Origin of the sequence: Phocaeicola sp. HCN-40430, from assembly GCF_037890285.1 — a bacterium.
Taxonomy (GTDB): Bacteria; Bacteroidota; Bacteroidia; order Bacteroidales; family Bacteroidaceae; genus Phocaeicola; species Phocaeicola acetigenes.
On sequence record NZ_JBBKBS010000024.1, the window covers coordinates 1 to 50579 of the forward strand.

Annotated in this window: 36 protein-coding genes and 3 tRNA genes; 19 read left to right on the forward strand and 20 right to left on the reverse strand. The window is 42.3% G+C overall.

Features of this window, described 5'->3' with window-relative positions; translation table 11 throughout:
* Nucleotides 1-175: 175 nt before the first annotated feature.
* Nucleotides 176-260 (reverse strand) — tRNA-Ser (locus WKU26_RS10350).
* 153 nt (nucleotides 261-413) lie between these two features.
* Here WKU26_RS10350 and WKU26_RS10355 point away from each other — a divergent pair.
* Nucleotides 414-2924, forward strand: coding sequence for an endonuclease MutS2 (locus tag WKU26_RS10355; RefSeq protein ID WP_340321945.1), 2511 nt, complete (start codon nucleotides 414-416; stop codon nucleotides 2922-2924).
* Nucleotides 2925-3066: 142 nt separating this feature from the next.
* On the opposite strand, the gene WKU26_RS10360 is transcribed toward WKU26_RS10355, so the two are convergent.
* Nucleotides 3067-4779 carry a bifunctional metallophosphatase/5'-nucleotidase gene (locus tag WKU26_RS10360; protein ID WP_445323238.1) on the reverse strand — a complete coding sequence of 571 codons (1713 nt, stop codon included), beginning with the start codon at nucleotides 4777-4779 and terminating at the stop codon, nucleotides 3067-3069.
* Between the two features lie 202 nt (nucleotides 4780-4981).
* Here WKU26_RS10360 and WKU26_RS10365 point away from each other — a divergent pair, with 202 nt between their 5' ends.
* Both WKU26_RS10365 and WKU26_RS10370 read left to right on the forward strand, forming a co-directional pair.
* Nucleotides 4982-6610, forward strand: coding sequence for a sialidase family protein (locus tag WKU26_RS10365; RefSeq protein ID WP_269877828.1), 1629 nt, complete (start codon nucleotides 4982-4984; stop codon nucleotides 6608-6610).
* Between the two features lie 5 nt (nucleotides 6611-6615).
* Nucleotides 6616-8751 carry a Tex family protein gene (locus WKU26_RS10370; protein ID WP_340321947.1) on the forward strand — a complete coding sequence of 712 codons (2136 nt, stop codon included), beginning with the start codon at nucleotides 6616-6618 and terminating at the stop codon, nucleotides 8749-8751.
* Nucleotides 8752-8865: 114 nt separating this feature from the next.
* Here the strand turns inward: WKU26_RS10370 and WKU26_RS10375 are convergent, their stop codons facing one another.
* Both WKU26_RS10375 and WKU26_RS10380 read right to left on the reverse strand, forming a co-directional pair.
* On the reverse strand, nucleotides 8866-9675 hold the full coding sequence (locus tag WKU26_RS10375) for an MBL fold metallo-hydrolase (protein WP_340321948.1): 810 nt from the start codon (nucleotides 9673-9675) through the stop codon (nucleotides 8866-8868).
* Between the two features lie 17 nt (nucleotides 9676-9692).
* On the reverse strand, nucleotides 9693-10367 hold the full coding sequence (locus WKU26_RS10380) for an SGNH/GDSL hydrolase family protein (protein WP_340321949.1): 675 nt from the start codon (nucleotides 10365-10367) through the stop codon (nucleotides 9693-9695).
* 230 nt (nucleotides 10368-10597) lie between these two features.
* On the opposite strand from WKU26_RS10380, the gene nudC reads away from it, so the two are divergent.
* Complete coding sequence (nudC, locus tag WKU26_RS10385) at nucleotides 10598-11395, forward strand: NAD(+) diphosphatase (protein WP_340321950.1); 798 nt, start codon at nucleotides 10598-10600, stop codon at nucleotides 11393-11395.
* A gap of 117 nt (nucleotides 11396-11512) precedes the next feature.
* On the opposite strand, the gene WKU26_RS10390 is transcribed toward nudC, so the two are convergent.
* Nucleotides 11513-12532 (reverse strand): branched-chain amino acid aminotransferase, encoded by a 1020-nt coding sequence (locus tag WKU26_RS10390; protein WP_340321951.1) that lies wholly within the window; start codon nucleotides 12530-12532, stop codon nucleotides 11513-11515.
* A gap of 185 nt (nucleotides 12533-12717) precedes the next feature.
* Nucleotides 12718-13854 carry an OmpA family protein gene (locus WKU26_RS10395; protein WP_340321952.1) on the reverse strand — a complete coding sequence of 379 codons (1137 nt, stop codon included), beginning with the start codon at nucleotides 13852-13854 and terminating at the stop codon, nucleotides 12718-12720.
* 211 nt (nucleotides 13855-14065) lie between these two features.
* On the opposite strand from WKU26_RS10395, the gene mltG reads away from it, so the two are divergent.
* Nucleotides 14066-15091: an endolytic transglycosylase MltG gene (gene mltG / locus WKU26_RS10400; RefSeq protein WP_340321953.1), complete on the forward strand. Its 1026-nt coding sequence runs from the start codon at nucleotides 14066-14068 to the stop codon at nucleotides 15089-15091.
* Nucleotides 15092-15348: 257 nt separating this feature from the next.
* On the opposite strand, the gene WKU26_RS10405 is transcribed toward mltG, so the two are convergent.
* The 10 genes from WKU26_RS10405 to WKU26_RS10450 all read right to left on the reverse strand — a co-directional run bounded on the left by WKU26_RS10405 (nucleotide 15349) and on the right by WKU26_RS10450 (nucleotide 27960).
* Nucleotides 15349-17334, reverse strand: a complete 1986-nt coding sequence (locus tag WKU26_RS10405) for a 6-phosphogluconolactonase (RefSeq protein WP_178266128.1) — start codon at nucleotides 17332-17334, stop codon at nucleotides 15349-15351.
* 106 nt (nucleotides 17335-17440) lie between these two features.
* On the reverse strand, nucleotides 17441-18232 hold the full coding sequence (gene nagB, locus WKU26_RS10410) for a glucosamine-6-phosphate deaminase (RefSeq protein ID WP_178266129.1): 792 nt from the start codon (nucleotides 18230-18232) through the stop codon (nucleotides 17441-17443).
* 208 nt (nucleotides 18233-18440) lie between these two features.
* The gene (locus tag WKU26_RS10415) at nucleotides 18441-19223 is read right to left on the reverse strand and encodes a LytR/AlgR family response regulator transcription factor (RefSeq protein ID WP_269877893.1); all 783 of its coding nucleotides are present in this window, start codon (nucleotides 19221-19223) and stop codon (nucleotides 18441-18443) included.
* Nucleotide 19224: 1 nt separating this feature from the next.
* The gene (locus WKU26_RS10420) at nucleotides 19225-19980 is read right to left on the reverse strand and encodes a sensor histidine kinase (protein ID WP_340321954.1); all 756 of its coding nucleotides are present in this window, start codon (nucleotides 19978-19980) and stop codon (nucleotides 19225-19227) included.
* A 318-nt stretch (nucleotides 19981-20298) separates the two neighbouring features.
* Nucleotides 20299-21621 carry a TolC family protein gene (locus tag WKU26_RS10425; protein WP_340321955.1) on the reverse strand — a complete coding sequence of 441 codons (1323 nt, stop codon included), beginning with the start codon at nucleotides 21619-21621 and terminating at the stop codon, nucleotides 20299-20301.
* 10 nt (nucleotides 21622-21631) lie between these two features.
* The gene (locus WKU26_RS10430; protein WP_340321956.1) at nucleotides 21632-24676 is read right to left on the reverse strand and encodes an efflux RND transporter permease subunit; all 3045 of its coding nucleotides are present in this window, start codon (nucleotides 24674-24676) and stop codon (nucleotides 21632-21634) included.
* Between the two features lie 10 nt (nucleotides 24677-24686).
* Complete coding sequence (locus WKU26_RS10435) at nucleotides 24687-25700, reverse strand: efflux RND transporter periplasmic adaptor subunit (protein WP_340321957.1); 1014 nt, start codon at nucleotides 25698-25700, stop codon at nucleotides 24687-24689.
* Nucleotides 25701-26051: 351 nt separating this feature from the next.
* Entirely contained in the window at nucleotides 26052-27392 is a 1341-nt protein-coding gene (locus WKU26_RS10440; protein ID WP_340321958.1) for a PepSY-like domain-containing protein, read from the reverse strand.
* Between the two features lie 364 nt (nucleotides 27393-27756).
* Nucleotides 27757-27830, reverse strand: a tRNA-Thr gene (locus tag WKU26_RS10445).
* Nucleotides 27831-27886: 56 nt separating this feature from the next.
* A tRNA-Thr gene (locus WKU26_RS10450) sits at nucleotides 27887-27960 on the reverse strand.
* 425 nt (nucleotides 27961-28385) lie between these two features.
* Between WKU26_RS10450 and WKU26_RS10455 the strand changes: the two genes are divergently transcribed.
* The 9 genes from WKU26_RS10455 to WKU26_RS10495 all read left to right on the forward strand — a co-directional run bounded on the left by WKU26_RS10455 (nucleotide 28386) and on the right by WKU26_RS10495 (nucleotide 37945).
* Nucleotides 28386-28916 carry a DUF4199 domain-containing protein gene (locus tag WKU26_RS10455; RefSeq protein WP_269877816.1) on the forward strand — a complete coding sequence of 177 codons (531 nt, stop codon included), beginning with the start codon at nucleotides 28386-28388 and terminating at the stop codon, nucleotides 28914-28916.
* An 11-nt stretch (nucleotides 28917-28927) separates the two neighbouring features.
* The gene (locus WKU26_RS10460) at nucleotides 28928-29878 is read left to right on the forward strand and encodes a glycosyltransferase family 2 protein (RefSeq protein ID WP_340321959.1); all 951 of its coding nucleotides are present in this window, start codon (nucleotides 28928-28930) and stop codon (nucleotides 29876-29878) included.
* 5 nt (nucleotides 29879-29883) lie between these two features.
* A complete protein-coding gene (locus WKU26_RS10465) occupies nucleotides 29884-30432 on the forward strand; it encodes a DUF6452 family protein (protein ID WP_338158024.1) in 549 nt (182 codons plus the stop codon).
* Nucleotides 30383-31093 (forward strand): DUF6048 family protein, encoded by a 711-nt coding sequence (locus WKU26_RS10470; protein ID WP_340321960.1) that lies wholly within the window; start codon nucleotides 30383-30385, stop codon nucleotides 31091-31093. Before WKU26_RS10465 ends, WKU26_RS10470 begins: the two co-directional genes overlap by 50 nt.
* Nucleotides 31094-31095: 2 nt before the next feature.
* Nucleotides 31096-31662, forward strand: coding sequence for a manganese efflux pump MntP (locus tag WKU26_RS10475; RefSeq protein ID WP_340321961.1), 567 nt, complete (start codon nucleotides 31096-31098; stop codon nucleotides 31660-31662).
* A 19-nt stretch (nucleotides 31663-31681) separates the two neighbouring features.
* Nucleotides 31682-32692, forward strand: coding sequence for an FAD:protein FMN transferase (locus tag WKU26_RS10480; protein ID WP_178265667.1), 1011 nt, complete (start codon nucleotides 31682-31684; stop codon nucleotides 32690-32692).
* A gap of 92 nt (nucleotides 32693-32784) precedes the next feature.
* Nucleotides 32785-35133, forward strand: coding sequence for a family 20 glycosylhydrolase (locus tag WKU26_RS10485; RefSeq protein WP_340321962.1), 2349 nt, complete (start codon nucleotides 32785-32787; stop codon nucleotides 35131-35133).
* Between the two features lie 154 nt (nucleotides 35134-35287).
* Nucleotides 35288-37276, forward strand: coding sequence for an OPT family oligopeptide transporter (locus tag WKU26_RS10490; RefSeq protein ID WP_340321963.1), 1989 nt, complete (start codon nucleotides 35288-35290; stop codon nucleotides 37274-37276).
* 120 nt (nucleotides 37277-37396) lie between these two features.
* Entirely contained in the window at nucleotides 37397-37945 is a 549-nt protein-coding gene (locus WKU26_RS10495) for a 30S ribosomal protein S16 (RefSeq protein ID WP_269877808.1), read from the forward strand.
* 368 nt (nucleotides 37946-38313) lie between these two features.
* Here WKU26_RS10495 and WKU26_RS10500 read toward each other — a convergent pair whose 3' ends face one another.
* Nucleotides 38314-39051: a hypothetical protein gene (locus WKU26_RS10500; RefSeq protein WP_340321964.1), complete on the reverse strand. Its 738-nt coding sequence runs from the start codon at nucleotides 39049-39051 to the stop codon at nucleotides 38314-38316.
* A 334-nt stretch (nucleotides 39052-39385) separates the two neighbouring features.
* Here WKU26_RS10500 and WKU26_RS10505 point away from each other — a divergent pair, with 334 nt between their 5' ends.
* Entirely contained in the window at nucleotides 39386-41617 is a 2232-nt protein-coding gene (locus WKU26_RS10505) for a GH92 family glycosyl hydrolase (protein WP_340321965.1), read from the forward strand.
* A gap of 144 nt (nucleotides 41618-41761) precedes the next feature.
* On the opposite strand, the gene xseB is transcribed toward WKU26_RS10505, so the two are convergent.
* The 3 genes from xseB to WKU26_RS10520 are packed head-to-tail and all read right to left on the reverse strand — an operon-like array spanning nucleotide 41762 to nucleotide 44629.
* Nucleotides 41762-41968 (reverse strand): exodeoxyribonuclease VII small subunit, encoded by a 207-nt coding sequence (gene xseB / locus WKU26_RS10510; RefSeq protein WP_178265661.1) that lies wholly within the window; start codon nucleotides 41966-41968, stop codon nucleotides 41762-41764.
* Nucleotides 41943-43289 carry an exodeoxyribonuclease VII large subunit gene (gene xseA, locus WKU26_RS10515; protein ID WP_340321968.1) on the reverse strand — a complete coding sequence of 449 codons (1347 nt, stop codon included), beginning with the start codon at nucleotides 43287-43289 and terminating at the stop codon, nucleotides 41943-41945. Before xseA ends, xseB begins: the two co-directional genes overlap by 26 nt.
* The gene (locus WKU26_RS10520) at nucleotides 43286-44629 is read right to left on the reverse strand and encodes a S8 family peptidase (protein WP_445323239.1); all 1344 of its coding nucleotides are present in this window, start codon (nucleotides 44627-44629) and stop codon (nucleotides 43286-43288) included. Before WKU26_RS10520 ends, xseA begins: the two co-directional genes overlap by 4 nt.
* Nucleotides 44630-44854: 225 nt before the next feature.
* On the opposite strand from WKU26_RS10520, the gene WKU26_RS10525 reads away from it, so the two are divergent.
* The 4 genes from WKU26_RS10525 (at nucleotide 44855) to WKU26_RS10540 (ending at nucleotide 50355) form a co-directional block, all read left to right on the forward strand.
* The gene (locus WKU26_RS10525; protein ID WP_269877799.1) at nucleotides 44855-46225 is read left to right on the forward strand and encodes an MATE family efflux transporter; all 1371 of its coding nucleotides are present in this window, start codon (nucleotides 44855-44857) and stop codon (nucleotides 46223-46225) included.
* Between the two features lie 140 nt (nucleotides 46226-46365).
* Nucleotides 46366-46683, forward strand: coding sequence for a 50S ribosomal protein L21 (rplU, locus tag WKU26_RS10530; protein WP_007566748.1), 318 nt, complete (start codon nucleotides 46366-46368; stop codon nucleotides 46681-46683).
* Between the two features lie 21 nt (nucleotides 46684-46704).
* Nucleotides 46705-46968: a 50S ribosomal protein L27 gene (gene rpmA / locus WKU26_RS10535; RefSeq protein ID WP_178265658.1), complete on the forward strand. Its 264-nt coding sequence runs from the start codon at nucleotides 46705-46707 to the stop codon at nucleotides 46966-46968.
* 261 nt (nucleotides 46969-47229) lie between these two features.
* The gene (locus WKU26_RS10540) at nucleotides 47230-50355 is read left to right on the forward strand and encodes a GH92 family glycosyl hydrolase (protein WP_340321967.1); all 3126 of its coding nucleotides are present in this window, start codon (nucleotides 47230-47232) and stop codon (nucleotides 50353-50355) included.
* Nucleotides 50356-50579: the final 224 nt, after the last annotated feature.

Here is a 50579-nt window from a genome sequence, read left to right on the forward strand (position 1 = left end):
TATCTCTGATGGAAAATCGTTACTATTTTATTGGCTGGTTTTTAGTAACGATTTAGTAACGGAACTTTGTCAGAAGTGGGCATTTTAATGTCTTTCGGTTGTCCACCGGATAAATAGAAAAAGTCCCGTAAAATATTAATTTTACAGGACTTGTCTTTAACATCTTAAGTTTCAGCGGAGAGACAGGGATTCGAACCCCGGGTACCTCGCGGTACAACGGTTTTCAAGACCGCCGCAATCGACCACTCTGCCACCTCTCCAAAACTCTTTTTGAGAGTTGCTTTGTTTTTCAAAAGCGATGCAAAGGTACGCATTATTTTTAAACCTGCAAATATTTCGGAGCTTTTTTGATTATTTTTTTTCATTATCGTACCTTTGTACCCGAAAACAAGCATGATTTACCGAATAAAAGCATGATATACCCTCAGAATTTTGAGCAGAAAATAGGATTCGATCAAATCCGACAATTATTAAAAGGAAAGTGCCTGAGTACACTGGGTGAAGAACGGACAGAAGAAATGGCATTTTCCGACGACTATAATGAAATCAACCGCCGTCTGGAACAGGTAACAGAGTTTATCCGTATTATTCAGGAAGAAGATGAATTTCCAGATCAGTATTTCTTCGATGTTCGACCTTCTCTCAAACGCATACGCGTAGAAGGTATGTATATGGACGAACTGGAATTGTTCGACCTGCGCCGTTCCTTGGAAACTATCCGGGACATTGTACGTTTTCTTCAGCAAACCGATGAAGACGACGAAACATCCGGTGAAAACTCTCCTTATCCTGCACTCCACGAATTGGCCGGAGACATTATGGTCTTTCCGCAACTTATCACACGCATCAATAATATATTGGATAAGTTCGGAAAAATAAAAGACAACGCATCGGCAGAGCTGTTGCGTATCCGTCGCGAACTGTCTGCTACAACCAGCAGCATCTCACGAAGTCTGAACAGCATTCTCCGCTCTGCACAGTCGGAGGGATATGTAGATAAAGATGTAGCTCCCACCATGCGAGACGGCCGTCTGGTAATACCTGTAGCACCGGGTATGAAACGCAAAATACGAGGTATCGTACACGATGAATCGGCTACCGGAAAGACTGTCTTTATAGAACCGGCAGAAGTGGTGGAAGCCAACAACCGCATCCGCGAACTGGAGGGAGAAGAACGACGGGAAATTATACGAATTCTCACCGAGTTTTCTTCCATCGTACGCCCACAGGTTCCGGCTTTGCTTGGCTCTTATGAGTTCTTGGCAGAAATCGACTTTATCCGGGCAAAGGCTTTATTCAGTATCGACATCAAAGCCTGCAAACCTTCTTTTGAAAACCGACAGGTAGTAGACTGGATGGAAGCGATACATCCGTTGCTTCAGATGTCGCTTGCCAAACATAATAAAAAGGTAGTTCCTCTGGATATCGAACTCACACCCGAACAGCGCATTCTGCTTATTTCCGGTCCGAACGCCGGAGGTAAATCAGTCTGTCTGAAAACGGTCGGTCTCCTGCAATATATGCTTCAGTGTGGTTTGCCTGTGTCAATGCACGAACGGAGTCATGCGGGTATATTCAGTCATATCTTTATTGATATCGGCGACGAGCAAAGTATCGAAGACGATTTGAGTACGTATTCTTCGCACCTTACCAACATGAAGAATATGATGAAATACTGCAACGGACAAAGTTTGATTCTGATTGATGAATTTGGTGGAGGTACAGAGCCACAAATCGGCGGTGCTATCGCAGAGGCTGTATTAAAGCGCTTCAATGCACGACAGACATTCGGTGTCATTACCACTCACTACCAGAATCTGAAACATTTTGCAGAGGAACATGAAGGGGTAGTCAATGGAGCTATGCTGTACGACAGACACGAAATGCGTGCCTTGTTCCAACTGCAGATTGGTAATCCGGGAAGCTCGTTTGCTGTAGAAATTGCACGTAAAATCGGCTTACCGGAGGAGGTTATTGCCGATGCTTCGGAAATTGTAGGCAGTGAATATATACAGAGCGACAAGTATTTGCAGGACATTGTACGCGACAAACGTTACTGGGAAACCAAACGCCAGAATATCCGCAAGCGGGAAAAGCATATGGAAGATACCATTGCACGCTACGAACGCGAGATAGAAGAACTGGAACGGAGCCGGAAGGAAATCCTCCGGAAAGCCAAAGAGGATGCCGAACGTTTGTTGCAGGAATCGAACGCAAAGATTGAAAATACCATCCGTACCATCAAAGAGGCACAGGCAGAAAAGGAACGTACTCGTCTGGCACGTCAGGAACTGGTAGACTTCCGTCAGCAGGTGGAAGAAATAGAAAAGGCTGCAATGGAGGAAAAGATTGCCCGCAAAATGGAAAAGTTGCGTGAAAAACAGGAACGGAAGAAGGATAAAAAAGCCAAGCAGCAGAATACACCGGCTGCACAGCCTGTTGTTCCGAAGGTTCTCCCTATTGAAGTCGGTATGCATGTCCGCATCAAAGGACAAACCAGCGTGGGACAAGTGCTTGAGATAAACGGGAAAAATGCAGTGGTAATGTTTGGTCTGATGAAGACCAATGTAAAGACAGAGCGTCTGGAACGCACGGAAGCTCCCAAACAATCGGCTTTGCAAACAAAAACTACATTTGTGAGCAGTGCAACTCAGGAACAGATGTACGAAAAGAAACTAAACTTCAAACAAGACATCGATGTACGGGGAATGCGGGGAGACGAAGCAATACAGGCGGTCACTTATTTCATAGACGATGCCATCCTGGTCGGCATGAGTCGTGTACGTATCCTGCACGGAACCGGAACCGGTATCTTACGGACGCTTATCCGTCAATATCTGAGTACCGCACCGGGAGTAGCACACTTCCAGGACGAGCATGTGCAGTTTGGAGGAGCCGGCATTACAGTAGTCGACTTAAAATAAGCCATCGGATACTTTAAGAGTATAACCGACACGTGATATTACGTGACTTGTATCGAGAGGCAACGATACTTGTATCATCAGCAAACGTGACTTGTATCGTAAGCTCTCGATACAAGTCACGTTTTTTAGTGCATTCAGTCCTTTATCGGTCTTCCCCAAACAGCAAGCGATAATCTCTCTTAGCAGCCGGTTCTACCCATTTCTCCGGAATAAATTTCCATTGATTCAGCGGGCGAGGATCGAGTATTTTTACTTCTTCAATACGTTTCATCAAGTAGTAACGAAGGTCTTTTTCCGTAGCAAATACAATACGTTTTGCCAAGTCTTGCTTAGGAATACCCGCTCCTTTAGTCAACAGGTCACCTCCTCCGTTGCCACGATAGGAATTGACTGCTACCTTGTACATTTTGTCCATGCGGAAAGGTGTTCCATCGGCCATGCTACGAATGTTGATTTTTTCTCCTTGCGGTTTGGTAACATCTACCGTATAAAGAATACCTGCAGCCGAATCGAAGTTGAAACTTGGATTCTTGAAGCGTCCAAAACCTTTATCTTTCTCGTTCAGCAGCATCAGATGGTCGTCGGGCGATTTCATCTGATTCGTCCAAATGGCATACGACATTTCCAGGAAGTCTTTTATTTCCTTTCCGGTCAGCATCATGGTGTAAAGCATGTTCTCGTATTTATACAAATTGAACATATCACTCACATAAATATCACCTTCCTTAATCTCAGCCGCAAACGAAAGTGGTGCACAGAACGAGACATCTGCTCCTGTAATGTCGAGTTGCAACTGATGAATCAAATCGATAAAGGCAGAAGGGCCAAAATAGGCATCTTTGGTGGTAATCGTCTTATTGATGCGTCCTATTTTACGCGATACAAAATCGGCCGTAGCCTGATACTGCTTTTCGAATGTTTTCAAGAAAGCCTCATCGGGAGTATAACGGTCTACAGAAGCCAACTTGCCCTCAACTGATTTCCGTATTACCTTGCCGTCTTTTTTCACGACTTTTACCGTCACATCGGCTACAACCTTCGCCATATTAGCCGGATCGACCAACAATACAGAATCGCCTGCTTCATTAATAATCTTCTGACAAGTACGTACATGGTCATGTCCCATAAATACGACATCAAATCCCGGTACCCGACGGGCTACATCTCCCGAACCGTTTTCTACTACATTATCCAACTTATTTCCTTCCGGTCCGGCATGGAAAAGGCCAATCAATACATCAGGCTTTTCTTTTTCCTGTATCCACTTTACCCACTTACGGGCAGATGTTTCCATATCCTCAAACCGTAACCCACTCCACAACTGCTCGGGCAACCATGAAGGAATAGCAGGAGTGATCATTCCCAGCACCACCACCTTTACCCCTTCTCTCTCAATCACCTTGTAAGGAGGAAGATAAGTCTTTCCGGTTTTTACATCCATAATATTTGCTCCCAGTACAGGGAATTTACATTGGCTCACCCATCGGTCGTACACGGCATGTCCGGCTTCAATGTCATGGTTTCCCATTGTAGCCACATCATAATGCATATAGTTCAGCATATCTGCTACCACATGCACCGAAGTGGTATCTATATAATTATAATAATAGGCTACCGGTTGTCCTTGCAGAATATCTCCGTTATCCATCAGAATCAGACGGTCTCCATATGTCTTCCGCATCTCTCCTACCAATGCACTGACGCGTGCCAAACTTCCTTGCACCGAATGGCGGCGAATGAAATCATAAGGATAATAGCATCCATGTACATCACTGGTTTCTATAAGTTTCAATGTCACTTCTTTTTCGGATGAAGCAGAAACAGGGGTATATCCAATACCTAAAAATGCCATCATACAGACAAAACAATTCTTTATTTTCATGGTCAATATAAAAATGATGATTTGCTAAAGTAAGTATTTTAATCCAAGCTGGCAACTGAAAAGAGTTTTAATGGTGTACCATATTTACAGTATCAGCCTTGCTGGTTTGAAATTTTCTTGATAAATTGCACATTCTTTATTATCCCAACCTGAAACAAACTTAAAAAAACAACCCATGAAAAAACTGTTAGTATTATTTTTCGGAATACTGGCTATCTCCGAAATGAAAGCAGAAGACACTCTTTATGTAAAAGAGCCTCAGATTCCTATTCTGATAGAAAGACAGGACAATGTACTTTTCTATATGCGCTTAGATGCAAAGGAAACACGTACCTTGAACAATATGGAGATTACTTTCGACAAAAACGTACCTCTCTCCGAAATCAAAGCGGTGAAACTGTATTATGCAGGAACAGACGCTTCACAAGACAGAGAACAAAAGCGTTTTGCTCCAGTAGAATATATTTCCAGCCATAAACCTGGACAGACCTTGAGCGCGAATCCTTCGTATTCTATTCTGAAGTCAACTGTATCGCCTAAGAAAAATACAGTAGTACTGGAAGGAGAACAAAAGCTTTTCCCCGGATACAATTTCTTCTGGGTAAGTATAGAGATGCAGCCTTCGGCTTCACTGCATACTAAAATTATGGCAGATATCAGTCAGGTAAAGGCAGATGGAAAAATTATCCCTTGCAAAAGCGTAGAACAAAAAGATGTAATACGCCGTTTAGGAGTTGGAGTCCGCCATGCCGGCGATGATGGTTCGGCTGCTTTCCGTATCCCCGGACTGGTTACAACAAACAAAGGCACATTGCTTGGGGTATACGATGTACGTTACAACAGCAGTGTCGATTTGCAAGAACATATCGATGTGGGATTAAGTAGAAGTACCGATGGCGGAAAGACTTGGGAAAAGATGCGTCTGCCTTTGTCCTTCGGAGAATATGGAGGTCTGCCAGCTGCACAAAACGGTGTGGGCGACCCGTCTATCTTAGTCGATACAAAAACCAATACCATCTGGATTGTTGCAGCATGGACACACGGCATGGGTAATCAGCGTGCATGGTGGAGTTCACATCCGGGAATGGATCTGAATCATACTGCCCAATTGGTTATGGCTAAAAGTACAGACGATGGAAAAACATGGTCGAAACCTATCAATATCACAGAACAGGTAAAGAAACCGGAATGGTACTTTTTGCTGCAAGGTCCGGGAAGAGGTATTACAATGGACGATGGTACCTTAGTCTTCCCTATTCAGTATATCGGTGAAGACCGTATTCCTAATGCCGGTATCATGTATAGCAAAGACCGGGGAGAGACATGGCACATCCATCAGCATGCACGTACCAACACTACAGAGGCACAAGTAGCAGAAGTAAGTCCCGGTACACTTATGCTGAACATGAGAGATAACCGTGGAGGAAGCAGAGCTGTTTATACGACTACCGACTTAGGAAAAACCTGGAAAGAGCATGAATCATCACGTACTGCTCTGATAGAGCCGGTATGTATGGCAAGCCTCATCAGTGTAAAGGCTAAGGATAATGTATTGGGAAAAGATATTCTTATTTTCTCTAATCCCAACATGACCAACGCACGAAGAAATATAACCATCAAAATCAGCCTTGACGGAGGATATACCTGGAGTCCGGAACACCAACTGCTATTGGACGAAGGAGAAAACTGGGCATACTCTTGCCTGACAATGGTGGATAAAGAAACAATTGGTATTCTTTATGAAAGCAGTGTTGCACACATGACTTTCCAAAGTATTAAACTTAAAGATATTGTGAAAGAATAATATTAATGGAACAATTCAGCCAACTCATTGCAGCAGAATTGAAGCTGCCTATACACCGTATTGAAAATACATTAAAACTGCTGACTGGAGGGGCTACTATCCCCTTCATCAGCCGCTACCGCAAGGAAGCAACCGGAGGACTGGATGAAGTACAGATAAGCGATATCCATACTCGCTACGAAAAGCTCTGCGAACTGGCCAAACGGAAGGAAACTATCCTGTCGACTATTGAAGAACAGGGTAAACTGACCGATGAGTTACGCCGTCGCATTGCCGACTGTTGGGACAGTACTGAACTGGAAGACATCTATCTGCCTTATAAACCCAAAAGAAAAACCCGTGCCGAAGCTGCCCGACAAAAGGGACTGGAACCTCTGGCTATGCTGTTGATGATGCAACGGGAAAATAATCTCTCCGCACGGGTACGTACCTTTGTAAAAGGAGAAGTAAAGGACGAAGAAGATGCACTGAAAGGAGCTCGCGATATCATTGCCGAACAGGTAAACGAAGACGAACGGGCACGTAACCTGATGCGCAATCAGTTCAGCCGCCAGGCTGTCATTACAGCCAAGGTAATAAAAGGTAAAGACACAGAGGAAAGTGCAGCCAAATATCGCGATTATTTCGATTTCAGCGAACCGTTGAAACGTTGCACATCACACCGTTTGCTTGCCATCCGCCGGGGAGAATCGGAAGGTATTCTGAAGGTCAGCATCTCACCGGCGGACGAAGAAGAATGCAATACACGCCTGGAACGTCAATTCGTACGTGGCAACAATGAGTGTGCCCGTCAGGTAGCAGAAGCTGTACGCGACGCATACAAGCGCCTGCTTAAACCCTCTATCGAAACAGAGTTTGCCGCATTAAGCAAAGAAAAGGCAGACGAAGAAGCCATCCGTGTATTTGCCGGCAACCTGCGCCAACTGCTTTTGGCTCCTCCTTTAGGACAGAAACGAGTGATGGGAATCGACCCGGGATTCCGTACCGGATGTAAAATTGTATGTCTGGATGCACAGGGAGGCCTGCTTCATAACGAAGCCATCTACCCCCATCCACCTAAGTCGGAATACAGTCTGGCTGCCCGCAAACTGGTAAAACTGGTGGAACAATACAAGATAGAAGCCATTGCCATTGGTAACGGAACTGCCAGCCGGGAAACTGAACAGTTTGTCACCTCACAGCGATACGACCGGGAAGTACAAGTCTTTGTAGTAAGCGAAGACGGAGCCTCCATTTATTCGGCTTCCAAAACAGCACGGGAAGAATTCCCTGATTATGATGTAACTGTACGTGGCGCAGTCTCTATCGGCCGACGGCTGATTGACCCATTGGCTGAATTGGTCAAGATAGATGCCAAATCCATTGGTGTAGGACAATACCAGCACGATGTAGACCAGACACAACTCAAGGCAGCCTTAGACCAGACCGTAGAAAGTTGCGTAAACCTGGTAGGGGTTAATGTCAATACAGCCAGCAAGCATCTGCTCACATATGTATCGGGATTGGGAGCTACACTGGCACAAAACATTGTAGACTATCGCACAGAGAACGGTGCATTCCGTTCGCGCCGTGAGTTGATGAAAGTTCCTCGTATGGGAGCCAAAGCTTTCGAACAATGTGCCGGATTCTTACGCATTCCACAAGCAGAAAATCCGTTGGATAATTCTGCAGTTCATCCGGAAAGTTATGCGATTGTAGAACAGATGGCAAAAGACTTACACTGTACAGTAGCTGATTTGATACGCGACAAAGGACTTCGCGAACGTATCCGGATAGAAGACTATGTAAGCGATACTGTAGGTATTCCTACACTGACCGACATCATGCAGGAACTCGATAAACCCGGACGAGACCCACGACAGAAAATACAGGTTTTCGAATTCGACAAGAACGTACGTACCATTGACGACTTGCAAGAAGGAATGGAGTTGCCGGGTATAGTCACTAATATCACAAATTTTGGCTGTTTTGTAGACATCGGCATCAAGGAAAACGGACTGGTACACATCTCCCAATTATCCGACCAGTTTGTAAGCGATCCGACATCGGTAGTCAGCATTCACCAGCATGTACGTGTAAAGGTATTAAGTATAGATAGAGAACGTAAACGTATCCAGCTTACCATGAAAGGAATGAAGTAAACACTTTCCTTCAAAAGATAAACAAGGGAGTAAAACAGTACATCATACTTGCTTTACTCCCTTTCTTTCTGTCCTTCAGTTTCAGTCTGTACTTTCAATACAAAACAGAAAAGGCTATAGAACTATCTTCTCCAAATCGTCTGGTACATACACATTGCCCTTAAACTCCTGAGCAGCCTCCTGTGTATATTTTTCCTTACGCACAGACAAAGTCTTGTCTTCTGTATGATACAGCAACAAATTTTTCACTCCCAATTGCTCAGCAAGTCTTCCGGCATCCAGAGCTGTACTATGATGCTTTTCGTAAGGTTTGAATTCTTCTCTGTCTGCATACAGACAAAAAGCCTCACAAAGCAACCAGTCTGCATGCTCTACATAAGAGCGGTTCTGTTCTTTATAAGGTTCATCCCCAAGACAGACCAATGATTTTCCTCCGGGAAGTTCAAGACGGAAGCCAAACTGCTTTTCTTTGGTAGACAAGATATCAAAACACTGCATATATGCTCCTGCCACTTCCCAATTCTCACCGTCTTTTACCTCGCAAAAACGAACGTTCTTCTCTATACAAGCTACAATCTTAGCCGGAAGTGTCGCACGGCAAATCCACGACAGTACATCTATCACTTTATCGTGTCCATATACCCGAAACTTTCCCTCATACTTGCCCTTCTGCATTTGCTGAGCTATCATCCGGATAACCCATACCGCTCCCAAGATATGATCGGTATGTGCGTGAGTAATGAACATATCTTTCACATCTGCCAGCGACAAACCTGCCTTCTCCATCTGAACCAAGATTCCATTTCCTCCTCCGGCATCTACCAACAATACCCTTTCGCCCATGCGAACGGCAAAACATGTATTATAACAACGGGTGACAGCAGCATTCCCTGTCCCCAACATAATCAGTTCCATCGTATCCATACCTTTTATCGCATCAATTATCGAATTACTTTTTTCAAGGCTTCCTGAACAAGACCTTCCATCACCTTATACCCCTCTACAGTAGGATGTACCCCATCTTCCGAATATTTTAAAGGTAATCCATCGCGCTCATCTTTCATTGCCGAATGATAGTCGACAAAAGGAATACCCTGTGCATCGGCAAATTCCTTAAACTTCGCATTCAGTTTCTTTATATCTTCTGCCGGTTTCAGCTCCGGACGCCATCCAAACTGAAAAGCAGGCAAAGTAGAGCATAGCACCACTTTAATCTGATTGGCCTGTGCCAACTGTACCATAGATACTACATTATCGAAAGTTTGTTCAAGAGTCATTGCATAATCATTACGGGCAATATCGTTTGTCCCTGCCAGAATCACAACGACCTGCGGATTCAATGCAATCACATCCTGACGGAAACGCATCAACATCTGTGCAGAAACCTGCCCGCTTATCCCTCTACCTACATATCCGTTCTGAGTAAAGAAATCCGGATCTGCCACCGGCCAACCGTCAGTAATTGAATTTCCCATAAAAACAGCCTTTACCGGTCCCTGCACCATTTTATTATCCTCTTGATATCTCTCCAAACCTGCCCAGTCTTTCAAAGGCTCCTGAGCTATCAATTGCAAACTACCAGCCAAACACAATGCTGCTACCACTATAGATTTCATAATAAATACCATTTAATTATATTTAATTTTCGCTCTTCTATCGCTTCTACGATATAATCGTACAAATTAAATAATAACATTCTATTTTTCACCCAACTCCTTGCCGTAAATTCCGGATAAAAGAAGAAAACAGGTGCTTTCCCATTATAATACATGAATAAAAAAAGGAAATCACCTCTACACATCACTGTATTTTTCTATAATTTTGGCCTCAATAAAAAAGCAAGATTATGGAAAATGCAACAAATAATGAAATCTGCGGTTGGTTTGTATTCAACAGCGGACAAGTACTGATAGAAAAGCATACAGACGGATATCACATCCCTTTTGGTGCCCAACCACCGGTACCCATTCCTATAGGAAGTACCGTACACAGCATTGGAACAATCAATAATCTTCCCGCCAAAACTTATCTCATCCATACTCCAGTAACAGGAGATGAATCCAGCCCGTGCATGATGAAAGACCTTCGAGCCTCTTTCGACGTACTTCCACTGAACGAATATAAAATGGCAGGAAAAGCATCACAAATACTGAACTGGGACAAGAACAGCCGCTACTGTCCGATGTGCGGAGTTCCTACCACACAAGTCTCTCCCATAGCCAAACGCTGTCCGGAATGCCGTCAGGAATTTTATCCGCGTATATCGCCTGCAGTCATTGTACTGATAAAAAAAGGAGATAGTATCCTTCTTGTACATGCCCGCAACTTCAGAGGTACGTTCAAAGGGCTGGTCGCAGGTTTTCTTGAACCGGGAGAAACACTGGAAGAATGCGTACATCGGGAAGTGATGGAAGAAACAGGACTCCACATCTGTAATTTGAAATACTTCGGCAGCCAACCCTGGCCTTACCCAAGTGGCATTATGATAGGATATACTGCAGAATACGAAAGTGGCAATATAAAACTGCAGGAAGAAGAGTTAAGTGCAGGAGCTTTCTATACCCGAGACAATCTGCCGGAAATCCCCAAGAAACTCAGCATCGCACGCCGGCTGATTGATGCGTGGATAGAAGGCAAAATATAAAGGAATACAAACTTTATAAAAATAGAAGAGGATAGAACACAAGAAACTTATTCTTATTCTTATTCTTGTTCTCATTCTATCCTCTTCTTATTATATTAGAAAGTCTTTACATCAAAATCAATCCAATACAGTTACCCATCCGTAAGGATCAGCCTCATCACCATACTGGATAGCACGCAGCTTATTATATAATTTTTCACTGATTGGACCTGGCTTGCCGTCTTTCGCAATGACATACGATTTATTATTTTCCAAGTCGTCAATGCGGCCGATCGGACTAATGACAGCAGCTGTACCACAAGCTCCAGCTTCTTCGAATGTTTCCAGTTCTTCTTCCGGAATAGGACGACGTTCTACTTTCATTCCCATATCTTCTGCCAACTGCATCAGACTACGGTTTGTAATAGACGGAAGAATAGAGGTAGACAACGGAGTGACATAAGTATTATCCTTAATTCCGAAGAAATTGGCTGCACCACATTCATCGATATATTTCTTTTCCTTTGCATCCAGATAGAATTCGCTGGCATATCCGGCATCATGAGCCATTTTGTTGGCACGCAAGCTGGCAGCATAGTTACCTCCTACCTTATAAGTACCTGTACCCAACGGAGCAGCACGGTCGAACTGACGGATGATTACATAAGGATTTGTAGCAAAACCACCTTTAAAATAAGGACCTACCGGAGTGACAAAAATAACGAACAAATATTCTGTTGCCGGACGTACTCCAACCTGTGCACCTGTACCAATCAGCAACGGACGGATATACAGAGAAGCCCCGCTTTCATAAGGAGGGATAAAACGTTCGTTAGCTTTTACCACCTTACGTACAGCCTCACAAAACAATTCTGTAGGCAATTCCGGCATCATAATACCGTTACAAGTGCTTTGCAGACGTTCTGCATTTGCTTCCGGGCGGAAGATACGGATCTTACCGTCTTTTCCACGATAAGCCTTCAAACCTTCGAAGGCTTCCTGTCCATAGTGCAGACATGTAGCTGCCATGTGGATATTGATAGTTTCTTCAGAACAAAGTTCTAATTCTCCCCATTTTCCATCGCGGTAATAACAACGTACATTGTAATCTGTCCGTATATAACCAAATGACAGATTAGCCCAATCTATTTCTTTCATTGTGATATAATGTTTATTACTTTAATTACACTTTACAACTTAGCAAACAAAAGTACAGTTTATATCTACATCAACAAACTTTTCCGTCTGTTTTTTTCCCGAAAACAATCTATGTTACAAATAAAAAATGCTCTCCTCACTGTTTGAGGAGAGCATTTACATCAATTAAACAATATATCTTTCTTTTATTCACCTACATTAAATGTAGCAATACTTACTCTGTTCCATTTCGGACGAGAGAATACATCACCTACTCCCTGGCCTTCTGCGGTGATACGTGCTGCATCAATATTATATTTGTCTACCAACATATTCTTCACTGCATCCGCACGCTGCTGTGCTACGCGAGTATTTACTGCAGCCGGTCCTTCCGGAGAAGCATAACCTTTCACTGTCAAAGTAGCTTTTTCGTTCTTTTCCATATACGAAGCGATACGTTCGATAAGCAGATGCTGGTTTTCACTGATCACTACTTCATCCTGGCGGAAGGTGATAATAGCTTCCCATGCCGGTGAAACAGTATTCTTTTCCATAGACTCTACAGCCTTTCTGTTAGCCTCATCCAATTGAGCCTGCAAATCGTTTGCTCTAGCCGATTCAGCAGCAAGCAATGCTTCTTTTTCCTGAGCAGCACGGCGCAATTCATTTACTTTCGCATTCAAAGCGTCCATTTCTGCCGGATCACATACATTAGCCAATGTCATATAATGTTTGCCATTGCTGTTGCGGAAATGATAAGTTACACCTGCCAGCAATTCAACACTGCTCTTGTTTACGTTCAACATATAAGCCTGATGGCCATCCATACGATATACAAGAGAAGGTTTTACACTTACAGTCCATGCTTTCGACTCTCCTAAATTAAAGTTGAAGTTCAAACCGAATTTGCTGGCCATATAGCAATAATCCCAGTCACTGTAACTACGGTTCATCACATCGATACCCCAGCCGATACCTCCGACTGCCTCAACTTCAAACAAGCGTGGCTCTCCACGATAGCCGGCAAACCAGTTATGCAAATTGAATTTACCCAATGCCATCAAACGAACTCCATCGAAAGCCGTTGAACTTACGGTTCTATTAACGGAAGTCATAGCTTCCAAAGACAATCCTAAAATAGGAGTTACCTGTTTACCAAATTCCAAACCTGTAGTAAAACGCATATCTTTAAAAAATGCGGAATGAGTAGTAGGAGTTACACCTCCGGCATTCCAGCCAATGTACCAGTTATCTGTAAACTTTGTTCCTTCATACACTTTCTGCGCATTTGCAGATATTGCCATTGCAACTGCGGCAATAGCCAATAAAATTTTCTGTTTCATAAAATCATAGTTTTAGTTTAATGTACCGTTCAAATTTCCTGTTCTGCTAATATAACATAATAAACGATATTAATGTTCAATTAGGCAGAAAAAAACATTTTTTTAACCATAAATAAAAGGAATGAACTACCTTTGCAACCAATAAAAGCCATTTTGCTTTCTATGATAATTTGGCTTTAAAATACTAATCTAAAATTTTCTTACAATTAAAATGAAATATAAGAAAACTATCAGTGTTCTCCTTTGCCTGTTCTTAATAGCAACCTTTACAAGTGCCATAGGATATAACCTATTATTCAACCATCCTTTCCACATCGAAAAAAGTACCTACTTATATATAGACAAAGATGATACAATAGACTCTGTATATACCAAACTTGAAAGCAGACTTAATGCTACTACTTTAAGAGGTTTTCGTCTGTTGTCTTCCGTATATGGATATCAAGACCAGATTCACTCCGGAGCTTATAAAATAGCTCCAGAGTATACTACCTGGCAAACATTCCACCGCTTGCGACACGGTATGCAGACACCTGTCAGACTGACTATCCCCAGTGTCCGTACTCTTGACAAACTGGTAAAAACAGTTTCCAAGCAAATTATGGCAGACTCGGCAAGTCTTTCCGGTTTGCTGAACGACAGCATATTCTATACGCACTTAGGGTATAACTCCAATACTCTTCCGGCACTTTTCATTCCTAACACCTATGAGGTATATTGGACAATAAGTCCAAAACAATTCATAGAAAGAATGCAAAAAGAGCACAAACGATTCTGGAATGAAGAACGAATGAAAAAAGCACAAAGCATAGGACTTACTCCTGTTGAAGTGACCACACTGGCTTCTATCGTAGAGGAAGAAACAATAAAGAAATCGGAAAAACCAATGGTAGCCGGACTCTACATCAACCGCCTTCATAAAGGTATGCCGCTGCAGGCAGACCCTACTGTAAAATTCGCTTTGCAGGATTTTACATTGAAACGTATATTATACAAGCACCTGGAGTGTGAAAGTCCGTATAATACCTACAAAAATCCGGGACTTCCTCCAGGACCAATCCGTATTCCTTCTATCGACGGAATAGAAAGTGTACTCAACTATACCCGCCATAATTACCTCTATATGTGTGCAAAAGAAGATTTTTCGGGTTATCATAATTTCGCTGAAAATATGACGAAGCATTTGCAAAATGCAGCACGCTATCAGAGAGAATTAAACAAACGGAATATTCACTAGAAACAAGCCTATATAACAATTTGTTTCAATCTTTAATCGGCGTCGTCGATTCTACAAACAACCACGTCGGCTGTAAAATCGACGGCGCCAACTGTACATACGACGACGTCGGACAAAAAACAATTCCTGTAACAAGAGCCTCCGATAACATTCTCTGCCACATCCACTCCTTCTCTACCGCAATACAGACATAAAAAAACTGCCGTTCCACCTGAAGCAGAACAGCAGTTTCTATTTGATTCAATCTTATTTTTTATTTACAGCGGCTTGTATTCCACAAAAGCTTCCATTGCTTCGTAGCATGCCAATCCCAAATCGTTGTACAGGTTTGCTGTACCACGGTTACGGTCTTCACTACGTTGCCAGAACAAACGTTCGTCGTTACCCAAGAATGGAGCACTTTCCATTTGCGACTGATGTTTCAAGATTGAATTACGTTTTGCACGCAATTCTTCCGGACTCAATGGAACGGCCATTTCAATGTTTTCGATTTCCCACTCTGCCCATGCACCACGGTACATCCAGATACGGCAATCGTTCAACCATTCTGCACCCGCTTTCTTTTCTTCATCAATTGCAGCAAATACAGCATCTGTACATACACGATGAGTTCCGTGCGGGTCAGCCAAGTCACCAGCTACATAAATCTGATGAGGTTTTACCTTACGCAGCAAATCCATCACAATTTCCACGTCGGCTTCGCTGATTGGGTTCTTTTCAATACGTCCGGTTTCATAGAAAGGAAGATCGAGGAAATGAACTCTTTCCAACGGAATCTGATTGTATGTAGAAGCAGTACGAGCTTCTCCACGACGAATCAGTCCCTTAATGGTCAAGATATCGCGTGTATCCATATCTCCCTCTTTCTTCTGGCTCAGGAACTGTTTGATTTCCGCATATTTGTTACGGATAGTTTCGTTCTGGTTGCCATCAAACAACTGGTTGAATCCATTGATGAAATGCATGAAACGAACCACTTCTTCATCACCTACGGCAATGTTTCCCGAAGTTTCATACGCTACATGTACTTCATGTCCCTGCTGTACCAGACGACGGAGCGTACCTCCCATGGAAATCACGTCATCATCTGGATGCGGAGAGAATACTACCACACGTTTCGGGAATGGTTTGGCACGTTCCGGACGATAAGTATCGTCTGCATTCGGCTTACCACCCGGCCATCCGGTAATAGTATGCTGCAAATCATTAAAGATCTTGATATTTACATTATAAGCAGAACCATAAAGTGCCAGTAATTCACTCAGACCGTGTTCGTTATAATCCTTGTTTGTAAGCTTCAGAATAGGCTTGTTAATCAACTGACACAACCATACAATGGCGCTGCGAATCAGTTTATCATTCCAATCGCAGTTGGTAACCAACCACGGACGTTGGATACGGGTAAGATGTGCGGCAGCTGTCAGATCAATACAAACCGAAGCATTCTGATGCATCTGCAAATACGATGCAGGCAAAGCATCCGAGATTTTATCTTCTACGGCCTTCTTAATGATATCTGCCTTTTCTTCTCCCCAAGCCAACAAATATACCTTACGGGCAGACATGATAGTCTTCACACCCATGGTAATGGAACAAGGAGGCAAATTGTCTATTCCTGTATTATGAATTGCTTCTGCACGAGATGTAGCATCAATCAGAATCAGACGAGTAGATGTGGCAGCAGTAGAGCCTGGCTCGTTCATGGCAATATTACCTTCACGGCCGATTCCCATGAGAACCATATCCAATCCACCAAATGTATTAATGCGCTGTTCGTACAAAGAGCAGTGCTCGATGACAGCATCCTGCGCAATGGAACCATCCATAGTAAAGATATTCTGTGCATCAATATCTACCTGCTTGGCAAACAGTTCATTCAACTGATTCATACTGCCATTCTTAGCTTCACTCAACGGATAATATTCAAACAAGTTGAACAATACCACATTGCGGAAACTTACACCTTCTTCTTTATGACGACGAACCAATTCAGCATACAATGGTCTCAATGAAGCTCCCGTTCCGGCAGCAATCGTGCAGAATTTGCCTTCACGCTGTCTTTCCTGAACTTTACGGATAATTTCATCGGCAATCGCTTTGGCTCCTTCTTCCATTGTTTCATAAATGTTGGTAGGAACTTTTTCAAAGCGAGTCAATACTGAACGGTCGATCATGTTCTCCGGCTTATAATATTTGGTTGAAACTCTGTTCAAAGAAATTTGTGAGCTGAGATTCGTTCTCATACATGATCCTCCTTACTGATTAATTAATAGGTTTATGAGTTTATAAGTCGATGAGTTTGTGAGTTTGCATTCGGATAACACGGCAAACCCACAAACCTATAAACGCTTACAAGTTGTTGCGTTCGATGTCTTTAAAGTATTTGTAGGTACCAACTTTCAGTTCATCAGTAGCAGCTTCATCACAAACAATGATACCGTGCTGATGCATCTGCAATGCACTGATAGTCCACATCTGTGTGATACCACCTTCTACTGCATGCTGCAAGGCGCGAGCTTTGTTGTGACCATTACAAAGAATCAACACTTCGCGAGCAGACAATACTGTACCTACACCTACTGTCAACGCAGTTTTAGGAACTTTGTTAATATCGTTTTCGAAGAAACGAGAGTTAGCAATAATAGTATCTGTAGTCAAAGTTTTTACACGAGTACGTGAAGTCAAAGATGAACCCGGTTCGTTGAACGCAATGTGTCCGTCAGGACCAATACCACCCAAGAACAAGTCGATACCACCGAATGATTCGATTTGCTTTTCATAATTTGCACATTCAGCTTCCAAATCTTCTGCATTTCCATTCAGGATATGGATGTTTTCCTTGCAGATATCAATATGATTGAAGAAGTTGTTGAACATGAATGAATGATAGCTTTCAGGATGAGATTCCGGCAGACCTACATATTCGTCCATGTTGAATGTTACCACATGTTTGAAAGATACCACACCTTTCTTATTCAGTTCAATAAGTGCTTTATACATACCCAGCGGAGATGAACCGGTAGGCAAGCCCAATACAAAAGGTTTTTCAGCTGTAGGATTAGCCTTGTTTATTTTCTGTGCCACATAATTGGCAGCCCATTGAGAAAGCGACTGATAATCAGGTTCAATAATTACTCTCATAGTTTCTTCAGGTTTTAAATATTGTAATAAAATTAATTTTTTACTCTTTACTATATGCAAAGATATTTTTAATTACAGACATAAACAACAAACCGTTCGGCTATTTCTCTGCTATTTGTTAAATTACCTAATATTGGGTAGATAACCATCTTCATATTCATAACCTGATATCTGCATGCTTTTTATCGCACACATTATGATACAATCGTCAAGTATTCAACCACATTTTCAGCGCTGTGACTTTTTCTCTACTCACTTGAATGGCATCATCAAAAGGAGGGTTTACTCTTATATTCAGTTTACTTCCATTATAAGGTTCAATAGTCTTGATTGATTCAGCCGATAAAATAAACTGACGGTTTACCCGAAAAAACCGGCGGCTATCCAATTGTTCTTCAAGCTTACCAAGCGACAAATCAATCGCATGCCTTTTTCCCTCTTTTGTAACCGCAAAAGTAATCTTGCATTCCGAATAGAAATATGCAATATCAGCGACTTGTATGGTATAAAAATGACGATTGCCGGTAATAAGGAAACGAGTTCGGAAACAGGATTCATCCCGTTTGGAAAGTAATGCAACCAGCTCTCTTACATTCATCTGGTCATTGAATTCTCTAATTGTAACCGGAGAAAGACGCTCAAATTTAGTAATAGCAGCCAACAAGCGGTCTTCGTGTATTGGCTTAAGCAAATAATCAATACTGTTAACGGCAAAAGCCCGGACTGCATATTCGTCATAAGCAGTGGTAAATATAATCATACTACTGGGATGTGCCTGCTCCAAAAAGAGAAAAGAGTTCCCATCAGTCAGTTGTATATCCAAGAACAACACATCCGGATGAGGATTCTCCGCAAACCATTTCACCGAATCTTCTACCGTACCGGGCAGCAACGTAATCTCCCACTCCGGCCGAAGAGTAGTCAACATATGATTCAATAATCTTGCAGCAGGATACTCATCTTCTATGATAGCCGCATGTACTTTTCTCAATTCATTCATACTCATTCACTATAGGGACTTTGACGATAAAACGATTATCCTTGTTTTCTACAATAATTTCTTTCTGACACACAAGCAAATTGCGCTGCAACAAATTATCCAGCCCTTTACCTGTACTGGCAACACCTTTTTTAGGATGTACTTCGTTGGATACAACCAGCCAGTCCGCATCATCAATCCTGTCTGCATAAATAGAAATGACCATTGGCTTAGCCGGTGATATCACATTATGCTTCACCACATTTTCCACCAAGAGCTGCAATGTCAGAGGAGGAATAGAACACTCGTATACATCAAGTGGTAATTCATTCTCCAACTCCAGACAATCCCCTAAACGTACCTGATGCAAGAATATAAATTTACGGATAAAGTCCAGCTCTTCACCGATAGAAACCAACTGCTTGTTCTGACAAGACAAGATATATCTATAAATATCGGATAAATTACGGGTAAACTCAACAGCCTTTTGCGGTGCATATTCAATTTCAGCAATCAGTGTATTCAAGCTATTGAATAAAAAATGAGGATTTAACTGGCTTTGCAAAGCCATATAGCGGGTCTTTATGGCACTTTCCTCCAAATCTTTTGTCCTCCTATACATCTCGACAATATTCTTATAGAACTGACTGACCATCATCTGTCCGGTAATAAATAATTCTACCAAAAAGACAATAGACAACAAACGCATCCCCTTGGCCGCCACAATAAACGGATGTGCACTACCCGTCAGCCATTTTATAGTAACCATCAAAAAATAATTCGTAACTAAAAGAAAGAAAGCTGAAACGACAAAAAATAAAATCAATAACTTACGATCTCGTATAAAAGAAGGATATGTACGAATCAGCCAATTGTCTATGTATTTAAGACTCAATCCAATGCCGTTGAATAGAATAATGGCAGATGCAAAAACTTCCGCTGTCATTAATTTCTCCTGATGATGAACAGGAATATCAGTATAGTGCACTAAAAAGAAAAGCGAAAAGCACCCCAATGCAGAAAACAGAAAGATGTTCCACAAAAAAGCAAATCTATTCTTTTTATCCTTCATCTTATTTATTTTTTATTAATACCCTATTCTTCCCATCGCCCTTTCAAATCCGCTCTTAGCTATCTGTGCATCTAATTTTGACTGTATGTAATTCACTTTAGCCTCCTGATGATAAAGTTGTGCATTAATTACTTCTACAATAGAGATATTTCCTTCCTTATATTTCTCCATAGCCAAGTATTCACTTTCAGCAGCCTTTTGCAGTGAACTCTCTGTAAAGATTACCTTTTCTATCGATTGTGAATATGTATAATAAGCCGTTTCTATTTCCAGCCGAAGATTATCTACCACTTTATGATGATTCTCCTGGGCTATATCAATTCCATATTTTCCAGCACGACGAGTACTTTTTCTTTTACCCCATTCAAAGATAGGAACACTTAGTTTAGCATACACCACATAGTTAGGATCCATATCAGACCGGAAATTATATCCCGGTGACATATAACTTCCATTAATTCCAACCGATACCCGTGGCAGAAACTGAGCATTGGCCATTTTCGCCTGTGCTTTCTGAATTTCGATTTTATTTAACGCAATCCTTAGTTCAGGCCGATGAGCCAATCCTAAATCTGTCGTTTCATTTCTATCATCCATTTCTCTTAAAGATATCACTGCAGAATCCGTTTGAAGTACACTGTCTGGAGCCACACCGGCAAAAGAATTCAGCGATAACCGAGCCACTTCTCTTCTGTTCTCTGCCTGCAACAAACGATAATTTGCATCATTCAGCTTTACTTCAGCCATAAGCAAATCACTACGGTCTGTATATTCCTCCTGTACCCGATGACGGACCACATCTACCAATAGTGATACAGACGACTTAAACTCTTCTGCTATCTTTACCATTTCTGTCTGCGCTACTGCATTCCAGTAATAAACATCGGCATTGTAAACAGTATTATTGGTAATACGTTGTTGCTCGTACTCAGCCAGTTCTTTCTCCTTCTTCGACTTGTCATACCCTGCACGGATAAATCCTCCTTGATACAACGGCTGCGCCAAAGTCAACGAAGCTCCATACTTCATATCAGAACCTTGCCAAGAACGGGATATATTCATCTCCGGTATATCAACCTGCAACTCCATCGGATTACCGGTATAGCTGAAGCTACCATCAGCAGATAATTTAGGAAGAAAATCTGCTTTCGCTGATTTCTCTTTCTCCTTCTGCAAGGATACAGTATATCCAGCAGCCTTAATATCCTGATTGTAGTCAATTACCCGATTACGATAAGCCTGCAAACAAGCACTTTGCTGAGCACTCGCTGTTTGTACTCCAAATATAGCGAATAAAATAATTGCCCACTGACCGAAATAAAGAAATTTGATACTCATAGTCTTTATTTTAAATATTCTCTTTTTTTACTTGATAAAAAATAGCATACAATGCCGGAGTCACAAATAGGGTAAGTAAAGTAGCAAAAGACAGACCAAACACAATAGTAGCTGCCATTCCACCGAAAACTACATCAAAAAGCAGAGGAATACTTCCAAAAATAGTAGTAAGAGCAGCCATCAGCACAGGTCTTGTTCTCGACACCGTAGCCTCAATAATGGCATGATAAGGGTCAACACCCATACTCCTCTGTATATTGACTTCATCCAACAACACAATTACATTTTTGATAATCATCCCCAACAGTCCAAGCCATCCCGCCATACAGAAGAATCCAAATTCGAAACCGGTACAGAGCAAACCCAAGACCATACCTATCAGAGACAAAGGAAGAATCAAAAAGATTATGGCCGGCTGCTTGAAGTTACCAAACAAAGCCACGAGAATAATAATCAAGAAGACTATTGCCAAAGGAAAATATTTGGTAAGTGCTTCCATTGCCTCTTTCTGATCTTTATATTGAGAATCCCAAAAGAAGGTATATCCTTCTGGCAATTGTATTTGCTCAACTTCTGCCTTTATTTCATTCAAGACCTCAGCCATCGTATGCCCTGGTTTGACATCACACTGTGCAGCCATAGACAACTGACGATTATAGGTACGTACCAAAGGATACTCCCATCCCAGTTCTATATCATCTGTCAACTGAGCCAATGGAGCAGAACGTGTACCGTTCCATACCTGCAAATCTTCCAATGATTTTTGTGAAAAATCTTCTTCAAATGGAGTACGGAGCAAAACCGGAACTTTTTTGTTCTCATCACGGTAAACACCCACAGAGACTCCATCACACAAACTTTTCACAGCCATCATCATATCCGAACGCCCGATATTCAGTTTCCCAGCTTTTACAGGATCGTATTCAGCCTGTACATTCATTGCCATATTTCCCCATTCATTGCGAGGATTCAATGCTTTAGGATTATTACGCATAATACCAACAGCTATTTGGGTGAGCGAATCGAGTACCGCAGGATCATCTCCGCAAAAACGAGCTTCAATCAAAGCCTGAGGAATGGAATTCAGCTCGAAACGGTTCACACGTATCAACGCATCCGGAAATTTCAGAGGCAATGTTTCATTCAACATTTTCTGCAAGGCACGAGCCTTTTCGGGAGTTTCAGCTTCTACCAGACATTGAGCATAATTGGATTGCGGCCCGTAAGCAGCATTGGCAAGATAAAAACGGGGAGGAGTTTGTCCGACAAACGAAGAAACCTGCTTTACTTCTGCATTCTGCTTGAGATAAGCAACCATTTCTGTAACCTGCTTTTCCGTTTCTTCGATACGCACTCCCTCGGGCAACCACATATCAACAGAAAAATATTGTTTATTCAACAAAGGCATAAACTGCTGTGGAATAAAACGGAACCCCCAGACCGACAAGGCCAGCAAAACAACCATACATCCTACTACTCTATATTTCTTCCGGATTGTAGCAGCCAGCAATTTGCGGAAAAGAGTATAGATACGTCCCTGAAACAACTCTCCCTTCAACTCATCCGGACGAGGACGACGCACAAACTCTTGTACAAAAAAGACATTCTGCGTAATAGCAAACACCCAGCTCAACAACAATGAAACTGCAATCACAATAAACAGTGAAGACAAAAGCTCTCCGGTAATATGAGGAGACAAATATACGGGAAGAAACGTCAGGACTGCAATCAAGGTTGCTCCCAACAAAGGCATGGATGTAGTAGAAACAGCAGCCAATATCGCATTTCGTTTACGCATTCCTTTCTGCATATTCACCAAAGCCGAATCGTATACCACAATGGCATTATCTACCAGCATTCCCATAGCTATAATAATCGCAGCCAACGACATACGCTGCAGGGCTATCCCCGTAGCATTCATATAAACAAGTGTTCCGAAAATAGAGAAAATCAATCCGCTCCCTATCAGAAATCCGTTTTTAAAGCCGATAAAGAACAACAATACCGCGACAACCGTCAACACTGAAATAATCAGGTTCATTACAAAGCCATCGTTTGCCACAGCCGACTCATATCCCTGATCATAGATTGACTCCAAATAAAATCCTTCCGGTAATCTGTCTTTTAAGTGACAGATAGTTTCCTTGACCAGCTCAGACATCTCCACTACATTTCCATCGGAAACGGTAGAAATTGCAATTCCTACTGCCGGAATATTATTTATAGCCATCTTACTTCTGGCCGGATGTACATAGCTTTCGGAAAAAGTAGCAATCTCTCCCAAGCGAAAGTAAGTTCCATCCTTCGAAACAACAGTAAGATTTTCCATTTCTTCCATACTAAAGAAACTTCCAACAGCCTCTACCCTCAAACGATGCGTATCGGTCTCTATGGCTCCGGCATCCACAATTTTATTTTGCTTATCGAAGGCCGAAACAATATCGTGTACCGTCAAGCCACTCTTCGACAGTAAAGTGGGATTAATAGTAACCTCAATTGTCCGGTTCTGTACTCCAAACAATTCCACCTTTGCCACATCCTTCACATCCAAAAGTTCATTTTTAATAATCTCAGCCTGTTCTTCCAGTTCCCGATAAGTATGACAGTCACTACTTAATCCATAGAATACTCCCAATACATCACCAAAATCATCATTTACGACCGAAGGACCTGCCCCTGCCGGCAATTTACTTTGTACATCACTCACTTTTCTGCGCAACTTGTCCCACAACTGCTGCATTTCATCTGCACGGATTTCCTTTTTTACATACACCGTTATTTTGGACAGGCCGGCTCTGTTATCAGTCTTCAGATAATACAATTCGCCTAATGACTGAATAGATTCCTCCAGAATATCGGTCACCTGTTTCTGTACTTCCATAGGAGATGCTCCAGGATACGAAGTAGTTACCACAGCCTGTTTGATGGTAAACGGGGCATCCTCTAATTTCCCCATATCTACATAAGCTACAGAACCGCCTATCAGCACAAGCGCCATCAACAGCCACGACAAAGATTTGTTTTTCAGAAAAAACTTTGTAATATCTCCAACCATATCCCTCTAATTATAATTGTAAAAGTACCTCTTCATTCTCCGAAAGATAGGAAAGACGAGTCACTGCAACCTTATCTCCGACATTCAGTCCGGATACTATTTCTATCCTATTCCCCGACAACATACTTCCTATCTCCACTTTTTGTTTCCTCACTCTGCTATCTTTTCCCAGTACCCAGACAAATGCTCCTTTATCTATGGTGTGACAAACAGCTGTCTGGGGAATGGCCACAAGTGAACATGAATGTAAACCACCATCGGATTTGGGGAATCGTAAAGACAAAGTGCCAGCCATTCCACCAAACAGACCGTAATCTTTATTATCCAATATAACCGTATACAAATAAGAGATATTATTTTCCAAGGTACTTTGAGTCACATACGTTTCGATGGGATGAAACTTCTTTTCGCCCAAAGCTTTGAACTGTACAAAAGAAGAATCTTTCAGTCCGGCTACACGAAGGCCAACCGCCATATCTTCCGGGATACAAGCCTCGGCCTTAATTCGTGAAAGATCGATAAAAGTAACGACCGGAAAAGAAGGACTAACCTCCTGATACTTGTCAATGTTTACTTTTTGTACATAGCCATCAAAAGGAGCTGTCAGCCGGGTATCTTTCAGTTCATTCTCCGCGGTATTAAAATCAGCTTCAGCACGTTCATAATCGGCCTTGGCTTTCTCGTATGCAGCACCAGAAATATTCCCCTTCTCATACAGATTGGACACACGAATAAAATCTGCCTTCGTCTGATTGAACAAAGCTTCCGCCCGCTGCTTGCGAATTAAAAAATCGCGGTCGTCAATAGCAGCAATCAATTCTCCTTTCCTAAAAAACTGACCGTTCTGTACTTCAAAATTCACCACCGGACCTCCTACTCTAAACGAGAGTTCCGTAGTACGATAAGGAGACGAAAGAAAAGTGTAACTACGCTCATTTTCTTCTGCAACGGTCTGTACAGAAGCAAATTTGACCTCCTGTTTCTGAGAAGTCTCTTTCACCGTACCACCACAAGAGACCAGCATACATATTCCAACAAATAAACAAACAGTCCTCATCTTTAGATTCTCATTTAAACATTTATGTTTTTATATTTTGAATTACAAAAATAGAGAGGAGACAAGCGGTGTCAAACAGTCATCATTCTCAAACGGTAAATACAGATTCCCAACCGTATAAAAAGACTTCCCAACCTACGTGCCATATAGTCTGTTTATGCTCAGCACAGTTTTCCCGCTAAAAAGACGACGACTGACAAAAAGCAAAAGGAACCAGGATTTATCATACAAAAATCCCCTTCCCACCATATCGGTATATGGTAAGAAGGGGATACATAACCCGGCAAATCAATAAGCTATAAGCCTATACTTATTTAATCAATATTGCTGTTTGATAACTCCTTGAGCATCTATAATCAATGTTTTTTCAATATGCCCTTTTTCTATTTCCACTTCGTATAATACTCCCGAAGCATTTTCGGTCACTTCAATGTCGTCTACATCTGCCTGCTGGTATCCTTCTTTTGTCAAAGTTTGTCTAATAGCTTCCGGCAATGCAGCATAACGCAATTCCCAAGTAGTCTTTATCCATTCGTTACGACCATTGAACTTTACTTCTTTTATGATATTATCATGGCGAATGTCTATCTCCAGATATCCGTCGTCATAATCTTTGTCCACAACTACCGCACCCGGATATTTCTGTGCCAGGAATTCAGTGATACCACCTTCTACAGTCACTCCTTCGCCGCCCACCGACGGACGTGATATAATACCAGTCTCATCTACATATACATCCACCTCATCTCTTCCACTTCTCATTTCGAAGCAGAAATATACATATTCATTGCCAGACTTGTTTACCTCATAACGTTCTATTTCCTTAATATTGCTTACCTCATAACTTTCTTTCTGCAAAGCTTCTACAATATTGGCAGGCACCCATTCTGCATTATTGGCATCCATCGCATATAAATCCGTCTTGACAGAAAGCCAGTTCTGGGAAGCATCAAACAAGACTTCATGTTTACGTCCTTTTGCTATTACCTCCACCTCTGTTCTGCCATCCTCGTTTTCAATTTCCACTACCGTATAAGCCGTGAATTTCTGTTTCAACCAAGCTTCAATATTTCCGGCCGGTTTTTGGGGAAGATACTCATCGTAATCCTGATTATCATCAGCATCTATAATTTCTTTTACAAGTACCCCATCCTCTGTATAATAAAGATCTACATCTGTTTCTTTTCCTGCTTCTTTCTTGCTTACTTCAATCACATATAGTTTCTCAGTTCCTTCTCCACGCAACAGCACATCTACTTCATCATCAGTCATCCAACCCGAAGAAGCCTGTCCGTATGTACTTGCGCTAAAGGCTTCGTATACCTTCGGTGCCAGAGTTGACAATAAGGCAAAAGGTATTTCTGTTTCAGTCATCCCCCACTCTCCTCTCATCGTAAACCAAGCCGTATGATTACGCGCACGGGAGTCCGAACGAGCGCTGTCCCAATAAAAATGTGCTACGGCATAATCATTCTTTATACTCCACGATACATCGGTCGCTCCAGGATAACGGGCGTCAAACTCCTGCAACACAGCGGCTGGAAGAGTCGAAGGATCGACGGTTCCCGGAGGAGCCTCCGGCATGTCATTTTTATTACAAGATGCCAGGCCCAACATCACAGCAAACAAAACAGTCCATAACGATAAAAAAGTCTTCATAATAATTCCATTTTAATGATTGATGAGATAAAAGTAGACTTCAAATCTGAAAAGAATCTGAAATGATTTCAAAATCTTTGAATATAACCGAAAATGAAAATGAAACTTCAAAAAGATATAACAATGCCAGCGTATAACCGACGTCGTTGATTGTACAGACGACGTCGTCGGACGGACAGACGACACCGTCGGCCGCGCAATCAACGACGACGGATACAGTTTGTTTCCTGCATCGGAAAGTCTGCATACTTCTATCAAACTTTAAAGGAAATGCACGTACTCCGTTTTCTTTATTTAAGAAGTCCGGAGTACACATAGGGATATACGAAAAAAGCTCAAAATTCTTTATGAATTCTGAGCTTTGAGCCTCTTGTCGGATTCGAACCAACGACCCCGAGATTACAAATCACGTGCTCTGGCCAACTGAGCTAAAGAGGCAAACGAGTAAGTATTTTAAGCCATAAAGCAGTGCTTACTCCCATCTGCTTTATTTGAGCCTCTTGTCGGATTCGAACCAACGACCCCGAGATTACAAATCACGTGCTCTGGCCAACTGAGCTAAAGAGGCAGGCGGGTAAGCTTACCATATCGCGCCGCTACAACCAACTACCTTTGCTGCGATCAAGCCCTGGAGGATTCATCAGGAGCTGGCCGTATGGGACTTACCCATGTTTCAACCGTTCTTCATCATCGATGTTTCTCGATTGCGGGTGCAAAGGTAGGAAGATTTTTTGAATCTGCAATACTTTGACAAAAAAAAACTGCAGAAAAAGATAATTTTTTATCATTCTGAAGGATGATTACCGTCTTCTGATGCCATAAAACTCTCCAATATGCAGGGTTATAATATAAAACTAAAGAGATGAAAAGATGGTCTGATTGTGAAGCAGTGGCAAGAATTTGAATGCAAATACGATTTTTATCTTCTTTTATTACGATGCATAACAGTAAAAAGCGTAATTTTGCGAAAATAACTAATTGTGTATTGAAAGAATGACTAACAACCGACCCACTACTCTGCAAGAACATGCCATGCGTTTTGGAACCGTAATGGGAATATATTGGATTTTCAAATTCATTTTCCTTCCCATGGGCTTCAAAATTCCTTTTCTGCATCTATTGTTCGTTTTGCTCACCCTTTTGGTTCCTGTATTAGGATATATCTATGCACGTAAATACCGCATGAAATATTGCGACAATGAAATTAGTTTTCTGCGTGCATTTTCATTCACTTTACTGATGTATATGTTTGCTTCACTGCTCACTGCAGTAGCACATTATGTATATTTCCGCTTTTTTGACCAAGGTTTCATCATTGAAACTTATCGCACTCAGTTGGAATCAATACAGTCGGCAGGAATACAAGGGTTATCCGACAGCATCGAACCATTGATGCAAACCATCGATGCCATCGCTGCATTGACTCCTATCCAGTTGACAGCTCAACTTATTTCACAAAATATTTTTTATGGAACTATACTTGCTTTATTTACCGCCCTGCTGGTAATGAGGCAGAAAAAATAATATCATAAACTATGGATATATCTGTTGTAGTACCTTTATATAATGAAGAAGAATCCTTGCCGGAACTGTATGCATGGATTGAACGTGTGATGAATGCCAACGGCTTCAGCTACGAAGTCATTTTTGTAAACGATGGAAGTACAGACCATTCATGGCAAGTCATCGAAGAGCTCAGCAGCAAACACGACTGTGTAAGAGGTATTAAATTCCGCCGTAATTACGGTAAATCACCGGCCTTGTTCTGTGGCTTTGAACGGACACAGGGAGATGTTGTCATCACTATGGATGCCGATTTACAGGATAGTCCGGATGAAATTCCCGAACTATACAGAATGATTACCCAAGACGGATACGATCTGGTTTCGGGATGGAAACAAAAACGATACGATCCGCTTTCAAAAACCATTCCTACCAAGTTATTCAATGCTACGGCACGTGCCGTATCGGGCATTCATAATCTGCACGACTTCAACTGCGGACTGAAAGCCTATCGGCGTGAGGTGATCAAGAACATCGAAGTATACGGAGAAATGCATCGCTATATCCCTTATCTGGCAAAAAATGCCGGATTCAGCAAAATCGGGGAAAAGGTGGTACACCATCAGGCACGTAAATACGGAAAGACGAAATTCGGCCTGAACCGTTTTGTAAACGGATACTTAGACCTGCTTACTCTTTGGTTCTTGTCTAAGTTCGGAGTGAAGCCCATGCACATCTTCGGCTTTTTAGGTTCCATCATGTTCATTCTGGGATTCATTGCAGTGGGAGCCGTAGGAGCTACCAAACTATATGATATGTATTGTGGAAATCCTTATCGTCTGGTTACGGAAAATCCTTATTTCTACCTGGCGCTCACTACCATGATAATCGGAACCCAACTATTTTTGGCAGGATTCATTGGAGAGCTGATAGCTCGCAATGCTCCGGAGAGAAACAATTATAAAATTGAAAAAGAACTGTAATCTACATGAAAAAGCTACCGTTCCTTTTATTCATCCTGTGGATAGCAGTCCTTTTCTTCCCTGCTTGCGAAGTAGAGAACTGTCCTCCCAACACGATGTCTTACATAAAGTTTTCTTTCGTCAACCAGCACGGCAAAGCCGTTCAATTGATTGATACGACAAGCATCATCGGTATGATTCATGCCGATGTAACGGTATACGATACATTGGACGACGGGACTATTAAAGAAGAAGTGGTATACGACTCGCTGATACACGACACATTAATCAACCGGGAAGTGGGGGCCAGCGGATTTGAAGTGCCTTTAAGCTATAGCGATAAGACTTCTTTTATACTTGCTTACCTGCATGCCAAACCCGATACGATTCATATCTCTCACCGCAATATACCTTATGTAACGAATTTGGACTGTGGCACCATGATGTTCTACGAGATACAGCAAGCAACATCTACCCGCCATCAGCTCGATTCTATACAAATTATCAACCCGAACATAGATAACAATGAAAAAGAAAATATCAAGATATATTTCACTGTTACTGATACTGAATAGTATGCTTCTGTTGCCCTCTTACGCATGGGGACAAAAGAAAAGTAAAGAAGAACTGAAAGCCGACTACAAGGCTTCACCTTTTTATCAGGGAAGTTCTATCGGTATCGAAGTAGCCGGGTTGGCCAATCACTTGATAGGCGGCGACATATTAAGTAGCGAAATTATCCTGCAAAGTAATCTGAAGAACCGCTTCTTCCCAACTGTGGAAATTGGCTATGGCGAAACCGATGTAATTCACGATACAAATGATATGCATTACAAAACATCTGCTCCTTTCTTCCGTATCGGTATGGATTATAACGCTTTTTATCTGAAGCCCTATTTGCCGGGATATTTATATGCCGGTCTGCGTTATGGAATGACATCCTTCACCTACGACATAAGCGGCCCAACCATGAACGACCCCAATTACGGAGGAGTAATCCAGATTCCTTATGAATTTAAGGGAAACAAAAGCAATGCAAGCTGGATAGAAGCTGTTGTAGGAATAAAAGTTAAGATTTACAAAGGATTTTGTATGGGATGGGCTGTACGATATAAAAGACGCGTGAATGTAACGAATGCCGAAAACTCAGAACCCTGGTATATTCCCGGCTTCGGAAAGAATGCAAGCAGTAGTTTTAATTTAACCTATAACTTAATATATAACCTGCCGTTTTAATCATGAGTATATTAGAAATTTGGCTACTTGCCGTCAGCTTAGCCATCGACTGTTTTACGGTTTCTGTAACAAGTGGTATCATTTTACATCGGATACAATGGGGAAATACCTTAAAAATGGCATTTTTCTTTGGACTATTCCAAGCTTTAATGCCTCTGTTAGGATGGTTTGGAGCCAGCCGTTTCAATCATTTAATTGAAGCATACGACCACTGGATTGCATTTGGTCTGCTTTGTTTCCTTGGAGTACGAATGATTCGGGCGCATTTTCAATCAGAAGAAACCTGTTGTTTCGATCCTACTCGTCTGCGGGTTATCCTTACAATGGCTATTGCGACCAGTATTGATGCTCTTGCCGTTGGCATTTCATTTGCCTTTACCGGATTCAAAACAATCCAAAGCCTGACCACTCCGCTGTTTATCATCGGACTGGCTTCTTTTCTTCTTTCCATTGTCGGAAATTTAATTGGTGTATTTTTCGGAAAACGATTCCATCTGCGAGTAGAAATATTCGGTGGACTTGTACTGATAGGTATCGGTGTGAAAATATTAATTGAACATCTTTTTTAAAACATAGAAAATCAGACTCATGGCAAACAAACAACTCAAATGGCAGCTTCCTTTTCTTATTCTGCTGATTGTAGGAACTGTACTTATCTTAAAAAAACAGGTACCTTATCAGACTGATCAAGGAATCGTATTTGGAACAATGTACAAGATTACCTATCAGTCGAAAGAGAACCTGAAAATGGAAATTGAAAGTGAACTTCAGAAAGTAGACAATTCACTGTCTCCATTTAATAAGAAATCAGTTATCACTCATATCAACCACAACGAAGATTATAGTACAGACAGCATGTTCACTCATGTATTCCGTCTGGCTAAAACGATTTCCAAAGAGACTCATGGTGCATTCGACATCACTGTAGCTCCTTTAGTCAATGCCTGGGGATTCGGATTCAAGAATGCAAGCCACGTAGACAGCCTGACTATCGACAGCATCCGTCAGTTTATCGGCTTTGAAAAAGTAGACTTGGTTGACGGAAAAGTTGTAAAGAAAGATCCACGTATTATGCTCGACTGCAGTGCGATTGCCAAAGGATATGGAGTGGACTGTGTAGCCAGATTACTTGAAAGCAAAGGTATCAAAAACTACATGATCGACATTGGTGGTGAACTGGTGGTAAAAGGAAAGAATGCCCAACAGGAATCATGGCGCATTGGTATCAACAAACCGATAGACGATTCGCTTTCCGTTAATCAGGAATTGCAAACCATTATTGAAATCAATCAGGGAGGAATGGCTACTTCGGGTAACTATCGTAACTTTTACTACAAAGACGGAAAGAAATATGCACATACCATCGACCCTCGCACAGGTTATCCGGTACAGCATAATATACTTTCCTCTACCGTCATAGCCAAAGATTGTGCTACTGCCGATGCCTATGCCACTTCATTCATGGTATTGGGGCTCGATTCAGCCAAAGCAATCTGTAATGCTCATCCTGAATTGGATGCCTATTTCATTTATGCAAAAGAAAATGGAAATACCGGTATCTATTTCACAGAAGGCATGAAGCAATATCTTCGTAATTAAATTCAGAAAAATCAGACTGTAGACAATATTGCTATATAATATAAAGTATCGACATATTTTTATCAATATCAAATTTTAAACCTCTATTATCCATGAAAAAAAACTTTTTAGCAACCCTGTGCATTGGTGCTTCATTAGGACTGCTGACTGCTTGTGGTAGTGCAACCGGTGAGGTAAAACCTTACAACGAGGGAATCAACATCATCCCAATGCCTCAGTCTTTAGTACAGCAAGACGGATTCTTCAAACTGTCTTCAGGAACAAAATTCGGTGTTACTTCACCTGAGGCTAAAACCATTGCCGAATTCTTTGCTGCAAAAATGAGTCAGTCTACTGGCTATCAGATTTCTGTAGCAGAACAAGGTAACATCACATTGACTCTTAATCCGGAACTGGAAGTGAATGATGAAGGCTACACACTGGATGTCACTTCAAATTCAGTACAGATTGCTGCTAAAACAGCTCAAGGTCTGTTCTACGGAATGCAGAGTTTCATGCAATTACTTCCCGCAGAAATTGAAAGTGCAGAAAAAGTAGAAGGAATTGAGTGGAGAGCACAGGCTGTCAGCATCAAAGACGAACCCCGTTTCGAGTACCGTGGTATGATGCTTGATCCTTGCCGTCACTTTGTCAGTGTAGAACACATCAAAAAATACATTGATGTATTGTCTTTATTCAAAATCAACCGTATGCACTGGCATCTGACCGATGACCAGGGATGGCGTATTGAAATCAAGAAATACCCCAAACTCACAGAAATAGGTTCTAAGCGTATAGATGGAGAAGGTACTGAATACGGTGGCTATTATACACAAGAAGAAATAAAAGAAGTTGTAAAATATGCAGCAGACCGCTTTATCACAGTTGTTCCCGAGCTGGAAATGCCAGGACACGGCATGGCTGCTATTGCTGCTTATCCTGAACTCTCTTGTAAAGGCGAAAAAGGAAATCCACGTATCATTTGGGGAGTAGAAGATGTTGTATTCTGCCCGGGTAAAGAAAGTACATTCCAGTTCTTGCAAGACGTAATCGATGAAATGGTACCTCTTTTCCCAAGCGAATATTTCCATATCGGTGGTGACGAATGTCCTAAAGTTAATTGGAAGACTTGTCCTGCCTGCCAGAAACGCATTGCTACAGAAGGTCTTAAAGCTGACAAAGGTCACACTGCAGAAGAAAGATTGCAAAGCTACGTAATCCGCCGCATTGAGAAATATCTTGAAACCAAAGGAAAGAAACTCATCGGTTGGGATGAAATCCTGGAAGGTGGTCTGGCTCCTTCGGCAACTGTAATGTCATGGAGAGGTGAAGAAGGCGGTATTGCTGCTGCACTGACAAACCACACTGTGATTATGACACCGGGTGGAAACGGTATGTATCTCGACCACTATCAAGGTGATTCAAAGATTGAACCGGTTACTATCGGCGGATACAGCACTTTGGAAAAAACTTACAGCTATAATCCAATGCCTGACACATTGGTTGCAATGGGAAAAGAAGAGTTTGTTCTGGGTGTACAGGGAAATGTATGGTCCGAATACATTTACAGTGATGCAAAACGCGACTATATGACCTTCCCGCGTATTCTGGCTGTAGCAGAAATCGGATGGACATCGGTAGACCGTAAAGACTTCAGTGATTTCTCACGCCGCATCAACAATGCTTGCGTACGCTTAGACCAATACGGTATCAATTACCATATTCCAATGCCGGAACAGCCGAATGGTTCTTGCAACACTGTAGCTTTCGTTGACAGCACATCTTTGGAATTTACAACAACCCGACCAATGCAAATGGTCTACACACTCGACGGTAGTGAACCTACTGCACAGTCTACTGTATACACGGGTCCTATCTCTATCGGCGAAACAACTACACTGAAGATTGCTTCCGTAATGCCATCTGGAAAGATGAGTACTGTACGTACTATTCAGGTAGAAAAACAAGCATTGGCTCCAGCTAAAGAAGTTGCCAAGACAGCTCCCGGACTGAACATGCAGATCTTCGACGGTATGTTCCTGAATATGCAGGATTTCGAAAAAGCAAACCTTCAGCCCAAAGCTACTAAAGTCATCAAGAAAACCCGTGAACTCACCAGTCAGGTACCGGCTCCGGAATCAATGCGTGGAGTAAAACAGTATGCAGCTATCGCTACCGGATACGTCAATATCCCTGAAGACGGTGTATACTATCTGTCATCAGACTTGGAAGAAGTATGGATTGACGGTAAGCTGATGATCAGCAACGGTGGTGAAACAAAACGTTTCTCTCGTCACGATACATCCATGGCACTGGCCAAAGGATTGCATGAAATTAAAGCTGTATTCCTGGGACATATAGTTGGAGGATGGCCTTCCAACTGGAATGACGGAAGCATCAGCCTGCGCAAAGCTGACCAAAAAGAATTCAAAGCTATCAGCGAAGAGATGCTCTGCCACTAATTTTTGCCGGCTTATGCCGCAAATCAGATAAGAAAGAGAAACTTGGAAAGCCTTTTCCAAGTTTCTCTTTCTCTTTTATACCTATTTATCCGAATTTTATTACTTTTGGGCACTATTCATTGGCATTAAATCAAAAACAACAAATAAAAAACACATGAAAGAAGAAATTGAAAAACAAGCGGGTCTTCCAGACAATGCGTTCCGCCCGCTCAAACCGGGAGAAAAATATCATCCGTTGATGTCTCCCGAAAAAAATTATCCGGAAGTCAATCTGTGGTCTGTTCTATGGGGTATTCTGATGGCAATTCTGTTTTCAGCTGCCGCAGCCTATTTAGGTTTGAAAGTTGGACAAGTATTCGAAGCAGCCATTCCCATTGCCATTATTGCCGTGGGTGTATCCAGTGCAGCAAAGCGTAAAAATGCATTGGGTGAAAATGTCATCATCCAGTCCATCGGAGCCTGCTCCGGAGTCATTGTAGCCGGCGCTATCTTTACCCTGCCAGCACTGTATATTCTTCAGGACAAATATCCGGAAATGACAGTCGATTTCTTCCAGATGTTCATCAGCTCATTGTTGGGCGGTATATTGGGCATCCTTTTCCTGATTCCTTTCCGCAAATACTTCGTCAGCGAAAAGCATGGCGAATATCCTTTCCCCGAAGCAACAGCAAGTACACAGGTACTCATCTCTGGTGAGAAAGGCGGAAGCCAGGCAAAACCTCTGCTTTTTGCAGGTCTGATTGGTGGATTGTACGACTTCATCGTAGCTACCTTCGGATGGTGGAACGAAAACTTCACCACCCGTGTATGCGGATGGGGTGAACTCCTTGCAGAGAAAGCCAAAGTTGTGGTAAAACTGAATACCGGAGCTGCCGTATTAGGACTTGGTTACATTGTCGGCTTGAAATATGCAGCCATTATCTGTGCCGGCTCACTGGCTGTATGGCTTATCATCGTACCGGGTATCTCTCTTATCTGGGGCGACCAGGTACTGAATGCATGGAATCCTTCTCTCACCGATACAGTAGGCAGCATGTCGCCTGAAGCTATCTTTGCCGAATATGCAAAAAGTATCGGTATCGGAGGTATTGCCATGGCAGGTATCATCGGTATCGTACGCTCTTGGGGTATCATCAAGAGTGCAGTAGGATTGGCAGCCAAAGAAATGGGCGGTAAGAAAGCTGAGGTCAGCGTATCACGCACCCAGCGTGACCTTTCCATGAAAATCATTGCCATCGGTTCTATCATTACACTGGTACTGATTGCCTTATTCTTCTATTTCGATGTAATGCAGGGTAATCTGCTTCATACGGCAGTAGCTATTCTGTTGGTAGCTGGTATCTCTTTCCTGTTTACTACCGTAGCAGCCAATGCCATCGCCATCGTTGGTACCAACCCCGTATCGGGCATGACACTGATGACTCTTATCCTGGCTTCTGTCGTAATGGTGGCAGTCGGTCTGAAGGGTGCAACCGGTATGGTAGCTGCACTGGTGATGGGTGGAGTAGTTTGTACCGCTCTTTCTATGGCAGGTGGTTTCATTACCGACTTGAAGATAGGTTATTGGTTAGGAAGTACTCCAGCCAAACAGCAGACATGGAAATTCCTCGGTACACTGGTATCGGCTGCAACTGTAGGTGGAGTAATCATGATTCTGAATAAAACATACGGATTCTCTTCGGGTGCGCTTGCCGCTCCTCAGGCTAATGCCATGGCTGCCGTTATCGACCCGCTGATGAACGGAGTAGCAGCACCCTGGTTGCTTTATGGTATCGGTGCAGTGCTTGCATTGGTACTGACTTACTTCAAAGTACCTGCCCTCGCTTTTGCATTGGGTATGTTCATTCCACTCGAACTGAACCTCCCTCTCATTGTAGGTGGTGCAGTCAACTGGTATATTACTACCCGCAGCAAGGATGAAGCAGTCAACACCGCACGTGGTGAACGTGGAACTCTCCTTGCTTCCGGATTCATTGCCGGTGGAGCCTTGATGGGAGTAGTCAGCGCAGCAATGCGTTTCGGAGGCATCAATCTCGTAAACGAAGAATGGCTCGCCAATCCGTTTAGTCAGGTAGTATCTTTACTTGCTTATATCTGCCTCATCGTCTACCTGATAAAAGCCAGCATGAGTGCCAAGAAATAAAAATTACACAAAAAGAGCTGCAACGCTTTGTAAAACAAATAAAAAGCTTTATCTTTGCACCCGCCAATACGGGATATTGGCATAATTCAAATCATTCACTTAAAAAATTAACAAGTAAAAATGGCAACTAAAATCAGATTGCAGAGAAACGGACGCAAAGGTTATGCGTTTTATTCAATTGTTATTGCAGATGCAAGAGCACCACGTGATGGTAGATTTACTGAGAAAATTGGTACTTACAACCCAAATACCAATCCTGCCACAGTAGATTTGAATTTCGAACGTGCATACCACTGGGTAATGGTAGGTGCACAGCCTACAGACACTGTACGCAACATCTTGTCTCGTGAAGGTGTTTACATGAAGAAACACTTGATGGGTGGTGTAGCTAAAGGTGCATTCGACGAAGCTACTGCAGAAGCTCGTTTCAACGCTTGGAAAGAAAACAAGCAGAACGGTTTGGCTGCTTTGAAAGCTAAAGAAGAAGAAGCTAAGAAGGCTGATGCAAAAGCACGTATGGAAGCTGAAAAGAAAGTAAACGAAGAAATCGCTAAGAAAGTAGCTGAAAAGAAAGCTGCTGAAGCTGCTGCAAAAGCTGAAGCAGAAGCTGCTGCTAACGCAGAAGAAGCAACTGCTGAAGAAGCAACTGAAGCTCCTGCTGAAGCATAATCGGTTCTTTTACTTCGAAAAAATTAAAAAGAGACTGTCTCAAATCATTTTGAGATGGTCTCTTTCTTTTTTATATCAATTCAGGCTATTGGGTAAAACAAAATTTTCTCAGTCATTCGTAAAAAAGGCACTCATTATCAATAATATAAATCTATTATTCTATTTATTAGTTTAATTCGACGACGTCGGCTATACAAACAGCGTCGTTGAATGTATAGCCAACAACGCTGGCTCTACATTCAACGACGCTGATTAAAACTTCCAAAAGTTCTCTTCACTTTTTTATTCCTGCTACATTATATGTCTGTATTGAAAAGGCAATTTCATACTATTTGAATATAGCATTGGATTCATAGTCGGCTATTATATTATTGCTTTAATTTAAACTTCCATTTTCTAAGACATTGCTTGTATTTTTCATTCTTGGTCAAAATATCTTCTGCTGTAGTTTCTTCTTGAGGAACAGGTACATGCTTATTATTCTTCACTTCATATTCCGGCACATTAATTCTCGGTTCTGAACTTTCTTCTAATACCGCTTTTTTCTCTCCATCTATCCACTGTATACTAAAGCCATCAAAAATTGAAAATTGCGAATAGAGTGCATCGTACAGATAAGTCGGCTTTGTCACGATACCGCCATTTTTCTTTTTTTCTATATTAATATACTCCATGTCATATTTATCTTCTTTTTTGCCACTATCATCTATACGAAATTCTCTGATCAATGCCGACAAGCGTATGGCATTTGCTGGGTCCTCCCCTTGCTCGAATGTCATATCTATTCCTGAAATATGATTGTGAAGTATTCCAAGTGGAAAAACGGATTTATCTAATGTTCTATCCTCTTTGTTTCTGTGATAAGCACTATAATCCTTGATTTTATCTTTACCCTCCCCTTCTTCGTGGCAATAAAACTCCACACAAGTAGGATGCACTTTCACAAAAGAATCACTTTGATTCTTCTTTATCAGAAAATAGCCGCTTAGTATATGTTCTGCCAATTCTTTGAATACACCAAGTAATTTCTTTTCTTTATCTTCGCAACTCAAATCCTTAATCTGAGAATACAGATTGAGAACATAAATGTTACTTCTTAAATTCATATTCAAATCCATTATATTTAATTTATTACATTAATAATCAAAAGATTATAAAAACAAAGATAGACAGTTTTTCAATATACTCAACGCCATTCTCGACTTTTATTATTTAGAAGCAACTCCAAAACCTTAGCTCATCTATTTTTCTACTGATATACAAATTCTTTGCAAAAACCGTCTGTCAGACCATAAAATCTCATATCTTTATACGCTGTAAACGGAATGATAAGGGTATACTTATAAAAAAAGTAGAAGACAGCCCGGACAACATCATCGTTATACGACTATTAATCAATACTATAGCATATTATTTACCTTTCATATAAAACTTAAAGAAATGAATAAAAAACCAATCGTACTGACGGTGTTAGCCACAGCATTATTCGCTGCGTGTGGAAGCAACTCCACTTCTGTACAGGAAGCGAATGAAGATCTTACGTGCTTTGTAGATCCGAAAATCGGAACAGGAGGCCACGGCCATGTGTTCTATGGAGCCAATGTTCCCTACGGATTTGTACAACTGGGACCAAGCAGCATCCCGCAATTGTGGGATTGGGTATCAGGATATCATGTATCCGACTCTACAGTGATAGGATTTCCACACACGCATCTTAGTGGAACAGGTATCGGCGACCTTCACGACATCAACGTTATGCCTGTGACAGGAGAAGTTACCTATGCCCGAGGAGATGAATCTTCGTACGATACCGGATTATGGTCGTACTCCGACCGTTCGAAGGAAGTTGTCACTCCCGGATATTACAAGACACATCTTCTGAGATATGATATTGATGTGGAACTGACTACTACCAAACGAGTAGGATTCCATAAATATACTTTCCCTGCAGACGAAAAGCCTGCTATCGTATTCGACATGGTGAACGGAGGATGCTGGGATGCACCGACCGAAGCCTTTATACAGGTGGTAAACGACAGTACTGTCAGCGGATACCGTTACTCTACAGGATGGTCCAGCGACCAGCGTGTCTTCTTTACGGCTGTATTCTCCAAGAAGTTTGAAAACGTAGAGTTTATTGCAGACAATGCAACAAAGAGTGGAAAAGAAGCCAAAGGCAAGAAGCTCTTTGCCCGGGTAAACTTTGCAGCCGGACAAGAGGAACCGATTTATCTGAAGGTAGCTCTCTCTCCTACTTCTGAAGCGAATGCACAGCTCAACATGCAGACTGAGTTGAGCGGATGGGACTTCGAAAAGACCATTGCAGATGCCAAAGAAGCATGGAACAAAGAATTGAATAAGGTGAAAGTGTACACAAACGACGAGGCTTCTAAGCGGATTTTCTATACAAGCCTTTATCATACCATGTTTGCTCCTTCTGTATTCTGTGATGTAAACGGCGACTACTACGGTGCCGACCATAACATGCACAAAGGAGAAGGATTTGTAAACTACACTACTTTCTCTTTGTGGGATACATACCGTGCCGCACAACCTTTGATGACTCTGCTTCATCCGGAAAAAATGAGCGACATCATCAACACCATGATTCACATCTACCAGCAACAGGGCAAACTGCCTGTATGGCACCTCATGGGATGCGAAACAGACTGTATGGTAGGAAATCCGGGAGTACCCGTAGTAGCAGATGCTATCTTGAAAGGTATAAAAGGATTCGACATGGAAGAGGCATACAAGGCACTGAAAGAATCGTCTATGTTGCCCGAACGTGGTATGGAACATCGTATCAAATACGGATTCATCCCTGCCGACCTGATGAAAGAAGCCATTGCATACGACATGGAATATGCCATTGCCGACTGGTGTGTAGCACAGGCTGCATTGAAACTGAACAAGCAGGATGACTACAAGTATTTCCTGGAAAGAAGCAAGTCGTATAAGAATTATTTCGACCCTACAACCGGATTTATGAGAGGAAAAATGCTCAACGGTTCCATACGTACACCTTTCGATCCTTGTGCATCGACCCACAGAGACGATGACTACTGCGAAGGTAATGCATGGCAGTATACCTGGCTGGTTCCTCACGATGTGGAAGGGCTGGTAGGTTGCTTCGGAAGCAAAGAGGCCTTTGTCAACAAGCTGGATTCACTGTTTATCGTAGACAGTCACATGGGCGACAGTTCTTCTCCTGATATCAGCGGCCTCATCGGACAGTATGCACATGGAAACGAACCGGGACACCATACTACTTATTTATATACACTGGTAGGTCAGCCGTGGAAGACTGCGGAACGGGTGAACGAAATTCTTCATACTATGTATACCGACAAACCCGACGGATTATCCGGCAATGAGGATGTAGGCCAGATGTCTGCATGGTATGTCCTTTCTTCAATGGGATTCTATCAGGTAGAACCGGCGGGAGGAAAATTCGTATTCGGTTATCCCCTCTTCGACAAAGTAGAAATCAATGTTCCTGAAGGTAAGTTTACTATCGAAAAGGAAAATAAAGGAAAAGAAAACAAGTATATCCAGCATGTCATTCTGAATGGTCAGGATTATAAGAAGGCCTGGATTGATTATGCAGATATCATGAAGGGAGGAAATCTCAAATTCGTGATGGGCGACCAGCCTGTAGCATGGTTCTAAAATCCTTATAAATAAATCGGCGACATCAGCTATAAAAAGCGATGCCGCCGATTCATATTCAGTATCGGGAACTTTACAATCAGTATCGTCAATGGCTGCAATTCTCTTGAGTAATCCTATACAATCACAGCCAGATGAAACTGCTCAAGCTTCCGTTTCTTCTCCTTCTTCAAGCATTTTCTTTATTTCGGCATCTGCCTTATAAAGTTTATCACGACAGTATTTTATAAGTTTCTGGGCTTCTTTCAGATGTTCTCCCAGGCTGTCGATATCCAACTCGTTACTTTCTATCTGCGATACGATGGCTTCCAGCCGTTTCATCGCTTCACTGTATGTTTCTTTTTTTGCCATTGTATTCTGTTTTTAAATTTATTTTCTCTACTATACTTTCCACCTCTCCCGATGCCATGCGCGTCACTACTTTATCTCCTGCTTTCAGTGTAGAAGCATCGGTCACTGCCTTACCGTCTTTCAATGTAATACTATACCCTTTTTTCAAAAGCAGTTCCGGCGATGCAGCCTGTGTCTTCTGCTCCATCAGTTCAATGCGATGAAGTTCCCGCTGCAAACGCGACATACAAGCTACTTCCATACGTTTTTCTACACGAAGCCGGTATTCTTCACGCAGCAAACGAGCCTGCCATGCTGCGGCCATACGCTTGGTAAAACGCTCCTGCCGGAAATGTTCCTGCTGCAGCCTCATCTGTACCTGAGCTGGAATACGAGATACCCACTGCGTCAGTCTCTTCTTTTCCTGTTCCAGACGTTGGGGAATTTCCCTGTAAAAATAATCGGTGTATGCTTCCAGCTGTTCTGCCGTGCGGCGCACACGGTCTATCAATAACTCGGCAGCCGCTGTAGGGGTCTTGACACGAGTGTGTGCAATAAGATCGAGCACCGTATCATCACGTTCATGTCCAATACCTGTAATAAGCGGTAACGGAAACTGGGCACAATTGGCAGCCAAGGCATAAGTATCGAATCCGGATAAATCGGAAACAGCTCCTCCCCCACGGATAATGACAACCACATCCCAACAATCCTGCTGACTATAGATACGGTCGAGTGCCTGAATAATGGAAGCTTCAATCCGCTCTCCCTGCATGACAGCCGGGAAAAGATGAGGATAAAAAACAAAGCCGAACGGGTTGCCGGAAAGTTGATTACAGAAGTCGCCGTAACCGGCAGCAGTTGCCGAAGAGATAACCGCAATACGTTGGGGCAACAAAGGCATTTCCAACTCTTTGTTTAAAGTAAGCACTCCTTCTTCGTCCAGCCTTTTCAATATCTCCTTGCGCCGGCGCATCATATCGCCCAATGTATAAGTAGGGTCAATATCGACTACGGTCAGCGAATAGCCGTAGAGTTCATGAAAGTCGACTGTCACTTTAACGAGTACTTTGATACCGGAAGTGAAAGCCTGTCCCGTTTCCCGTTCAAAATAAGGCTTAAGCCGGTAGTATACGTTACTCCAGATAATACCGCGTGCCTTTGCCACCAGTGCATTGCTCTTGCTGTCTTTCTGCACAAACTCCAGGTAGCAATGTCCTGAATAATTGGCACGCACTTCACTCAGTTCGGCCTGTACCCAGTACTCGTCGGGCAGACAGGCACGAATACTACGACGTACCAGCGCATTCAGTTCGACCAAAGAAAGCGGGTTACCATTCATCTGTTCCCCCTTTCCTTCCGAATCAACTGATATGCTTTCCATATATCAGCCACTCCGTAACCGTAGATATTATCGGGATGAGTATAACGGCTTCCCGAACGACGGACTACATCGATAATTTCTTTTACAGTAAGATCCGGAAAAGCCTGCCATAAGCAAGTGACCAATCCACAGAAAATGGGAGCCGCAAAAGAAGTACCGCTTGCTCTGGATATTCCTCCGTTTTCTCCCACAACTATAGCTCTTACTCCTAATACCATGATATCCGGCTTGACTCTTCCGTCGGCTGTATTTCCTATGGAAGAAAAATCGGCATTTGTACGGTCGTAATCCAATGCCCCGACAGTTATCACATCTTCCGCATCGGCCGGAGGAGAAATCTTTTTCCATTTGCCCCCACCGGCATTGCCGGCACTGCATACCACAAGCAATCCTTTTCCTGCAGCTTTCTCTGCGGTAACCGACATAAACGAAGTTTTACCGTCTAAATCGCGGTAACGGTAATTCTCTTCCTTATCGTCAAATTCATAATATCCCAACGAGGTGTTGACTACATCCACTCCCACACTATCGGCAAACTCAATGGCGGCAGCCCAATTGTCTTCTTCTATCGGCTGTTCGGTATCATTGTCTTCACTCCGAAGCAACCAATAAGAAGCTTTGGGAGCAGTTCCTACCATGACATTAGGCTTGTCTACAGCCAGACACGACAACACTTTCAGTCCGTGGCTATGCTCTTCGTAAATATCCGAATCGGGATTGACAAAATCGCGCACCCCCAGCAAGTCCATATTGCGGAACAATTTAATAGCGTCTACATTATAATAGCCCGCATCAATTACGGCAATCTGCATTCCTTCGCCACGAAAACCGGCTGCATGCAGGCTATCGCCATGATGCATACGAATCTGTGCTGCCGCATGTCCGTAATAATCGTCGGTTTTGGCAACCTTGTTGGTCACCATTTTCTTACGCTCCTTATTTCGGGGTATTATCTCATCAGGAGCAATCCATACACGCTTCACTTTCTTTACAAAAGGAAGAGCCCGGATAGAGTCTAGCACTTCGTGACGAGACAACTCAACAACTACAGTATTATTCCATTTACTGTGATTCAACACTTTTCCTCCCGAACGACGTATTTCCTCGATATAGGTACGGCACACAGGAAGGTCTGTAGAATCTACAGCCAAATGCTGTCTCATTCTCCGCTCAATGGCACGCGAAGACAGAAACTCTTCCGGCCGGTTTAAAGAATAAGTCGTACAATTTTTATCAGCCAGATAAACCCGATAACGGCAAAGCACTTCTCCGCTGACAGTACTCCACGTCATCATCATCACAAAATTCAATAGAAAAAAATATATCTTCATACGCTTCTTTTTCTTTTTGGAATGCAAAGATAGCGAAAGGTGAGTGCAGTGCCAAGTCAAAAGCTTGCTTTTGAAGGGTAGAAACTTTCCGAAAGACATTCTGTCTTACTCTTTTAATTAAGATAAAGCACCTTTCTCAAATGAGAAAAAATGAGTATCTTTGCAGGCTAATTTACGTAAAATAACGATTTTATGTCTCAAAAAGGAACTGCAACAGAATTAGGAACACTACCTATTGGTAAGCTACTGGCACAATATGCCATCCCTGCCATCATCGCAATGACTGCTTCTTCTCTTTACAACATGGTAGACAGTATTTTTATCGGCCATGGAGTTGGTCCGATGGCTATTTCCGGCCTGGCTATCACTTTCCCTCTGATGAACTTGGCTGCCGCTTTCGGTTCGCTGGTAGGGGTCGGAGCTTCGACACTGATTTCGGTTAAATTAGGCCAGAAAGACTATCACACCGCTCAGCAAATCTTGGGAAATGTAATCTCGCTGAACTTAATTATCGGTGTATTGTTCACCATTATCACTCTGGTTTTTCTTGACCCTATCCTGTATTTCTTTGGGGCAAGCGAAGCGACCATACCGTATGCAAGAGATTACATGGAAATTATCCTGATAGGTAATGTAATAACACATATGTATTTAGGATTGAATTCTGTACTCCGGTCTGCCGGACATCCGCAAAAAGCGATGATTGCCACCATCCTGACAGTTATTATCAATACCATACTCGATCCCTTGTTCATTTATACTTTCGGCATGGGAATACGTGGAGCTGCCGTAGCTACTATTCTGGCACAGATCATTTCCTTGTGCTGGCTTGTCAAGCTGTTTGCAAACAAAGAAGAACTGCTTCATATGAAGAGAGGTATCTACCGCCTGCGCAAAGTTCTGGTAGAAAACATCATCGGTATCGGACTGGCTCCTTTTTTCATGAACATAGCAGCCTGCTTTATCGTAATTCTGATTAATAAAGGGCTGAAACTATATGATGGCGACCTTGCCATTGGTGCTTTTGGTATTGTAAACCGTATCGTATTTCTGTTTGTGATGATTGTCATGGGACTGAACCAGGGTATGCAACCCATTGCCGGATACAACTTTGGTGCCCAGCAGTATCATCGTGTAAATCATGTAATGAAACTGACCGTAATAGCTGCAACAATAGTAACTACTACAGGATTCCTCGTGGGCGAACTGATTCCGGAACTGACTGTATCAGCTTTTACGACCGACCAGACTCTAATTGATTTATCGGCTAAAGGGCTCCGTATTACAGTGATGTTCTTCCCTATTATCGGCTTCCAGATGGTTACATCAAACTTTTTCCAAAGTATTGGCATGGCACGAAAAGCCATCATCCTTTCACTCAGCCGACAAGTTCTGATTCTGATTCCTTGTCTCTTCATCCTTCCTCTGTTTTGGGGAAGTCTGGGTATATGGTACAGCATGCCTATCTCCGACATTATGGCCAGCCTGATTGCCGGCTTCATGCTATACAAGCAATTCAAGCATTTCAAGCAAAAAGCAAAAGAAATAAATGGTGTAAATTAGCACAAACTTTTTCCCTTTAAATGCTTGGTTATATGAATTAAAACCCTTAACTTTGCAGCCGATTTAGTCCGTAAAGGTAAACAAGTAACCGAATGAGAGCGGTTCACCTTGCGGAGAAAACCCGTTTAATATTAAATAAAATGTACGTAATTGTAGAAATTAACGGTCAGCAGTTCAAAGCTGAAGAAGGCAAAAAACTGTTTGTACATCACATTCAGAATGCTGAAAACGGTGCAACTGTTGAATTTGACAAAGTTTTGTTGGTAGACAACAACGGTACTGTTACTGTAGGTGCTCCTACTGTAGAAGGTGCAAAAGTGGTATGCGAAGTAGTTTCTCACTTGGTAAAAGGTGACAAAGTATTGGTATTCCACAAGAAGAGAAGAAAAGGTTACAGAAAACTGAACGGTCACCGTCAGCAGTTTACTGAATTGACTATCAAACAAGTTATTGCTTAATCATTAAAAACGTAGAAAGAAATGGCACATAAGAAAGGTGTAGGTAGTTCTAAGAACGGCCGTGAGTCAGCTAGCAAAAGATTAGGCGTAAAGATATTCGGTGGTTCAGCTTGCAAAGCTGGTAACATCATTGTTCGTCAAAGAGGAACAGTTCACAACCCAGGTGAAAACGTAGGTATGGGTAGTGACCACACTCTTTACGCATTGGTAGACGGTACTGTATGTTTCAAGAAAGGTCGCGAAGACAAGAGCTTCGTATCTGTAGTTCCTTTCGCTGAAGCATAATAAGTCTCAGTATTTAGAAAAGAAATTGAAAAGGGTTGCATCGCATTGCGTTGCAACCCTTTTTTCATTCTGCCATAAAAACGAAATTTGTCCTATTCTCTATTTTTCTTTTCTTCCCTAGATAAATTACTCCAAGCATCCACTTTCCTTTTTATTTTCTATTTTTCCACTCTACAATAATATAATATAAGTATATCAGAAAAAAGTCTGACAGAATACCGTATTGTTTTTCGTTTATTTGTGTCATAAAATACAATAACCATGAACAAACAACTTGTCTCTCTATTTCTGCTGACAGCATGTTGCGCACAACCGATAAGCGCAGACAGAATCTGGACCATCGGAGAAAACGACAATCAGGCAAAAGGTTTTGCACTGGCTCCGAATGGATACAAAGACTATCTTGCAAATGACTTTGGCTACGAAGACCGTTATTTCTTAATCGGCCATTCGGATGCGAGCAAAGAGTTTCCTTACGTAATACCCGGTCCTTCGGATGGATGGGGAGGAACTGGCGGTACTTCCGGATGGCGTACACACGATACAACCATCCTTTTCGGTATCGAAAAAATAACCAATAACTCCACTCCATGGAAACTGACCATAGATGTGCTGGACAACGCTGTAGAGTTACCTCCTCTTCTGAAGGTTACCGTAAACGGCACTGCATGGAAATTCCAGTTACCGAAAGGAAAAAACAAGAACTCCATTACAGGCGATTTAAGCGGAACTGTAGAAAATCGTATAGAGATACCTATCGACCCTGCTTGTCTTCATGAAGGCGGAAATGAAATCCGTTTATCTGTACTGCAAGGTTCTTGGATTCTATTCGACCAAATCACATTGGATGGTCCTGCAGGTATACAGTTGATAAAGCCCAAGAAAGCTTTTTTACGCGGAGTAGAAGCTGCCAACTATGAAATTGAACAAAACGGCAAGCGGATACAGCCTCTGCTGGTAGATGTAGAAGAACTGTCGGGACGTCCTACCCTTGAAGTTGAAGTGGACGGAAAGAAGGTATTTACCCAACAGATTGATACAGCTCGCTACGTGCTCGAAGTCCCTATGTCTTCTGTAGAAACCACACAAAAAAGTCAGTATGTGGTAAGAGCCGACGGACGAATCATCGGTAAAGGACAGATAGAAAGAAGCGCCCAGCCATTACAGACATTGGCAGACTACGTAGACACACGCATTGGTACCGGACATTCGCGCTGGATGATTGCACCGGGGCCGTGGATGCCTTTCAGTATGGTAAAACTGAGCCCGGACAACCAGAATACCGGATGGCAGGCAGGATACCAGCCTACTTTTGAAAACATCGGATGTTTCAGCCATATTCACGAGTGGACTTTAGGTGGTTTGGGATTAATGCCTACAAATGGGAAGCTGGTTATACAAGAAGGTGAAGAAGGTAATCCAGACTCTGGTTATCGTTCACGCATAGATAAGCGTACCGAAAAAGCCGGAATCGGTTATTATGCGATCCATCTGGAAGATTATGATATTCAGGCAGAACTGACTGCGACTACCCGATGCGGATTCCAACGATACACTTTCCCAAAAGATCGAAAAGGAGCACGTGTGTTGGTAGACTTACATATCCCGATTGAAAATGACTACTTATTGAAAGAAGTAGAACTACGTAGAGTTAGCGACTATAGAATAGAAGGTGTAAGTCATCAACTATCCAAAAATGTATGGAGCAACGATGCTGACCAGGACTATAAACTACACTTTGTATTGGAATTCGACCAGCCTATTGCCGATATGGGAATCTGGGCAGATGGAGAAGTGCGCCGCGATACTGTATTAAAAGCCAAAGACCTGAAAGATGCAGGGGTTTATCTGGAGTTTGATGCGACTAAACATCCGGTGGTACAAGTACGTTCGGGTATCTCATTGGTAAACATCGAAAATGCATCACTCAATCTTGAAAAAGAAATTACTCGTCCGTTTGGATGGAACTTTGAAGCTGTACAACAGAATCAGAAAAAGGTATGGAACGAATTGTTCGACCGAGTACAGATTACAAGTACCGACCGTATGGAAAAGGTACGTTTCTATAATAATATGTATCGCGCACTGTGTAGCCGAAACATATGGAGTGACGTAAACGGAGAATGGGTTTCGACTGATAAAAAAGTACATCGCTTGTCGGACGAAAACGATGCAGCATTGGGATGTGATGCTTTCTGGAACACATTCTGGAATCTGAACCAGTTCTGGAATCTGGTAACACCGGAATGGAGCAAACGATGGATAAACTCTCAGTTGGCCATGTACGATGCCAACGGATGGCTGGCAAAGGGACCTGCTGGTATGAACTATATTCCTGTCATGGTGGCCGAACATGAAATACCTCTTATCGTAGGAGCATACCAAATGGGAATACGTGACTTTGATACAGACAAGGCTTTGGAAGCCATGCTGAAAATGCAGCGTACTCCTTCACAGAAAGTATACGCTGGATATGCTGGAAACAGAGACCTGAAATCGTATCTAAAATACAAATATGTACCTTCCGACTTGGGAAGATTCTCTAATTCATTGGAATATTCCTACGACGACTGGACTGTAGGACAGTTTGCCAAAGCTTTAAACAAGCAGGATATATATAAGGAATTCAACGAAAGAGGATACTGGTGGAAGAATACCATTGATACTCGCTCGGGATATGCTACATTGAAGGATAGCAAAGGAAAATGGGCTGCCAACTTCGATCCGTTCCGCTCGGGTGCCAATGAACACTATGTAGAAGGAAATGCCTGGCAGTTGACTTACTTTGTCCCTCAGGATGTACGTGCATTGGCCGACTATATTGGCAAGAAGCGTTTCATTGAAAGATTGGAATGGGGATTCCAGGCAAGCGAACCTTGGCGATACAATGCCCCCAATGATCAGTATTGGGATTTTCCCGTTGTACAGGGTAACCAGCAGTCTATGCACTTTGCATTCTTGTTCAACTGGGTAGGTAAACCATGGCTGACACAGAAATGGAGCCGTTCTATTATCGACCGATATTATGGAGCAGGAGTTGCAAATGCATATTTAGGCGATGAAGACCAGGGACAGATGAGTGCATGGTTTATTATGGCTGCTATAGGCTTATTCCAGACTGATGGAGGATGTAGCGTAGATCCTATATACGAAATCGCCAGCCCGCTTTATGAAAAAACGGTTATCCGACTGGACAACCGATACGGAAGAGGAAAAGAATTCACTATCGAAGCTCGTAATGCTTCACGTCAGAACAAATATATACAGTCGGCTACACTGAATGGAAAGCCACTTCAAAATTTCTATTTCCCTGCATCTGAATTGCTGAAAGGAGGTACACTGATACTGGAAATGGGTGATAAACCAAATAAAAAATGGGGGCTGTAAAGCTCCCATTATACAATCTTCAACGATAGCATCCTATTGCCTGCCGCTGTTCTATACAGGGATATTCAGTAAATGTGGCTCACCCGATTTTTAGTGGGGCAAGTTTAATAAATTATTTATTGCTGTCCGATAAAAATTTATCTAAAGCATAAAAAATAAGGCTGACTTCATTTGCGAGGTCAGCCTATTTTTGTTAGATTTTTGTCGCCAAACAAAATTAATCT

Coding starts and splice junctions, on each gene's coding strand:
- WKU26_RS10355 (WP_340321945.1), top strand. CDS start 414: ATGATATACCCTCAGAATTTTGAGCAGAAAATAGGATTCGATCAAATC.
- WKU26_RS10360 (WP_445323238.1), bottom strand. CDS start 4,779: ATGATGGCATTTTTAGGTATTGGATATACCCCTGTTTCTGCTTCATCC.
- WKU26_RS10365 (WP_269877828.1), top strand. CDS start 4,982: ATGAAAAAACTGTTAGTATTATTTTTCGGAATACTGGCTATCTCCGAA.
- WKU26_RS10370 (WP_340321947.1), top strand. CDS start 6,616: ATGGAACAATTCAGCCAACTCATTGCAGCAGAATTGAAGCTGCCTATA.
- WKU26_RS10375 (WP_340321948.1), bottom strand. CDS start 9,675: ATGGATACGATGGAACTGATTATGTTGGGGACAGGGAATGCTGCTGTC.
- WKU26_RS10380 (WP_340321949.1), bottom strand. CDS start 10,367: ATGAAATCTATAGTGGTAGCAGCATTGTGTTTGGCTGGTAGTTTGCAA.
- nudC (WP_340321950.1), top strand. CDS start 10,598: ATGGAAAATGCAACAAATAATGAAATCTGCGGTTGGTTTGTATTCAAC.
- WKU26_RS10390 (WP_340321951.1), bottom strand. CDS start 12,532: ATGAAAGAAATAGATTGGGCTAATCTGTCATTTGGTTATATACGGACA.
- WKU26_RS10395 (WP_340321952.1), bottom strand. CDS start 13,854: ATGAAACAGAAAATTTTATTGGCTATTGCCGCAGTTGCAATGGCAATA.
- mltG (WP_340321953.1), top strand. CDS start 14,066: ATGAAATATAAGAAAACTATCAGTGTTCTCCTTTGCCTGTTCTTAATA.
- WKU26_RS10405 (WP_178266128.1), bottom strand. CDS start 17,334: ATGAGAACGAATCTCAGCTCACAAATTTCTTTGAACAGAGTTTCAACC.
- nagB (WP_178266129.1), bottom strand. CDS start 18,232: ATGAGAGTAATTATTGAACCTGATTATCAGTCGCTTTCTCAATGGGCT.
- WKU26_RS10420 (WP_340321954.1), bottom strand. CDS start 19,980: ATGGTTACTATAAAATGGCTGACGGGTAGTGCACATCCGTTTATTGTG.
- WKU26_RS10425 (WP_340321955.1), bottom strand. CDS start 21,621: ATGAGTATCAAATTTCTTTATTTCGGTCAGTGGGCAATTATTTTATTC.
- WKU26_RS10430 (WP_340321956.1), bottom strand. CDS start 24,676: ATGGTTGGAGATATTACAAAGTTTTTTCTGAAAAACAAATCTTTGTCG.
- WKU26_RS10435 (WP_340321957.1), bottom strand. CDS start 25,700: ATGCTGGTCTCTTGTGGTGGTACGGTGAAAGAGACTTCTCAGAAACAG.
- WKU26_RS10440 (WP_340321958.1), bottom strand. CDS start 27,392: ATGAAGACTTTTTTATCGTTATGGACTGTTTTGTTTGCTGTGATGTTG.
- WKU26_RS10455 (WP_269877816.1), top strand. CDS start 28,386: ATGACTAACAACCGACCCACTACTCTGCAAGAACATGCCATGCGTTTT.
- WKU26_RS10460 (WP_340321959.1), top strand. CDS start 28,928: ATGGATATATCTGTTGTAGTACCTTTATATAATGAAGAAGAATCCTTG.
- WKU26_RS10465 (WP_338158024.1), top strand. CDS start 29,884: ATGAAAAAGCTACCGTTCCTTTTATTCATCCTGTGGATAGCAGTCCTT.
- WKU26_RS10470 (WP_340321960.1), top strand. CDS start 30,383: ATGAAAAAGAAAATATCAAGATATATTTCACTGTTACTGATACTGAAT.
- WKU26_RS10475 (WP_340321961.1), top strand. CDS start 31,096: ATGAGTATATTAGAAATTTGGCTACTTGCCGTCAGCTTAGCCATCGAC.
- WKU26_RS10480 (WP_178265667.1), top strand. CDS start 31,682: ATGGCAAACAAACAACTCAAATGGCAGCTTCCTTTTCTTATTCTGCTG.
- WKU26_RS10485 (WP_340321962.1), top strand. CDS start 32,785: ATGAAAAAAAACTTTTTAGCAACCCTGTGCATTGGTGCTTCATTAGGA.
- WKU26_RS10490 (WP_340321963.1), top strand. CDS start 35,288: ATGAAAGAAGAAATTGAAAAACAAGCGGGTCTTCCAGACAATGCGTTC.
- WKU26_RS10495 (WP_269877808.1), top strand. CDS start 37,397: ATGGCAACTAAAATCAGATTGCAGAGAAACGGACGCAAAGGTTATGCG.
- WKU26_RS10500 (WP_340321964.1), bottom strand. CDS start 39,051: ATGAATTTAAGAAGTAACATTTATGTTCTCAATCTGTATTCTCAGATT.
- WKU26_RS10505 (WP_340321965.1), top strand. CDS start 39,386: ATGAATAAAAAACCAATCGTACTGACGGTGTTAGCCACAGCATTATTC.
- xseB (WP_178265661.1), bottom strand. CDS start 41,968: ATGGCAAAAAAAGAAACATACAGTGAAGCGATGAAACGGCTGGAAGCC.
- xseA (WP_340321968.1), bottom strand. CDS start 43,289: ATGAATGGTAACCCGCTTTCTTTGGTCGAACTGAATGCGCTGGTACGT.
- WKU26_RS10520 (WP_445323239.1), bottom strand. CDS start 44,629: ATGATGATGACGTGGAGTACTGTCAGCGGAGAAGTGCTTTGCCGTTAT.
- WKU26_RS10525 (WP_269877799.1), top strand. CDS start 44,855: ATGTCTCAAAAAGGAACTGCAACAGAATTAGGAACACTACCTATTGGT.
- rplU (WP_007566748.1), top strand. CDS start 46,366: ATGTACGTAATTGTAGAAATTAACGGTCAGCAGTTCAAAGCTGAAGAA.
- rpmA (WP_178265658.1), top strand. CDS start 46,705: ATGGCACATAAGAAAGGTGTAGGTAGTTCTAAGAACGGCCGTGAGTCA.
- WKU26_RS10540 (WP_340321967.1), top strand. CDS start 47,230: ATGAACAAACAACTTGTCTCTCTATTTCTGCTGACAGCATGTTGCGCA.